61 protein-coding genes, 2 tRNA genes and 2 pseudogenes (2 of these 65 running past the window's edge) are annotated in these 55,428 nt (G+C 72.0%); 21 read left to right on the top strand and 44 right to left on the bottom strand.

All coding sequences use genetic code 11. From position 1 onward, the window contains the following. From VM324_08105 to VM324_08060, 10 genes and pseudogenes are all read right to left on the bottom strand, one after another. Positions 1-468: the beginning of a CopD family protein gene (locus VM324_08105; protein ID HVL99238.1), read on the bottom strand. 1,266 nt of this gene lie to the left of the window's left edge; the window shows 468 of its 1,734 coding nt (coding positions 1-468); its start codon is at positions 466-468; the stop codon falls past the left edge of the window. A 1-nt stretch (position 469) separates the two neighbouring features. Then, a complete protein-coding gene (locus VM324_08100) occupies positions 470-1,174 on the bottom strand; it encodes a YcnI family protein (GenBank protein HVL99237.1) in 705 nt (234 codons plus the stop codon). A gap of 86 nt (positions 1,175-1,260) precedes the next feature. Beyond that, complete coding sequence (locus tag VM324_08095) at positions 1,261-1,800, bottom strand: hypothetical protein (protein HVL99236.1); 540 nt, start codon at positions 1,798-1,800, stop codon at positions 1,261-1,263. Between the two features lie 580 nt (positions 1,801-2,380). Then, positions 2,381-3,238: a methyltransferase domain-containing protein gene (locus VM324_08090; protein HVL99235.1), complete on the bottom strand. Its 858-nt coding sequence runs from the start codon at positions 3,236-3,238 to the stop codon at positions 2,381-2,383. Positions 3,239-3,291: 53 nt separating this feature from the next. Continuing rightward, positions 3,292-3,882 (bottom strand): N-acetyltransferase, encoded by a 591-nt coding sequence (locus VM324_08085; GenBank protein HVL99234.1) that lies wholly within the window; start codon positions 3,880-3,882, stop codon positions 3,292-3,294. Between the two features lie 172 nt (positions 3,883-4,054). Next, a complete protein-coding gene (locus VM324_08080) occupies positions 4,055-5,695 on the bottom strand; it encodes a LuxR C-terminal-related transcriptional regulator (protein ID HVL99233.1) in 1,641 nt (546 codons plus the stop codon). Positions 5,696-5,940: 245 nt separating this feature from the next. Further along, complete coding sequence (locus VM324_08075) at positions 5,941-6,306, bottom strand: response regulator transcription factor (GenBank protein HVL99232.1); 366 nt, start codon at positions 6,304-6,306, stop codon at positions 5,941-5,943. After that, a pseudogene (locus VM324_08070) lies at positions 6,301-6,535 on the bottom strand (response regulator transcription factor). Before VM324_08070 ends, VM324_08075 begins: the two are co-directional and overlap by 6 nt. Before the next feature lie 53 nt (positions 6,536-6,588). Continuing rightward, complete coding sequence (locus VM324_08065; protein HVL99231.1) at positions 6,589-7,392, bottom strand: histidine kinase; 804 nt, start codon at positions 7,390-7,392, stop codon at positions 6,589-6,591. Beyond that, positions 7,353-7,556 (bottom strand): hypothetical protein, encoded by a 204-nt coding sequence (locus VM324_08060; protein ID HVL99230.1) that lies wholly within the window; start codon positions 7,554-7,556, stop codon positions 7,353-7,355. The genes VM324_08065 and VM324_08060 overlap by 40 nt, the downstream gene beginning before the upstream one ends. Positions 7,557-7,879: 323 nt before the next feature. Here VM324_08060 and VM324_08055 point away from each other — a divergent pair, with 323 nt between their 5' ends. From VM324_08055 to VM324_08045, 3 genes are all read left to right on the top strand, one after another. After that, the gene (locus tag VM324_08055; protein ID HVL99229.1) at positions 7,880-8,167 is read left to right on the top strand and encodes a hypothetical protein; all 288 of its coding nucleotides are present in this window, start codon (positions 7,880-7,882) and stop codon (positions 8,165-8,167) included. 1,878 nt (positions 8,168-10,045) lie between these two features. After that, the gene (locus VM324_08050) at positions 10,046-10,249 is read left to right on the top strand and encodes a ribbon-helix-helix protein, CopG family (protein ID HVL99228.1); all 204 of its coding nucleotides are present in this window, start codon (positions 10,046-10,048) and stop codon (positions 10,247-10,249) included. After that, the gene (locus tag VM324_08045) at positions 10,246-10,623 is read left to right on the top strand and encodes a type II toxin-antitoxin system death-on-curing family toxin (protein ID HVL99227.1); all 378 of its coding nucleotides are present in this window, start codon (positions 10,246-10,248) and stop codon (positions 10,621-10,623) included. The genes VM324_08050 and VM324_08045 overlap by 4 nt, the downstream gene beginning before the upstream one ends. A gap of 859 nt (positions 10,624-11,482) precedes the next feature. Here the strand turns inward: VM324_08045 and VM324_08040 are convergent. Continuing rightward, positions 11,483-12,370, bottom strand: coding sequence for a helix-turn-helix transcriptional regulator (locus tag VM324_08040; protein HVL99226.1), 888 nt, complete (start codon positions 12,368-12,370; stop codon positions 11,483-11,485). A 135-nt stretch (positions 12,371-12,505) separates the two neighbouring features. Here VM324_08040 and VM324_08035 point away from each other — a divergent pair, with 135 nt between their 5' ends. The 3 genes from VM324_08035 to VM324_08025 all read left to right on the top strand — a co-directional run bounded on the left by VM324_08035 (position 12,506) and on the right by VM324_08025 (position 14,915). Next, positions 12,506-13,351 carry an SDR family oxidoreductase gene (locus VM324_08035; protein ID HVL99225.1) on the top strand — a complete coding sequence of 282 codons (846 nt, stop codon included), beginning with the start codon at positions 12,506-12,508 and terminating at the stop codon, positions 13,349-13,351. A gap of 43 nt (positions 13,352-13,394) precedes the next feature. Next, a complete protein-coding gene (locus VM324_08030) occupies positions 13,395-14,156 on the top strand; it encodes an SDR family NAD(P)-dependent oxidoreductase (protein ID HVL99224.1) in 762 nt (253 codons plus the stop codon). A gap of 135 nt (positions 14,157-14,291) precedes the next feature. Beyond that, positions 14,292-14,915 (top strand): SDR family oxidoreductase, encoded by a 624-nt coding sequence (locus VM324_08025; GenBank protein HVL99223.1) that lies wholly within the window; start codon positions 14,292-14,294, stop codon positions 14,913-14,915. Positions 14,916-15,059: 144 nt separating this feature from the next. On the opposite strand, the gene ffh is transcribed toward VM324_08025, so the two are convergent. Next, positions 15,060-16,544, bottom strand: coding sequence for a signal recognition particle protein (ffh, locus tag VM324_08020; protein HVL99222.1), 1,485 nt, complete (start codon positions 16,542-16,544; stop codon positions 15,060-15,062). A gap of 572 nt (positions 16,545-17,116) precedes the next feature. Here ffh and VM324_08015 point away from each other — a divergent pair. Both VM324_08015 and VM324_08010 read left to right on the top strand, forming a co-directional pair. Continuing rightward, positions 17,117-18,400 carry a DEAD/DEAH box helicase gene (locus tag VM324_08015; GenBank protein HVL99221.1) on the top strand — a complete coding sequence of 428 codons (1,284 nt, stop codon included), beginning with the start codon at positions 17,117-17,119 and terminating at the stop codon, positions 18,398-18,400. A gap of 62 nt (positions 18,401-18,462) precedes the next feature. Further along, the gene (locus tag VM324_08010) at positions 18,463-19,179 is read left to right on the top strand and encodes a GAF and ANTAR domain-containing protein (protein ID HVL99220.1); all 717 of its coding nucleotides are present in this window, start codon (positions 18,463-18,465) and stop codon (positions 19,177-19,179) included. A 16-nt stretch (positions 19,180-19,195) separates the two neighbouring features. On the opposite strand, the gene VM324_08005 is transcribed toward VM324_08010, so the two are convergent. Continuing rightward, entirely contained in the window at positions 19,196-19,324 is a 129-nt protein-coding gene (locus VM324_08005; GenBank protein HVL99219.1) for a hypothetical protein, read from the bottom strand. 187 nt (positions 19,325-19,511) lie between these two features. On the opposite strand from VM324_08005, the gene VM324_08000 reads away from it, so the two are divergent. Both VM324_08000 and VM324_07995 read left to right on the top strand, forming a co-directional pair. Continuing rightward, positions 19,512-19,700 carry a DUF3072 domain-containing protein gene (locus VM324_08000; protein ID HVL99218.1) on the top strand — a complete coding sequence of 63 codons (189 nt, stop codon included), beginning with the start codon at positions 19,512-19,514 and terminating at the stop codon, positions 19,698-19,700. Between the two features lie 49 nt (positions 19,701-19,749). Next, a complete protein-coding gene (locus VM324_07995) occupies positions 19,750-20,574 on the top strand; it encodes a hypothetical protein (protein ID HVL99217.1) in 825 nt (274 codons plus the stop codon). A 32-nt stretch (positions 20,575-20,606) separates the two neighbouring features. On the opposite strand, the gene VM324_07990 is transcribed toward VM324_07995, so the two are convergent. From VM324_07990 to VM324_07980, 3 genes are all read right to left on the bottom strand, one after another. Next, the gene (locus tag VM324_07990) at positions 20,607-21,821 is read right to left on the bottom strand and encodes a transglycosylase family protein (protein ID HVL99216.1); all 1,215 of its coding nucleotides are present in this window, start codon (positions 21,819-21,821) and stop codon (positions 20,607-20,609) included. Between the two features lie 10 nt (positions 21,822-21,831). Continuing rightward, positions 21,832-22,998, bottom strand: coding sequence for a SpoIIE family protein phosphatase (locus tag VM324_07985; GenBank protein HVL99215.1), 1,167 nt, complete (start codon positions 22,996-22,998; stop codon positions 21,832-21,834). A 159-nt stretch (positions 22,999-23,157) separates the two neighbouring features. Further along, positions 23,158-23,556, bottom strand: coding sequence for a VOC family protein (locus tag VM324_07980; GenBank protein HVL99214.1), 399 nt, complete (start codon positions 23,554-23,556; stop codon positions 23,158-23,160). A gap of 60 nt (positions 23,557-23,616) precedes the next feature. Between VM324_07980 and VM324_07975 the strand changes: the two genes are divergently transcribed. After that, entirely contained in the window at positions 23,617-23,862 is a 246-nt protein-coding gene (locus VM324_07975) for a hypothetical protein (protein HVL99213.1), read from the top strand. A gap of 37 nt (positions 23,863-23,899) precedes the next feature. Then, positions 23,900-24,253 carry an arsenate reductase (glutaredoxin) gene (gene arsC / locus VM324_07970; protein ID HVL99212.1) on the top strand — a complete coding sequence of 118 codons (354 nt, stop codon included), beginning with the start codon at positions 23,900-23,902 and terminating at the stop codon, positions 24,251-24,253. 87 nt (positions 24,254-24,340) lie between these two features. Here arsC and VM324_07965 read toward each other — a convergent pair whose 3' ends face one another. The 5 genes from VM324_07965 to VM324_07945 all read right to left on the bottom strand — a co-directional run bounded on the left by VM324_07965 (position 24,341) and on the right by VM324_07945 (position 31,930). Further along, complete coding sequence (locus VM324_07965; GenBank protein HVL99211.1) at positions 24,341-25,654, bottom strand: ferritin-like domain-containing protein; 1,314 nt, start codon at positions 25,652-25,654, stop codon at positions 24,341-24,343. A gap of 31 nt (positions 25,655-25,685) precedes the next feature. Next, positions 25,686-26,570 (bottom strand): WYL domain-containing protein, encoded by an 885-nt coding sequence (locus tag VM324_07960; protein HVL99210.1) that lies wholly within the window; start codon positions 26,568-26,570, stop codon positions 25,686-25,688. A 5-nt stretch (positions 26,571-26,575) separates the two neighbouring features. Next, positions 26,576-27,874, bottom strand: a complete 1,299-nt coding sequence (gene ftsY / locus VM324_07955) for a signal recognition particle-docking protein FtsY (GenBank protein HVL99209.1) — start codon at positions 27,872-27,874, stop codon at positions 26,576-26,578. Between the two features lie 176 nt (positions 27,875-28,050). Next, entirely contained in the window at positions 28,051-31,614 is a 3,564-nt protein-coding gene (smc, locus tag VM324_07950) for a chromosome segregation protein SMC (protein HVL99208.1), read from the bottom strand. Positions 31,615-31,753: 139 nt separating this feature from the next. After that, positions 31,754-31,930, bottom strand: a complete 177-nt coding sequence (locus tag VM324_07945; GenBank protein ID HVL99207.1) for a hypothetical protein — start codon at positions 31,928-31,930, stop codon at positions 31,754-31,756. Positions 31,931-32,180: 250 nt separating this feature from the next. Between VM324_07945 and VM324_07940 the strand changes: the two genes are divergently transcribed. Further along, positions 32,181-33,191, top strand: a complete 1,011-nt coding sequence (locus tag VM324_07940; protein ID HVL99206.1) for an alpha/beta fold hydrolase — start codon at positions 32,181-32,183, stop codon at positions 33,189-33,191. Positions 33,192-33,309: 118 nt separating this feature from the next. Here the strand turns inward: VM324_07940 and VM324_07935 are convergent, their stop codons facing one another. The 11 genes from VM324_07935 to recG form a co-directional block, all read right to left on the bottom strand. Beyond that, the gene (locus VM324_07935; protein ID HVL99205.1) at positions 33,310-34,401 is read right to left on the bottom strand and encodes an AI-2E family transporter; all 1,092 of its coding nucleotides are present in this window, start codon (positions 34,399-34,401) and stop codon (positions 33,310-33,312) included. Between the two features lie 36 nt (positions 34,402-34,437). Continuing rightward, a complete protein-coding gene (locus VM324_07930; protein ID HVL99204.1) occupies positions 34,438-35,271 on the bottom strand; it encodes a DNA-formamidopyrimidine glycosylase family protein in 834 nt (277 codons plus the stop codon). Beyond that, positions 35,268-36,005 carry a ribonuclease III gene (gene rnc, locus VM324_07925; protein ID HVL99203.1) on the bottom strand — a complete coding sequence of 246 codons (738 nt, stop codon included), beginning with the start codon at positions 36,003-36,005 and terminating at the stop codon, positions 35,268-35,270. The genes VM324_07930 and rnc overlap by 4 nt, the downstream gene beginning before the upstream one ends. Next, positions 36,002-36,283 carry a phosphopantetheine-binding protein gene (locus tag VM324_07920; GenBank protein HVL99202.1) on the bottom strand — a complete coding sequence of 94 codons (282 nt, stop codon included), beginning with the start codon at positions 36,281-36,283 and terminating at the stop codon, positions 36,002-36,004. The genes rnc and VM324_07920 overlap by 4 nt, the downstream gene beginning before the upstream one ends. 1 nt (position 36,284) lies before the next feature. Next, positions 36,285-37,193, bottom strand: a complete 909-nt coding sequence (locus VM324_07915) for a hypothetical protein (protein ID HVL99201.1) — start codon at positions 37,191-37,193, stop codon at positions 36,285-36,287. 158 nt (positions 37,194-37,351) lie between these two features. Further along, on the bottom strand, positions 37,352-37,531 hold the full coding sequence (gene rpmF / locus VM324_07910) for a 50S ribosomal protein L32 (GenBank protein ID HVL99200.1): 180 nt from the start codon (positions 37,529-37,531) through the stop codon (positions 37,352-37,354). A 73-nt stretch (positions 37,532-37,604) separates the two neighbouring features. Further along, positions 37,605-38,159: a DUF177 domain-containing protein gene (locus VM324_07905; protein HVL99199.1), complete on the bottom strand. Its 555-nt coding sequence runs from the start codon at positions 38,157-38,159 to the stop codon at positions 37,605-37,607. Between the two features lie 93 nt (positions 38,160-38,252). Beyond that, complete coding sequence (locus VM324_07900) at positions 38,253-38,810, bottom strand: hypothetical protein (protein ID HVL99198.1); 558 nt, start codon at positions 38,808-38,810, stop codon at positions 38,253-38,255. 26 nt (positions 38,811-38,836) lie between these two features. Further along, entirely contained in the window at positions 38,837-39,316 is a 480-nt protein-coding gene (gene coaD, locus VM324_07895) for a pantetheine-phosphate adenylyltransferase (protein ID HVL99197.1), read from the bottom strand. Positions 39,317-39,361: 45 nt separating this feature from the next. Further along, positions 39,362-39,955 carry a 16S rRNA (guanine(966)-N(2))-methyltransferase RsmD gene (rsmD, locus tag VM324_07890; GenBank protein ID HVL99196.1) on the bottom strand — a complete coding sequence of 198 codons (594 nt, stop codon included), beginning with the start codon at positions 39,953-39,955 and terminating at the stop codon, positions 39,362-39,364. A gap of 12 nt (positions 39,956-39,967) precedes the next feature. Then, positions 39,968-42,172 carry an ATP-dependent DNA helicase RecG gene (recG, locus tag VM324_07885; protein ID HVL99195.1) on the bottom strand — a complete coding sequence of 735 codons (2,205 nt, stop codon included), beginning with the start codon at positions 42,170-42,172 and terminating at the stop codon, positions 39,968-39,970. Positions 42,173-42,304: 132 nt separating this feature from the next. On the opposite strand from recG, the gene rpmB reads away from it, so the two are divergent. Beyond that, positions 42,305-42,514 carry a 50S ribosomal protein L28 gene (gene rpmB, locus VM324_07880; protein HVL99194.1) on the top strand — a complete coding sequence of 70 codons (210 nt, stop codon included), beginning with the start codon at positions 42,305-42,307 and terminating at the stop codon, positions 42,512-42,514. Between the two features lie 97 nt (positions 42,515-42,611). On the opposite strand, the gene thiD is transcribed toward rpmB, so the two are convergent. Together thiD and thiL are read right to left on the bottom strand one after the other, a co-directional pair. Beyond that, on the bottom strand, positions 42,612-43,406 hold the full coding sequence (gene thiD / locus VM324_07875; protein ID HVL99193.1) for a bifunctional hydroxymethylpyrimidine kinase/phosphomethylpyrimidine kinase: 795 nt from the start codon (positions 43,404-43,406) through the stop codon (positions 42,612-42,614). Between the two features lies 1 nt (position 43,407). After that, a complete protein-coding gene (gene thiL / locus VM324_07870) occupies positions 43,408-44,388 on the bottom strand; it encodes a thiamine-phosphate kinase (protein ID HVL99192.1) in 981 nt (326 codons plus the stop codon). A 68-nt stretch (positions 44,389-44,456) separates the two neighbouring features. Here thiL and VM324_07865 point away from each other — a divergent pair, with 68 nt between their 5' ends. Then, positions 44,457-44,666, top strand: a complete 210-nt coding sequence (locus VM324_07865; GenBank protein HVL99191.1) for a dodecin family protein — start codon at positions 44,457-44,459, stop codon at positions 44,664-44,666. 26 nt (positions 44,667-44,692) lie between these two features. Further along, a complete protein-coding gene (locus tag VM324_07860) occupies positions 44,693-44,926 on the top strand; it encodes an Lrp/AsnC ligand binding domain-containing protein (protein ID HVL99190.1) in 234 nt (77 codons plus the stop codon). A 12-nt stretch (positions 44,927-44,938) separates the two neighbouring features. Here the strand turns inward: VM324_07860 and VM324_07855 are convergent, their stop codons facing one another. Beyond that, entirely contained in the window at positions 44,939-46,042 is a 1,104-nt protein-coding gene (locus VM324_07855; GenBank protein ID HVL99189.1) for a D-alanine--D-alanine ligase family protein, read from the bottom strand. Beyond that, positions 46,039-47,064 (bottom strand): NAD(P)H-dependent glycerol-3-phosphate dehydrogenase, encoded by a 1,026-nt coding sequence (locus VM324_07850; GenBank protein ID HVL99188.1) that lies wholly within the window; start codon positions 47,062-47,064, stop codon positions 46,039-46,041. The genes VM324_07855 and VM324_07850 overlap by 4 nt, the downstream gene beginning before the upstream one ends. Before the next feature lie 62 nt (positions 47,065-47,126). Here VM324_07850 and cofC point away from each other — a divergent pair, with 62 nt between their 5' ends. Beyond that, a complete protein-coding gene (gene cofC, locus VM324_07845) occupies positions 47,127-47,768 on the top strand; it encodes a 2-phospho-L-lactate guanylyltransferase (GenBank protein HVL99187.1) in 642 nt (213 codons plus the stop codon). Between the two features lie 55 nt (positions 47,769-47,823). After that, on the top strand, positions 47,824-48,030 hold the full coding sequence (locus VM324_07840; GenBank protein ID HVL99186.1) for a hypothetical protein: 207 nt from the start codon (positions 47,824-47,826) through the stop codon (positions 48,028-48,030). Between the two features lie 244 nt (positions 48,031-48,274). On the opposite strand, the pseudogene VM324_07835 reads toward VM324_07840, so the two are convergent. After that, positions 48,275-48,541, bottom strand: a pseudogene (locus VM324_07835) (HU family DNA-binding protein). Positions 48,542-48,684: 143 nt separating this feature from the next. On the opposite strand from VM324_07835, the gene VM324_07830 reads away from it, so the two are divergent. Both VM324_07830 and VM324_07825 read left to right on the top strand, forming a co-directional pair. Beyond that, complete coding sequence (locus VM324_07830; protein HVL99185.1) at positions 48,685-49,080, top strand: hypothetical protein; 396 nt, start codon at positions 48,685-48,687, stop codon at positions 49,078-49,080. A gap of 61 nt (positions 49,081-49,141) precedes the next feature. Beyond that, a complete protein-coding gene (locus VM324_07825; GenBank protein ID HVL99184.1) occupies positions 49,142-50,167 on the top strand; it encodes a TerC family protein in 1,026 nt (341 codons plus the stop codon). Here VM324_07825 and VM324_07820 read toward each other — a convergent pair. Together VM324_07820 and VM324_07815 are read right to left on the bottom strand one after the other, a co-directional pair. After that, positions 50,164-51,111, bottom strand: coding sequence for an ADP-ribosylglycohydrolase family protein (locus VM324_07820; protein HVL99183.1), 948 nt, complete (start codon positions 51,109-51,111; stop codon positions 50,164-50,166). The genes VM324_07825 and VM324_07820 overlap by 4 nt on opposite strands. A 16-nt stretch (positions 51,112-51,127) precedes the next feature. Further along, on the bottom strand, positions 51,128-51,334 hold the full coding sequence (locus tag VM324_07815) for a hypothetical protein (GenBank protein ID HVL99182.1): 207 nt from the start codon (positions 51,332-51,334) through the stop codon (positions 51,128-51,130). 83 nt (positions 51,335-51,417) lie between these two features. Between VM324_07815 and VM324_07810 the strand changes: the two genes are divergently transcribed. Beyond that, complete coding sequence (locus VM324_07810) at positions 51,418-53,028, top strand: peptide chain release factor 3 (GenBank protein ID HVL99181.1); 1,611 nt, start codon at positions 51,418-51,420, stop codon at positions 53,026-53,028. 31 nt (positions 53,029-53,059) lie between these two features. Here the strand turns inward: VM324_07810 and VM324_07805 are convergent, their stop codons facing one another. The 5 genes from VM324_07805 to VM324_07785 form a co-directional block, all read right to left on the bottom strand. Continuing rightward, a complete protein-coding gene (locus VM324_07805) occupies positions 53,060-53,260 on the bottom strand; it encodes a hypothetical protein (protein HVL99180.1) in 201 nt (66 codons plus the stop codon). 174 nt (positions 53,261-53,434) lie between these two features. Then, positions 53,435-53,507 (bottom strand) — tRNA-Glu (locus tag VM324_07800). A gap of 28 nt (positions 53,508-53,535) precedes the next feature. Next, positions 53,536-53,607, bottom strand: a tRNA-Gln gene (locus tag VM324_07795). 60 nt (positions 53,608-53,667) lie between these two features. After that, a complete protein-coding gene (locus VM324_07790; GenBank protein HVL99179.1) occupies positions 53,668-55,188 on the bottom strand; it encodes a glutamate--tRNA ligase family protein in 1,521 nt (506 codons plus the stop codon). Between the two features lie 45 nt (positions 55,189-55,233). Continuing rightward, on the bottom strand, positions 55,234-55,428 hold the final stretch of the coding sequence (locus VM324_07785) for a fumarylacetoacetate hydrolase family protein (protein HVL99178.1). 615 nt of this gene lie beyond the right edge of the window; 195 of the gene's 810 nt are visible here — the last part of the coding sequence; its start codon lies off the right edge, out of view; its stop codon occupies positions 55,234-55,236.

Below are 55,428 nucleotides of genomic sequence, written 5' to 3'. Positions count from 1 at the left end.
ATCGGAGAAGATCACGGCGAACGTGCCCTCGTCCACCGTCGTCTCGCCACCGACGGAGAACTGAAAGGCTCCCCGCACCGGGTGACCGTCCGCGGAGACGACCCGCCAGGTGAGGATGTAGGGCCCGTCCTCGAGGACCTCGTCGACGGGGACGGTGATCTCCTGCGGCGCCGAGCCACGGTCATCGCCAAGCGGCACCTGGTCGGCCGCCGCGTCATACAGGCGGATCCCGCCCGGAGGAACGCTGACCGGCTCGTTGAAGCGCAGCTCGATCGTGCGGGGCGGGTCATCGAGCACGCTGCCGTCGGGCGGGGCAGCCTCCACCAGGACGGCGTGCGCCATCGCCGGACCGGCCAGGAGGGCCACCACGGCGATCGCGGCAGCCCCGAACGACGCGACGTGGGTGAGACGCGCGCGCGGCCGCATCCCGACAGCGGGCAGGCGGCGCCCGCCCGGAGGTTCGCCCACGTCAGTTTCGTCGGGCCCGCACGACGGCGGCACCCGCCGCCGCCAGCGCCACGACAAGGGCGAGGACGGCAAGGATCCGGGCCTGGGACGCTGCCTGCTCCGCGTCGGCCACGGCCGATGCGAGGACCTCGCCGTCCGAGGCGCTGGCCACCTCGGTGACTTCCTCGACCGTCCCGCCATGTCCGCCGCCGGCCGTCAGCAGCAACCCGGGCGCCGGCTCCTCCAGCTCCTCGTCAGGCCGGCCTTCGTCGGGGCGCTCGATCCACGCGTGCTCACCCTCCCCGCACCTCTGGGCGACCGGGAAGTACAGGATGTCTCCAGCGGCGTCGGGCAGCCGCACCGACAACCCGAACTCCTGGAACGCCTCGTCGGGGATGGGCGGGCCCCCGAACCAGCGCACCTCCTGCACACCCTCGGTGATCTCCTCGCCGTGCAGCTCCACCGGCTCGGACAGCTCGCCGACGACGGTCTCGTACTCCCACCCCGGCACGAGCTCGGGCTTGACCGAGACGACGCCAGGAGGGATCTGGACGGCGACCTCGGTCGTCGGCGACCCCTCGCAGCCGTGGCCGACCCGAAATGCGAACCGGGCGTAGCTGTCGGCGGCGGCCTCCTGAGGGTTGATCGTGACATGCGCCAGGACCGGGGAGGACCCGAGCGCGACAAGCAGGGCGACGGCGAACGCGGTGATGACGAATCTGGGCATGGTTGGTCTCCCCTGTTGTGCTGTGGCCGGTCCGAAAACGCACGACGAACGCCGCTGCCCCCGGGCAGCCACGTTGGCTCAGGCCATCAGTGGACGGGAGGACCTCTTCGGGTCAGACCGGTCCGGTCGGGACGTGATGAGCGCAGCGACGGCGCCGGGCGGCGGCCGACGGCGACGACGGAAGGCAATCGGACCGGGCTCCCGGCGTGTGCGAACCCGTCAGCGACCCGCTCGCTGGTCCGCAGCACTCCGGCCGCGAAGCAGGCGGCCGCAACCTGGACGATGATGCCGACGAGGATCACCGGCTCGTCGAACAGCGCGCTCACCGCAGTCCCCGCGGCGACGCGCTCACCGGCTTCCAGCAGCAGGAACCCGCTGACCTGTCCGGCAGCAAGACGCGGCCACAACGCGCCCCACGAGGACCGGCCACGACGCCGGCCACGTGTGAACCCGTAGGCCGAAGCTCCCACGGCGGCAAGAAGGGAAGCGGCCAACCATGGCAGCGGCCAGTGCCCGTGGCCCGCCTCGGTGAGCGCGTGCGTCTGGAGGTGCGCGGTGGGGCCGACCTCGTACACGAGGGCATGGCCGCCCACGACCGCCGCCACGGCGACGACCGACGCGGCCATCAGACGAACCGTCGTGCGGGGCAACACCGCCCTTTCGGCGACAGGAGCGGCGAGGTAGCCGGGCGCCATCGTATATGCAGGGCCTGCCCTGTCGGGTCCCACACATGGAGCATCGAGCCATGGCAGCCTGCCACCCGTGGCGCGCGTGCAGACCGTTCAGGAACCCGGAGACGCCGATGTTCGAGACTCCCGAAGAGCTAGCCGGTCTTCGGGATCTCCTGGACCGCAGCTACGAGCGGGCGGGGGGCGCACCTGCGCAGCGCGGATGTTCCCCGCCGACATGTCGGTGCGTCGCGGGAGTCGCACCGGCCGGGGGATCAGCCAGCGGCCCCGTGCCGCGGCGAGGCGCAGGAGCACGGGCGCGGTGCCCCCGCCGGGCGCGGCGTTGCGTCCCTCCCCGCAGGCATCGAGCGCGGTGGCCTGCCTGGTTCGTATGCTGACGCACGCGACGATCTTCACCGCACCCAGCGAGGGCGCCGACGGGGATCCACGTCCCCCCGGGTGGGCGAGGATGGCGGAGAGAACGGCCACTTCGAGTCCGACCGCGAGCGGGAATAGTACGTCCAGGACTGGCCGGTCTTCAGGATCGAGCGATCGCGATGTGGGTGTGCATCGGCACGACGATCCAGTCGCCTTGGCGGTAGCGCTCGACCGTCTCCCGCGTCTCCCGGCTGATCGCCTCCAGGTAGGCGGCGAACGCCTCCGGGTCCTCGGCGAACTGGGGCACAACCGCGGCGTAGGCGAACTCCAGGCGCTCGACGAACCGGTCGGGCGTGGCGTACCGCGCCTCGATCGACCGGGAAACGACGTCGACGTCGCTGAAGCCGGCCTCCGCGAAGAGGTTCCGCAGCTCGTCGCCGTCGCCGAGGGAGAACGGCGCCGTCAGATCCGCGGCGGTCACCGCCGTGCCAAGCGCCCTGAGGTGCGGCAGCTCGGCCTCGGCCAGCGCCGCATACAGCGGGTGGGGGTCGAGCCCCTGCCACACGGCCACCACGGCACGACCCCCGTCGACGAGGGCCCGTCGAATCTCGCGCACGCCCGCCGGCCGGTCGGGGAAGAACTGCAGCCCCTGCTGGCACAGCACGACGTCGAACGTGCCGTCGGGGAGGTCGAGCGCGGTCCCGTCACCCTCGCGCCACTCGATCGATGCCCCCTCCGGCGCCGGTTGCGCCCGGGCGACCGCGAGCATCGCGGGACTGACGTCCACGCCGACCACCCGGCCGGCACCGCCCACCAGCGGCGCCACCCGACGCGCGACAATGCCGGTGCCGCAGGCCAGGTCGAGTACACACTCGCCGGGGCGTGGCGCGGCGAGGTCCACGACGACCCGCGACAGCGGCTGGAAGATCGCCGGGCCAAAGTACTGCTCGTAGGCCTGCGCCGGCGTGAGCTCCGGCTCCCGCGGGTCCTGTGCGGTCACGGTGTCTTGGACGGTCATTGGTGTGGCTCCTCTGGCTTTCGGGTTTCCCGTCGTGCGGAGGTGTCGGCCCTTCACGGCGCCGGGCGCAGCATCGGCCATAGCGGCGGGGAGTCCGCCACCTGGATCTCGGCGATGACTTCGAACCCGTGCCGCTCGTACAGCGAGCGGTTGCGCGCACTGCTGGCCTCAAGGTAGGCGGGCAGCCCGTCACGGGCGCAGCGCGACAGCCCCTGCCGCATCAGCGCCGAACCGTGACCCTGGCCCTGACAGCGGGGGTCCACGCCGATGAACGGCAGATACCAGTGCGGGTCGGCCGGGTGGTGCTCCTCGACCTGGGCGAGAAGCGCGAACACCGCATCGAGGCGCTCGGGGTCGATGCTGCGCTGAGCCAGCGCGACGAGGCCGTCGGAGTCCGTCTGTTGGCCCGGCGGCACCCACAGCGCCGCGCCGGCGTCGTCGCCGATCCCGTCGGCCGTACCGGCCTTGAAGGCGGGGGCTCCCATACGCCCGATCAGCTCGGGGAAGTGGACGAGGTAGCGGTCGGTGTGTGGGTACACCCAGCGGATCACGGGGTCCGCGCTGAAGGCGACGACCAGCGTCGCGATCGCCTTCGGCCGGCCGATTCGGGTCACCCCGGTGCTGACGGTGGGCGGACTGCTCATGGCGGCTCCTCGCTTCCGGCTGGACTGTCGCGGACCGCCGGAGGCCGGAGCGACCGGCGAACCGCGACTGCCCCGCACGGTACGGCGGGAACGGGCGCGCGACCTGCGTGCTGGCACGCAACCCGACTACGTAGAACCGCCGGTGGCTGCGTGGGTGTTGCCGCCCAGATCGTCAGGGGATGATGCCCTGGCGCAGCGCGTGGCTGACCGCTGCGGCGCGCGCGCTGCGCCCGTGCACGCCCAGCTTCTCGTAGACCGTGGCGAGGTGCCGCTCCACGGTGCGGATGCTCAGCACGAGCTCGGCGGCGATCTGCTGGTTGGTCTTGCCCGACGCCGCAAGCCCCAGGACCTCGGCCTCCCGCGGCGTCAGCGCACCGGCCCGGGCGGGCGCCGGGTCAGGCAGGGGGCTGGCCGGCCAGGCGGCACCGAGGCGGGCGACGGTGTCCCTGGCGGCGTTGCGCTCGGCCGTCGCGCTCTCCCGGTCCCCCAGAGCGTCGTACCCGCCGGCGAGCAGCACCCGTACCCGGGCAGCCTCGTAGGGGGCGCCGAGTTGCTGCCAGTTGTGCAGCGCCTCCCGCAGCCTCGGCAGTGCCGCCTCGGCGTCGCCCGCGGCGAGCAGCACCAGCCCGCAGGCGTGCGCCGCCTGGGTGGCGAACCCGGCCGTGGCGTAGATGGCGGCGATGCGCCCCAGCTCGTCGGCGGCCGTGCGCGCGCGTTCGACGTCACCGGCGGCGACCGCGATCTCCACGGCCGCGGGCAGCAGACGGGCCCGCACGAGGACATCCTCGCCGGCAGTGGCGAGCCGCGCGGCGATGGACGTCGCCGCCGCCTCGGTGTGGCCCTGAGCCAGCCGCACCAAAGCCAGCCCTGGTTGCGGGTCCCGCCCGAGGCGGTGGCCCGTGCGGAACTCCGCCTCCGCGCCGGCGAGGTCGCCTCGTTGGCGCCGCAGCTCGCCGAGCTGGTAGTGCGCCTCGGCGACGATGCCGACGTCGAAGTGGGGGAGCTCCTCGCAGACCAATCTCACCTCCCGCTCGGCCTCGCGCCACGCGCCGCGTACCTGCAGCACGTGTGCACGGTGGACGCGGCAGATGCCCATGAAGGGCCCCGCCCCCGGCATCTGCTCGCACCAGCGAGCGGTGACCTCCGTCCACTCCCCCGCCCGGCGCAGGTCGGCGATCTCCTCGCACACGACCATGAGATGGCAGTAGATGTTGCCGGCCCAGCCGGGGTCGAGGTCGTCGGAGACCGCGGCCACCATCGCCTCGTCGAGCAAGGTCATGCCCTCGCCGACGCGGCCCTGCCTGATGAGCACCCGACCCTGCCCGAGAACGCCGACGGCCACGAGCGTCGGGTCGCCGAACCGCTGTCCCGACGCCTGCACCCGCCGGGCCGCCACGAGCGCCGCGTCGAGGTCGCCGCCGTGGAAAGCGGACTCGAAACCGGTGACGTAGTCAAGGTAGCCCTGTTCGACGCTGTCGCGGTGGTCGGCCAGGAGGCGCGCCGCCCGGCTCATCCAGCCAGTCGCCTGCGCCTCCTCACGGCGCAAGGACAACGTGTAGCCGATCTCCATCGCCATGAGCGCCGCCGGCCCTGGTCGCCGGTCGTCGAGGTAGCGGCGGTGGGCCTCCTGCAGGACCCGCAACGCCTCGTCGAGGTCACCGAGCCACCACGAGCAGTTCGCCACCGCGGCGAGGTCGTCTGCCGACAGGGCCGACTTCTCCTGCGCGGCGGTGAACGTATCCCGGGCGGTCACCCAGTCGCGGGCGCTGTAGGCCTCCCACGCCGCCTCAAGGCTGTCGCCACCGTCGCCCATCGACCCACCCCGCCGCCACACACGGTCCGTAGCGCAGTATCGCACGGCGGCCGGCTGGTGGGCGAGGTGAAGGGGCGGTGCGGGGGCCAGCGCATGAAGTCCGGGCAGAGCCCACCCGCCGCGCAAGCCGCGCCGCTGCTCACCTCGTGGGCGCTTCGGGCGCTACCAGCGGCCGGGCGTTCTCACCCGATTCCTCTGCAGCCCTACGCCCTCCGGGGGAAGTCGTCTAGACGAGCGCCCGGGGGCTACCCCTTCCATGCGGCCGGCCTCGTATGCCCACATGGCGATTTCGACCGGTTGCGTGCGCGGAGCTTGCGCATGAGCGCAGCGAGGTGGGTCTTGACGGTGCTGACGCTGATCTGCAGTTCGTCTGCGATCTCGTGGTTGGTCCAGCCGCGAGCGACGGTGAGAAGCACCTCTTCCTCGCGGGCTGTGAGCGGCTCGAGCGGCTGTGGGGGCGGTTGTCGTGCGGCGTCCGCGAACGCGGCGAGCAGTCGTGCGGTGATGCTCGGGGCGATGAGCGCGCCTCCGTCGGCGGCGGCGAGGATGGCCTGGGTCAGCAGGTCGGGTCCGGCGTCCTTGAGCAGGAACCCGCGGGCGCCGGCCTCCAATGCAGCGTGGACGTACTCGTCAAGGTCGAACGTGGTTATGACGATGACCGCCAGCGGATCGGCGACGGCGGGGCCGGCGAGCTGGCGGGTCGCCTCGATGCCGTCCATCGGGCATGCGGATGTCGAGCAGGCACACGTCAGGCCGGAGTTGACGAGCAAGGGCGACTGCGTGGCGGCCGTCGGCTGCCTCGCCGACGACCTCGATGTCCGGTTGGGCGTCGAGGAGCATCACCAGCCCTGCGCGGACGATGTCCTGGTCATCGGCGACGAGCACCCTGACCGTCACGACGGCACCCCGCGCTTTGGCAGGACCGCGTCCACCGTCCAGCCGCCGCCTCGGCCGGGACCTGCCCGCAGGCTCCCGCCGAGCAGCGTCACCCGCTCGGTCATGCCGACGATGCCGAAGCCCGCCGGCGCCGGCGTGGTCAGGGCGCCGTCGTCGCGGATGGTCAGGCGAACCTGCTCACCCTCGTCGGTGACCCGGACGATGACCAGGCTCGCGGCGCGGGCGTGGCGCAGTGCGTTGGTGACCGACTCCTGGGCGAGCCGGTACAGCGCGACGCCGACCGAGGGGCTGAGGTCACCGAGGTCGTCCGGCAGCTGCACGTCGACCCGAGGGCCGGCGGCGTCGCCGCGGGCGAGCCGTGCGATTTCCACCGCCCCCGCCGGGGGCGCGAGGTCAGGCTCGGCTCCGTCGCGCAGGACGCCCACGAGGGCGCGCATCTCCGCCAGCGTCCGTGACGCCGCCTCCTGGATGGTCGCCAACGCAGCGACGGCACGGTCAGGTTGAGTCGCGGCGACGCTCCGGCCGGCCTGCGCCTGTATGGCGATCGCGGACACGTGGTGACCGACGGCGTCGTGGAGCTCGCGGGCGAGCGCGTTGCGCTCCCGCAGCTTGGCCTGCTCGATGTCGCGGGCCCGGGTGTTGGCGTGGAAGCGGATGGACGCGCCGAGCGCTGCGGAGAACAGGAAGAACCCATAGCCCGCCACCACCTCGCCGGTCTCGGTTGGGTCGGCGAGGTGGGTGACGACAAGCCAGACGAGGATCACCCCGAGCCCGGTTGCGGCCTCGCGACCTGAGCCCACCGCAGCAGCGCGTAGGGGAGCACGAGCAGTCCTGCGATGCTCATCAGCCCGGTCGCGTCGAGGGTGAGGATGCGCGCGAGGTCGAACGCGATGACCGTGCCGAACGCCACGGCGACCGCGGCCAGCGGGTGGGTGCGCCGCCACAGCAGCGAGGCCGCGATCACCAAACTGGTCCCCAGCACGAGGGGGGCCCACGACCGGTCGGCGCGCAACGCGAGCTCGACACCGAGCCCGCCATGAGCCCCCCGGTGAGTGTCCAGTCCCGCCAGTTCCGCGCGGGTGGCGCCGCGGGGCGCTGTTCGACCCAAAGCGTCCGCAGTACGTGGCTGACCATCACCGGATCGTAGGGAACCCGGGGACGCAGCGGATCAGCCGAAAGAACGAGATTCACGCCCTCCTTGCAGCCAGGACAGGTCGAGCCCGCAGGCTGATGTGCGGGATGCCTGCCGCCGTCATCGTCGCCCCATGCGGATGAAGGAGGCCCTCGATGCATGACCCGCGCCCCACCCGCACCCAACCCCGACACGACAGCATCCTGCGCTGCGGAGGCCGCGCCGGCGTCGCCGGCAGCATCCTCATGCTCGTCACATTCGTTGTGGTCGCCGTATTCGTGGGGATGGACATCACCCCTGAGCGGTCGCTCACCGCCTTCGCCGACATCTGGCCGGCCCGGATGGTCGAGAACACCCTTTACCTCGCCGTCCTGTTGTTGTGGATCGTCCACGCCCCTGCACCGGGCACTGCGAGCGACGAGCCCGGCACCTGTTCGGACTGAGCGTCCTCGGCCTCGGCCTGCTCGGCGCCGGGGCGATCCCACACGTTGCGACCGCACCGCTCGCCGAGCTCTACCATGCGCGCCGCACCAGGGTTCAAGCGGGGCGTCAGCAGACCGACGATCGCGCTCGGTGTGCTCGGGCTCGCCGCCGCCGCAGCCGTCCTCGCCGGCGTCACGGACCTGGCAGCCGTCGGCGTGTTCGCCTTCGCCGGGTTCCATGTCGCCGCGGGCCGGCGCCTCGTCCGGCTCGCCGGCCTCGAGCCGTCGCGGCCACGTGAGCGTCCGGGTGGGCGCTGCATGTCGCGCTGCTCGGTTGCTGTTTGTGGAGCGGTGCTGCAGCGGCGGACACCTGCTCAGCGGAGGTGCGCAGCGACGTGTCCGCGGGCATCGACAGCTGGGCTGGGACGAGCCGGTGTGGCCTCACCGGGCCCGCCTCGCCGAGCGTCCCCCCGCAGGGTTCGAGGCAGCGACCGTCGAGCAGCCCCTCACCCACACCGCCGGGCTGCGCACGTCCGTCGGCGGCGTCGGCGCCGTCGAGGTCCACGACCCGCCCGACGCGCTCCAGTGGCGTGTCCGCGACCTGATGTCCAACAGCTCGCCGCCGCCTCTGGTGAGCTCTGGGAGTACAGCAAACGCGGTCCCACGCTGCTCGCCGCCATCGTCGAGCAGGTCACCGGTCACAGGTTCGCCGAGGTGCTGCACGACCGGGTCTTCACCCCGCTGGGCCTAGCCCGTGCGTTCGCCACCGCCGAAGCGGCCGCCACAACCGCGCCGCTGGCGACCGGCCACGAGCTGTGGTTCGGCCGCTGGCGGCCCGATGAAGAAGGGGCTTTTCCCTCCCCGACGGTTGTGCTGTCCGCCAGATCACCAGTACTACGGCCCCCTCCGACTCTCTCCGCGGCCGCCGGCCGCCGCGCCACTTCCCGGTTCTGCCGGTTATAGGCGCCGCATCGCTTCCCGCCGCCCACAGCGGCGGGGCCTTGGAGGGCCTCCCCAGTTGCCAGGCCAACCCTTCGACCGTTCCACGCCCCTTGCGCCGGAGGATCCATCTACGTCGGCTCCTGGACCAACGACGTCTTCCGTGGCCTTCACCGCCGCGCCAGCGGCTCGGCATCCCCACGTGTCCGCCTTGCGGCGGGCGGAGATTACGACGCTTGCTCAGGCTTCACTCACGTTGCGGACCGGTCGGTTGCGCCACCCCGCTTCGACGACTGCGGCCTTGCGACCGACGCCGGGGTATTGCTACCAGGGACCCAGGTGTCTCCCCGGACCGGACTTACACCGGCTGGCTGACCTGACCTGACCTTGCGACTCGATTACGTCATCAACACCTCCTTCGGTCGATCAAGCGCCCGAGTCTCTGGCCGCACTCGGCGGCTATACGAGGTTGACCGCTGCAGGGATGGTCGCTGCCAGCGGACGTCACACGGTTTCACGTCCCGTCCCATCTGCACCCTGGCGGGCCCCTGTCCCTCACGAACCCGGGTGGCCCGGGCGGCGGTGCGGCGGTGCGGCGGGAGATCACCCACCGCGGAACGCCCGTTAGTCAGTTAGCTGGACGCCCGAGCACATGTCAGCACACTACGCTCGTCCCGGGCGATATCGCGCGTCTGTCGGGCACTGCCGCCAAGATCGCAGGAGGCCCCGCGCGTCTTGCGTCGGTCCGGAGGCGATCACTCGGTCTCATCGGTGGCTACGGAGGGTGACGCCACCGTCAGCACCTCGACCGCGGCACAACCCGGCATGGTCCGAAGTCACGAGCGGGTCGCGGGGACGTTGGACCGTGGTCGGTACCCGCAAGCCCCGCGCCGTCGCGTCGGCGCTGCTGCTGCGGGCGCGAGCACGACGAGCTGGTATCAGTCGTGATACCGTTTCTATATGGCCATGACCTTGCGGCTGGACGAGCAGGACGCCGAAGCGCTCCGGCGCCGTGCAGCACGGGAAGGCCGCTCCATGCAAGAGGTAGCACGCCAGGCGGTGCGTGAGTACATCGAACGGACAAGCAGACGAGAGCTGCTGGACGAGGTGCTCGACGAGCAACTTCCTCGGTACGCCGAGGCGCTCGAGCGTCTCGGACGTTGATCCTCCTCGACGTTGAGGACCTTATCCACATCGCGGAGCGTGTTCTGCCCGCGGTGGAGGTACGCGATGCTGGCTTGCTTGAGGCTGCCGTCGCCCGTCCCAGTGCCAGCGCCTTCGGCGAAGATGTCTATCCGACCCTGCACGAGAAGGCCGCGGCGCTGCTGCACTCGCTGGTTCGCAGCCATGCACTCGTCGACGGGAACAAGCGGCTGGGACTCGCGAGCGTCATCGGCTTCTACGGCATGGACGGCTTCCGGCTCACCTTCACCAACGACGAGGCGTACGACCTGGTCGTCGCCGTATTAGCAGGTGAGCTCGATGACGTGAGCGCCATCGCCCAGCGTCTCGCAGCCCGCTCCGAACCAAGGACATGACGATGGCATGACGAGGCCTTCGCAGTACGCATGCCGACGAGGCAGAGCGGGCGAACCCGCCGAGTTCAACCCCTGGACCTGGACCGCTTCGACGTTCGCGCCTACCATCAATACCAGGTGCTGCGGCACCGTCAGCAGGGCCCTCCCATTCTCCTCCAAGAGATTTGCGGGGCCTCGCGCGTACTCCAGCCGCGACGGACTCTCCCGCGCCGCACCACGGGCGACCTAGCCGTTGCCGACATCGTCTCATCTTCGCACCAGAAATCGCCTCAGCTAACTCCTGGTCATAGGGGTGTCGCGCTCCAACGGCGCTTTCGAGCGGCACGACAAGGAAGAAGGTCACCGGTTGTGGAGCTTGTCGGCGTTCTCCACAGCGATGGCGGCGGCGGTGAAGGTTTGCCGCTTCGCCGACATACACGTGCTGACCTCGCACGTGCTGGAACACCAGCCGATATATGCCGGGCTCGCGAGGCAGGTCAGGGAAGCGCAGCGGCGGTCTGCCTCGAGGGCCACCTGGCCCCGTTGGTGCCAGCAGAACCGGACGGCCAAGGCGACCTGGACGTTCTCCTGATCATGAACCTTCGACTCCGTCGCCGGCTCGGGCGTCGAATGGTCCGCTGCGCCCGGCTGGTCGCCCGGCGTGTGGCCATGCCCTTCATCCCAGCCTCCGTACCGCCGGAAAGCGACGCACTCGTTGACTCGTCACTTGCAGGCGTCTCGTGGACGTCGGAGCAGACGACCTCCTGCAGTCGAAGGAAGCAGCGCGCCGGACGACGCACATAGCCGACGTCCGTGCCGATCTGCATGGAAGCAGCAGCAACTGTGCGGACGCTCTTGAGGGAACGTGTTGCGGGCGGCCTCAGCTGCTTGGCTCGGTCGCGCGCGCCGATTCATCAGAGTGGACCATGGCCGCCCAGCTGCCGAGAAGGTTCAGCGCCTCCTCAGAGCGCGAGCCGGGTTCGGCGGCATAGACAAAGAGCGTCAGCCCGCGCTCGGCGGCGACGTCCAGGCGATTGAAGTTCAGGCTGAGCTCGCCGACGACGGGGTGGTGAAACTGCTTGGCGGCCGTGTTGTGCAAGCGCACGTTGTGTGCGGCCCAGTGGGTGCGGAACGCCTCGCTCTTCGTTGAGAGCTCACCGACGAGGTCTGAAAGGTCGCGGTCGTGGGGGTCGCGGCCGGCGGCCGAGCGCAGGATCGCGGCAGTGTCGCGGGCGGCGCGGTCCCAGTCGGCGTAGAAGGCCTCGGCCCGCGGATCGAGGAACACGAACCGCGCGTTGTTGACCGGCCGCGCGGTCCCTGCATACAGGTCGGAGAACAGCCCGCGCCCGAGCGGGTTCGTGGCCAGGATGTCCAGGCGCTCGTTGCTCACGTACGCGGCGGCCCCGGTGATGGCATCCAGGGTCCACTGGATGTCCGGCCGGAGGCGCGGTTTGGGTTGGCGGCGGCGCCGGCGTGCTGGGGTCGGCTGGGCGCTGCGCGCGAGGTCAAAAAGGTGGGCGCGTTCGGCGTCGTCGAGCTGCAGGGCGCGGGCGAGCGCGTCGAGGACGCTGTCAGACGCCCCTGAAAGGTTGCCGCGCTCCAGCCGCGTGTAGTAGTCGACGCTCACGCCGGCGAGCAGGGCGACCTCCTCGCGGCGCAGGCCCGGTACCCGCCGATGGGCGCCGATGGTGGGTAGACCCGCGTCCTTGGGGGTGATCCTGGCCCGGCGTGAGGTCAGGAACTCGCGGATCTCGTCGCGGGTGTCCATGGGACCATGGTAGGCGCGGGCGCTGGCCGTGGGGGGTTCTGGCAGTACCTGGATCAAGGGCCCCTGGTAGCCCCCTGAGACGGCCTCTACCAATAGTGCCACGACAAGGCATCGACCCCATCAGGACATGAGGACATGACTGACAAGAAGGTGTGGTTCATAACCGGCGCTGGCCGTGGCATGGGCGTCGACATCGCCAAGGCGGCGCTCAATACAGGACACGCCGTCGTGGCGACCGCACGCGACGCCACGAAGGTCACCGAGGCTCTCGGCCAACACGAGGACCTGCTGGCGGTGCCCCTCGACATCACCGACGCCGACAACGCCAAGGCTGCCACCGACGCAGCCCTCGAACGATTCGGACGCATCGACGTGCTCGTCAACAACGCCGGCAACTTCTACGCGGGCTTCTTCGAGGAGATCAGCCCAGAGCAGTTTCGTTCCCAGATGGAGACCAACTTCTTCGGTCCCCTCAACGTCACCCGCGCGATCCTGCCGACCATGCGCCAGCAGCGCAGCGGGCATGTGATCACCATGAGTTCCTTGGCCGGGCTCGTCGGTCAAGAGTTCGTCGTGGCGTACTGCGCGTCGAAGTTCGCGCTCGAGGGCTGGATGGAGTCCCTCCGCTTCGACGTCGAGCCCTACGGCATCACCACGACGATCGTCGAGCCTGGGTTCTTCCGCACCGAACTGCTCGTGGAGGGTGCCTCGACGATGTGGCCCGAGCTGTCCATCGACGACTACGCCGACCGCACGAAGTCGACCATCGCGGCGTGGCAAGGCATGAACGGCAAGCAGGCCGGCGACCCCGCCAAGCTTGCTGCCGCGCTGGTCACGCTCGCTGACTCCGATCAGCCGCCCCTGCGCTGGCTCGCCGGTGCGGACGCCGTCGAAACCGCCATCGCCAAGGCGCAGCTGCTACTCGAGCAGGCCGACGCCCACCGAGAGCTGTCGACGTCGCTCAGCCACGACGACGCCTGACGCGACATCGACCAACGGAAATCCACTGCAGAGGAACAGATTCATGACTGCCAAGCTCACCGGAACCGTCGCCATCATCACCGGAGCCAGCAGCGGCATCGGCTACGCCACCGCGAAGGCCCTCGCTGAACAAGGCGCGTCAGTCGCTGTGCTGGCCCGCCGTCCAGAGCGCTTGGACGCCCTTGTGGCCGAAATCGAGTCGGCCGGTGGCACCGCCCTGCCGGTCCCGACCGACATCTCCGACCGCGATCAAGCCGAAGCAGCCGTTGCGACAACCATCGACCGCTTCGGTCGACTCGACATTCTCGTCAACAACGCGGGCCTGATGCTGCTCGGGCGCGCGGCGGATGCCGACATCGACGAGTGGGAGCAGATGATCGCCGTCAACCAGCACGGCCTGCTGTACATGACAAAGGCGGCACTGCCACATCTGCGCAAAGCCGCCGGCGACGATCCCCGCCAGGTCGCGGACATCGTCAACATCTCCTCCATCGCCGGGCGCACCGCCTTCCCCAGCATGAGCGTCTACAACATGACCAAGTTCGGCCTGAACGGGTTCAGCGAGGCCCTTCGCCAGGAGTTGACGACCAGCTATATCCGCGTCGGTGTACTCGAGCCCGGCAAGGTCGACACCGAACTCGACTCACACAACACCGACGAAGTCATCACAGAGATCGAAGCGAACTACGGCCACCTCCGCATGCTCGACCCGGAGGACATCGCTGACGGCATCACCTACATGGTCACCCGCCCCCGACACGCCGCCATCAGCGAGCTATGGATCATGCCCACCGAGCAGAGTTGACCCCCCGTGGGCGCCCAAACGCGACTGCCGGCGCTCCCGACCACCTGGGCGGGGTTCACCGCAGGAGGTCGCGTCCGGCCGGCGGCCGCCGTCCCGCCGTCCTTCACCAGTGGGCGCGCGCCCGGAAACGACCACATGAATCAACAGGTTTTCGCGGCCGCGATCGAGGAGTTCGGCAAGGTGGACATCCTCGTCAACAACGCCGGTTTCGGCGACATGGCGCCCATTGAGGAGGCCACCGACGAACACTTCGAGAAGGTCATGGCGATCAACCTCTTCGGCGTGTTCCGCTACTGCCGTCAGGCCGTCCGACAAGTCATGCCCAGAGGCAACGGCGTGATCGTGAACGTGTCCTCCGTGAACGGAGACAAGCCTGTCTTGGGCGTCGCCTACACGACCAGCAAGGCTGCGGTGAGCACGATGACGAAGAACATCGCCATCCGGTTCTCCGGCACCGGGATCCGCTGCAACGCGCTCGCCCCTGGACAGACGGAGACCGACATGGATGCGGCGCGAGAGAGGGGAGACTTGACGGGTGGCACCAGGGATGTGGGAGTTCGCGGAGAAGTACGTGAACCTGACCGTCCCCAGTACCAAGCCTCTCGACCAGGCCTACGCCGCCCTGTACCTGGCAAGCGACATGGGAGCGTCGGTCAACGGCCACGTACTGCAGGTCGACAACGGCGGATGGCTGTGACGGCAAGCGACTCGCTGGACCGAACGATGAGGGATGAACAAGTACCCCACGGGACGAAATGACTGAGGAAGCCGGATCCCCGAAGGGTTGACGGCGACCACGAAAGCCGGGAGATCAGCCGTTACCGCGAAGGCTCGCGACGCGCGAATTCAGCCTTCAGACCAAGGTCCGTATCGGTCTGGCCTACGACGCTACGCTCGCTTGGGTCAGCGCTTCTTCTTCTTCTTGCGCTTGGGGACCTTCTTGTTGCGCGGCTTCGTGCCGGCGCCTCCTCCGGCGCCCGGCCCTGTCCCCAGGCCGCCCATTCCGCCACCGAGCCCACCCATGCCGGGCATCCCGCCGCCGGCGAGCTGCTGTGCCAGCTCGGGGTTGCTGCGGAGCTGCTTCATCGCCTTGAGCCCCCGCGCGCCGCCGAGTGACTTCATCATCTTCTGCATCTCACCGAAGCCGCGGAGCAGCTCGTTGACCTCCTGCGCGCTGCGTCCCGAGCCCCGCGCGATGCGCTTCTTGCGCTTGCCGTTGAGGATCTTCGGGTTGGCGCGCTCCTCGGGGGTCATCGAGCGGATGATGGCCTCGACCTGACCCAGCTGCGACTCGTCGATGTCGGCGTCCTTCAGCTGCTTGCCGACGCCGGGGATCATGCCGAGCAGCCCCTGCAACGGGCCCATCTTGCGGATCTGCTGCATCTGCTCGAGGAAGTCGGACAGGTCGAACTCCGCCTTCAGGAGCTTGTCCTGCATCTGCTCGGCCTGTTGGGTGGTGTAGACGTCCTCGGCCTTCTCGATGAGGGTGAGGACGTCGCCCATGCCGAGGATGCGCCCGGCCATCCGGTCGGGGTGGAAGGCCTCGAACTCGTCGAGCTTCTCCCCCACGCTCGCGTACTTGATCGGCCGGCCGGTCACCTCGGCCACCGACAGGGCGGCGCCCCCGCGCGCGTCGCCGTCGAGCTTGCTGAGGATGACGCCGGTGAAGTCGACGGCCTCCTGGAAGGCCTTGGCGACGGTGACGGCTTCCTGGCCGATCATCGCGTCGACGACGAAGAAGGTCTCCGCAGGGTTGACCGCTGCCTTGATGGCGGCGGCCTGAGTCATCATCTCCTCGTCGACGTTCGTCCGCCCCGCGGTGTCGACGATCACGACGCCAGCGCCGAGGCGCTTGGCCTCTGGGAGGGAGTCGCGGGCGACCTCGACCGGGTCGCCTGACTCCACAGGCGCGTAGACGGGGACGCCGGCCTGCTCGCCGAGGATCCGCAGCTGCTTGACGGCCGCCGGACGCTGGAGGTCGCAGGCGACGAGAAGGGGGCTGCGACCCTTCTTCTTCAAGAGCTTCGCGAGCTTGCCAGCCGCCGTGGTCTTCCCGGAGCCCTGCAGACCCGCCAGCATGATGACGCCGGGCGACCGGCTGCCGAGGTCGAGCGGGGCCGACATCCCGCCGAGGATCTTCACGAGCTCCTCGTGGACGATCTTGACCACCTGCTGGCCAGGGTTGAGCGCCTCGCTCACCTCCGCGCCAACGGCCCGCTCCTTCACGCGGCTCGTGAACGCCTTCACGACCTTGAAGTTGACGTCGGCCTCGAGTAGGGCCAGGCGAATCTCGCGCAGCCCTTCGTTGACCTGGTCCTCGGTCAGGCTGCCCTGGCTTCGCAGCCGGGCGAACACCGCGTCGAGGCGGTCGCTGAGCGCGTCGAACATCGTTCTTCCTTCGAGGGGGGACGCAGGCGATTCTACCGAGAGCCGGCCCAGCCACTGACCCGCCTCCTACCAGCGGAAACGCCTTCAGAAGGCGTCTAAGGCACGCAGGCGACGCCACGGGGTGAACAAGGTCAGGGCCGATCCGGAGGCACGGCAGCAGATCAAGGTGTACTTTACCGTTATGTCGACATGGTTGGAGAGGGACTGAGCCGATCTGAGGTGGACGCACAGCTCCCTCAAGCCGAACTTGAGGGTAAGGCTCTTTCGCGAAATGCCGGTCCGTGACACCACGGACACGCGGTACGCTCTACCTCGGCGCCTAGCGCTACACTGGCACGACGGACCGCGGATACGTCGTCCGGAGCACGCGCGCCAACGGGCTCGCCGCAGGGCGAGCGAACCACCTCTGGCGCCGGACGTGATGAGCGGGCATCCGCATCTCATCTTCGGGCGTGTTCGCCCACGCACGGATGGCAGCTGGGGCCCTCGCACCAGCCCACCCGAGCTCGCGCGCGTCCCTCGCGCGTGACCTCTACCGCCCCGCGCACTGAGCGGCGGCAGGAGCACTCACTGTGACGACCACGTTCACCGAACTCGGCGTCCCGCGCCGACTCATCGACGTACTCGCCCGTCGCGGCGTCACCACGCCGTTCCCCATCCAGGCCGCCACGATCGCCGAGGCAATGGCGGGCAGGGACCTGTGCGGCCGTGCGCCGACGGGCTCGGGCAAGACCCTGGCCTTCGCTATCCCGCTGGCTGCGGGCGTCGGCCCGGGCAGCCCCCGCCGGCCACGAGCCCTGGTGCTCGTCCCCACCCGGGAGCTGGCCTCCCAGGTCGCCGCCGAGGTGCGTCCCCTCGCCGAGGCGCGCCGGCGCACCGTGGCGACGTTCTACGGCGGGACGACGATCAGCCGCGATCAGCGCTGCCTGCGCCGGGGCATCGATGTCGCCATCGCCTGCCCGGGGCGCCTCGCCGACCTCGTCCGCCGCGGCGACGCAGACCTGTCCGATGTCGACTTCGTGGTGGTCGACGAAGCCGACCGCATGGCCGACATGGGCTTCCTTCCGGAGGTCAGGCGTCTGCTCGACCTCACATCCGGGCAGCGCCAGACCCTGCTGTTCTCGGCCACCCTCGACGGGGACGTCGACGTGCTCATCCGCCGCTACCAGCGCAACCCCGTCCGTCACGAGCTGGCGGGCACCAGCGCGTCGACCGGCGACGTCCGCCACTTCTTCTGGCACGCCCCGCCCGCCGACCGGGTGGCGTTGACCGGTGAGGTTGTGCGCACCGTCGCCCCCGCCATCGTCTTCACGCGCACGAAGCACGCCGCCGACCGCGTCGCCAAGCAGCTGAACCGCCAGGGCGTCCGCTCGGCAGCGATCCACGGCAACCGCTCCCAGAACCAGCGGGAGCGTGCGCTCGCAGACTTCTCCACGGGTCGGGTCACCGCGCTCGTCGCCACGGACGTCGCGGCGCGTGGCATCCACGTTGACAACGTCGGCGTCGTCGTCCACTTCGACCCACCGGCCACCGACAAGGACTACGTCCACCGGTCTGGGCGCACAGGGCGTGCCGGGGCCGGCGGACTGGTCGTCACGCTCGTGGCACCGGACAAGGTGCGCGACGTCAAAGGCCTGCAACGGGCGCTTGCCATCCATCAGCGCATCGACGCGTTCGCCGTCGGGGACCTGACCGGCGACGGTGGCGCCCGCCGGGGCGACGTCCCCGCACCGGCCAAGCCTGCCCGACCAGGCCCGGCGAAGGGTCGCCCTGCGCCGCGGGGGTCCGCCCGCCGCAGCGGGGGCCGCAAGGACGGTTCGCCACACGGCACCCAGCGACGGGCACGACAGGGCTGACAGGCGGCCCCCGTGCGCCGAGCTCAGGGCCCCCCGCCCGGGCCGTGTGCCATGATCCGCCCATGAGCGCCTCGCGTGAGCAGGCCGTGATCGACACCTTCGTCGAGCTGGCCGACACGCTCGCCAGCGACTACGACATCGGCGACTTCCTGCAGATGCTCGTGGACCGCTGCGCGGACGTGCTCGAGGTGGAGACCTGCGGCGTCCTCGTCGAGTCGCGCGGAGGCGACCTGCGACTGGTCGCCGCGACGTCCGAGACGATGGAGGAGCTCGAGGACACCGAACTCCGGTTCAAGGAAGGCCCCTGCCTCGACGCCTATCGGACCGCCGAGCAGGTCACGAGGGAGAACATCAGCAAGGAGGCCGAGCGGTGGCCGAGGATTGTCGCCAAGGCCACGGAGATGGGACTCGCCGCGGTCTACGCCTTCCCCATCCGCCTACGCGACGACTGCATCGGCGCGCTCAACCTCTACCGGGAGGTCACCGGCGCCTTCGAGGAGAACGACGTCCGGCTCGCGCAGGCGTTCGCGGACATCGCGGCGATCGGCATCCTTCAGCAGCGCAAGGTCGCCGACGCGGAGGACCGGGCGCACCAGCTGCAGTCGGCGCTCGACAGCCGCGTGGTCATCGAGCAGGCCAAGGGCATCATCGGGGAACGCCACCAGCTGACCCCCGCGGAGGCGTTCCAGGTCATCCGCACCTACAGCCGCAGCCACAACCGCAAGCTGCGTGACGTCTGCGAGGGCATCGTCAAAGGCGATGTCGCCGTGGGCCCGTAACGGCGGCAGGAGCGGCTCAGGCGTCTTCTCCGCCGAACAGCTCGTCGTCGTCGGAGGCCACCGCCTCCCGCTCGGCCAGCGAACCGGCCGCGGGCGCGTCCCCGCCGCTCTGGCGCGAGTCCTCGACGAGCTCGTCGTCCTGCACGTCTGGAGTTGGACGCGCACCGCTGTGTTCCGTCACGATGATCACTCCGGTCGAAGGAGTCCTCGCCCAGCCTGGCCCCGTGCTCCGGGCAGCAAACGTCGTCGCGGGCCGACTCTCGGTGAGGATTGCCCCGCTCCGCCCCCGGGTATCGAACGGGCGTTTGCCGACGGCCGCGAGGAGGAGCAACGTGGATCGCAACCCCGAGAAGGAGCCGAAGGAGTGGGTAACCGGTGACGAGCCGATGACCGGACCCCAGGAGTCGTACCTCTCGACGCTGGCCCAGGAGGCCGGCGAGCCGGCACCCCCGGACGACCTGTCGAAGGCCGAGGCGTCCGAGCGCATCGACGAGCTGCAGGAGCGCACCGGCCGAGGTTAGGCCGAGCGGAGCCATAGACTGGGCGCTCTCTCCCCTGGAGGCCTTGGACATGGGTGATCTCGAGCTGGTCGAAGCGTTCGTGAACGGCGAGAGGGACGGCAGCGTGCCGGGCCTTCAGATCCAGGGCGACGTGCTCTACGTCGGGGGGTGGTGGCACGCCGCGCTGCGCGTCACGCCGGACGTCTACGTCGTCCGCGCCGAGCCACCCCCCAAGCCGGTCCCGGTGCTCGAGCTGCTGGCGGTCGCCTTGGAGCGTTCGGGCCTGCAGGCGGTCGACGGTGGTGACAACCCGCTCATCAACGCGATCACCTACGTGACCGCCGACGTCAGTGGCCTCGAGTGGACGCTGTGGGCGCCCGACGCCGAGCGCGGCGCGGCAGCCATCGCCCACCGGGCGGGGTCGGAGACCGCGCCGGCCTCGGGGCAGGAGTCGGACATCGGCGTGTTCGAGGGCTTCGACGCTCCCGGCGAGCCGCTGACCGAGAACCTCCCCGGCAACTACGGTGACATCAGCGCCGAGTTCGCGCGCGCCCTGCTCGATGGGATGCCGATTCCCGTCGTGCTCGCCGTCGGCCTCGGCGAGGACGTCGTCACCGATCTCGAGATGCTGCTGCCGAGCTGCCGTATCGAGCACCGCAGCTTCGACGACGCGATCGCCACGTGCGGCATGCTGAAGCCCGACCTGGTGCTCGTCGACACCGCGGAGGACCGTGGCCAGCGCTTCGTGCTGGAGTTCCGGGCCGAGGCCTGCGGACGGGTCGTGCCCGTCGCCGCGGTGAGCGTCGACGATGTGCCGCCGGGGGCCGACGTGACTCTCGACCCCCGCACCGGTCCCCTGGCCTGGCAGGACCAGCTCGTCGCGCTCCTCCCGTGACGGCCGCGGGCGCCGTCACGGGCCCCGCGCGGTCACGGCAGGGGTGGAATGGTGGGGCCGGGACCCCCCAAGGGGCCCTCCTCGGGCCCGCTGCCCGCAGGCGGCGCGTCCTCTGGGGGCCCCGCCTCGGGTGCGCCCGCCGACGGGCCCGCCTGGGGGTCCGGCGGCGGCGCCGGCGCGGCGCCGTCGGCGGGGTCGTTGCGGTAGCGCTCCGGCAACGGGCCGGGACGCAGGCCGAGCAGGATCGAGCAGACCGGCCACGCCTCCCACCCCTGGATGGCGAGCAGGCGCTCCGCCCGCGCGATCTGCTCCTCGCGTGTCGCCTCGTGGGGCATTCCCGTGCCCCCGACGAGGAACCAGCTCTCCGGCAGGAACTGCAGCCCGCCGTAGTAGCCGTTGCCGGTGTTGATGTGCCAGTCGCCGCTCGACTCGCACAGCGCCAGACGGTCCCACACAGTCATACGGCCGTCGAAATCGAGCACCCGGGGGACGCGTGGGTCGACGATGACGTGGGCGGGAGCCCCGAGCGTGCGCTCCAGCGCCCGGGCGACGTCGTCGGGACGCGCGTCGGCGGTGAGCGCGACGAGCAGCGACCGCGGCGCGGCGCCGAGACCCAGCAGCTCGCCCGTGACCATGCTGACGATCGCGTCGGCGACCGGTGGTGTCGCATGGGTGGCGAAGGCGCCGACCCGGACGGCGGTCTGGTGGTCCCCGAAGGGCACGTGGCTGCCGAGCTGGAGGGCGAGGCGCTGTGCGTGCTCGTGGGTGAAGACCGCCTCTCCGGCCGAGAGCCGCTCCCAGAGATCGAGCGCATCAGCGGTCACCTGGGGCGTGAGGACCCGGAACCCGGCCGGGTCCACCATCGCCACCCGCAGGGGGATGCGCCCACCGCCCGGCTCCCCGACGGCGGTGTCGGCGACGGCGACGACCGTGGCGAAGCTCACCCCCTCCATGCCGAGCGCCGTCTCGAGCGCCCCGTCGCCGACCCCGTCGACGCGCACGCCGGCTCGTTGCACCTCGACCGGGCCGAGGGGAGGCGCGGCGACGCCCGCGCCCGGCTCAGCCGACTGCCCGACCGGATCGGTGGACCCCGCAGGATCGCTGCCCGGCGTGGCGCTCACCGCCGACTCCGCGGGCAGATCGTCGGACGTCGCCGGGATCGTGCGGAACGACACGCTCGAGCAGAGCAGGGCGAGCAGCGCCAACGCCGCGAGGTGGCGCCGCAGGCCCTTCTGCCCATCCCCCACGGGCGGGTTCTCAGCCGCCCGTGGCCGGCGCCGACACGTCAACCTCGGCCCATACCCGCTTCCCACCGACCGTGGGGCAGACGCCGAAGTCGGCGGCGAGCGCTTCGACGATGAGCAGCCCGCGTCCGCTCACGTCGCCCTCCCCCGCGTGCCGGGACCGCGGCAGCTCCCGCGACCCGTCCCCCACCGCGACGCGCGCCCGCTTGCCGTCGTAGCCGACGAGGACAGTGATGGCATCGTCGCCGTGACGGACCGCGTTGCCGACGAGCTCGCTCGTGATGAGCTCGACATCGCCCCCCTCGACGAGCTCGGACATGCGCCAGCTGTGCAGCACCGCCACGGTGAACCGCCGTGCCACGGGCACCGAGGAGGCATCGGGGGCGAGAAGGATCCGGGCCTGGCGCGGCGGCGCCGGCCGGCCCTTCGCGCCCCAGTGCGGCTGCCCGACCGGGTAGCCGGGCAGGTCGTGCAGGTCGGTCCAGGAACCGAGCGCGTCGCGCAGCCGGCGGTCGGGGTCCTCGCCGGCGTCGCCGGGCACGCGCACCACGAGCACCATCGCGTCGGCGGCGAGGTCACGGCCGGCGTGGGCGGTCGCCCCCTCGAGGACCCGCTCGGCGAGCGCGCCGGCGGGCTGGCCCGCCCCGGCCAGGAGCGTCGCCGGCAGCCGCTCCTCGGCATACGCCGCACCGGCGGCGTCGCGTGCGTCGGTGACCGCACCGTTTGCGAACACGAGGGCGTCCCCGGGGCCCAGGCCCACCCGGTCTTCGGCGAAGTCGGGTTCGCGCGCGCCCCCGAGCGTCGGCCCGCGCTGCCCACGCACGTCGATCCAACCCGCCCGCCGCACGAGGACCGGTAGGGGAGCACCGCCGCAGCCGATCGACACCCACGCGCCGCACCGGTCGAGCTCGAGAAGGGCGAACGCGAGGCTCACCGTGTGCCCTGCCCCGGCCCCTGACCGCACCCGGCGGTCGAGGGCCCGCAGCGCCGCCACCACACCGAATTCCGTCCCGGCGACGGCGGGGAGCGCGTCAGCGCGCACCGCCGACGCCACGGCCGACCGTTGCGGGCCGGAGACCAAACCGATCGCGAGCACCCAGGTGTTCAGCCCGCAGCGCAGCGTAGCGACGAGCTCGCCGGTGGGGGCTCCGGCGGGCCCGCAGCGCAACGCGGCGTCCATGCCGGGAAGGTCAGGCTCCACAGCACGGGTCGGGGGGGCGGTGCCACACGTCGCCACGATCGACCTCCGACGACTGCACAGCCATCCACTGTACGCGAAGCCGGGCTCGCGAGCCGGGGCGTCGTCAGTGGCTCGCCAAGCGAGCGGTGACACGCGCGGTCACCCGCTTACGGCCATGACCTCCAGCTGGATGTTGTCGGGGTCACGGACCGTCACGATAGCCACGTCACCCGACCCGCGCCTGACCTCGGAGTGGACCACGCCGAGCTCCTCGAACCGGCGCTTCACCGCGTCAACCTCGTCGAGCGTCGCGACCTGGAAGGCGACGTGGTCCAGGCCGGTCCTCCGCTCGTCGAACGCCTCCGCGGCGCCGCCGTCGTGGCGGGTGAGGGTGACCACCACACCGGAGGCCGGATGGCGCAGGCGGGTACGCCGGAAGGTCGCCTCCTCCACCTCGCTGTGGACGGCGAACCCCAGGACCTCGGTGTACCAGTCGACGCTGCGCGGCAGGTCGCTGACGGTCAGGCTCAGGTGGTGCACTCCCGTTATGGCCGGCACGGTGGTCGTCCTTTCGTAGCGAGGCCGTAGCGCTCCCGGTAACCTCGGTGTATGCAGCCGGTGGAGACGTGCGAGGCCTGCGGCAGCGAGGTGGCCGCCGCCGAGGCCGTCCGGGTGGAGATGGCCGTCGAGGACCTCATGTGCCCGACGCCGATGAGCTTCCACCGTGAGTGCTACGAGTCCGCCGACCAGGTCTGGGGTCCCCCCACGGGCGAGAGCCTATGTGCGGTCGATCCGGAGTTCCCCGACGAGACCCGCCGGTGGCTGGAGATCTCCGGGGCGACCACCCGCACCGACGAGCCGTAGCCGCCGGGTCTGCCCGAGTGGTGCGTAGACTCCGCGCATGGACGACCCCGTCACCCTCTGGTTCAACCCGCGCTGCTCGAACTGCCGCACGGCCGATGCCCTGCTGAACGAGCGCGGCGTCGACGTGCGCGAGGTCCACTATCTCGTCGATCCCCCGGGCCGCGCGACGCTCGAACGGGTCATGGAACAGCTGGGCATCGACGATCCCCGGGAGATCCTCCGGGCGAAGGAACCCGTGTACGGCGAGCTCGGCCTTGCCGACGCGGGCCGCGACGAGCTGCTCGACGCCATGGTCGCGCACCCCATCCTCATCCAGCGGCCGATCGCCATCCGCGGCGACCGGGCGGTCGTGGCCCGCCCACCCGACCGGGTGCTCGAGCTGCTCGAGTAGCACCACGCGAACCCTCCCGCCGCCGCGGCTCGACCTGCGGTGCATCCGCCGGGGCGCACCGCCCCGCCAGGTGCCGCGCGACGGTGCTCACAGCCGGGGGCCGGAGGAGTAGGGGGTCTGGGCGGTCAGGCAGTCGGCGAGCTTCCCGGCGAGGGCGGCGAAACCTTCCGCGGACGCGCCGAGGACGGCGGACGCGTCGGCGTGGGGGGCGTCCGCCGCGAGGCGCCCGGCGTGCGCGCCGAGGTCGCTCAGACGCTCGTGCAGCAGCGCCCACGCGGCACGGCGGTGGGGCAGCAGGTGCAGCGAGCGGAACAGCTCGAAGCTCATCCCTGCGGTCATGCCGGGGTGCCCCGCGCCCGCCGGCAAGCGTGTGAGCAGTGTCCCGAGCGGCTTGAGCAGGCGGAACATCGCATCGACGCCCACGGTGGCCAGGACCGTGAGCTCCTCGTCGGTCTCGTTCGTGTGCGCGAACGAACGGGCGAGGACCTGCAGCGTCGCCGCGTACGCGGCGTTGGCGAGCTCGGCGACGGCGGCGGTGAACGGGTCGGACACCACGTTGACCGGGTCGCAGTCGACCGGTTGACGCACGAACGGGTTTGCGAGGACCGGCCACGCGGGCGCGAAGCCGGGATCGGCGGCGACCTGCTCGGCGAGCTCGCGCTCGACGGCGAGGAAGCGCCCGTAGTGACCGTCCTGCCAGCGTCCCCGGGCGCCCTCCCCCTCCTCCACGATGCGGTCGATGACCGCCTGCGCGCTCGCCAGGTCGGTCACGGGCTCGAGCTCCGGCAAGGCGAAGTCGACCCGGGTCGCCTGCGCGCGGGGTGACCCGAGGAACACCGCCTCCTCTCCGCGCTGCGCGACGAGGTTCGCAAAGCCATGGCCGATCCCCCTGTAGAGGTGCCCCACGGTCGCGAACCGCTCGGCGCGCGGGACGATCCCCACCGGCCCGTCCGCCGGCGGGTGCGCCCGGCGAGGGGAGGTGAACGCGGGGGCGTCGCGCTCTTCGATGCCCTCGGGTCGCTCGAGGTAGACGAAGTGGCGGAGTGTGTCGGCGTTGAACGGCTCCAGCGACAGCTGCACGTCCTCCGGGTAGTAGCGCGCGCGTTGCGGGAGGTTCGGCCGGGCGAGGTGCGGCGCCGCGCCGATCGCGGTGAGCAGGTTCGACACGAGCGCGAGGTGCGCCATCTCCTGCACGGCCACCCCGGTGACCGTGCGCTCCCAACGGCGGACCGCTGCGAGCTGCCCTCCGCCGAGACCGTCCCCGTCGCGGGTGCGCATGCTCCACGCGGCGAACAGGTAGGCGCACGTCAGGCTGTGCTCGAGCTCGGCGGCCTCGCAGAGGACGAAGACGAGCTGCTCGCGGGTGTCGATGTGCAGCGGCGGCTCTCGCGTCGCGGACATGGCCCCTCCGGTTTTCACGGCAACAGGCAGCCTACGGGGCGGTCACCTCGACCGGCGACGGGAGGAGGCGGGCGTGGCCGATGCGGTCGACGGCGAAGGAGCGCTCACCCGAGCGCAGGTGGCAGTACCCGCTGAGGAGGTCGTCGCGGAACGACCACGGGTCGACGACGCGCTCGGTGGCGGCGCCGCCGCGGGACGAGGCGAAGTACCGCAGGCGCACCTGCCGCCGCTCCCCCACCGCACGCTCGAGCAGCGCCCGGATCGCGCGCGGGCCGACGGCGTCCTCCGCCGTGCCCGGCAGGGCGGGCGTGCCGGCCACCACGGTGACGACGGCGTCGTCGCTCAGGCGCACACCGGCCCGGCGCAGGGCGGCGCTCACCGCGGTCGCCGAACGAGGCGACACCGCGACGGTCGGGGCGACCGCCCGGAGCTCGGCGCCCGCCACAGTGAGCGCCCAGTCGAGCCGGCCCGGCTCCGGCGCGACGACGACGCACCCCGCCGCCTCGACGCGCATCGACCGCGGCGAGGCCTCACCGGCCGCCGGTTCGAGCGCCAGGGTGAGGTCGAGGAAGCCCTCGCGCGCCTCGTCCACCAGCGCGAGCTGCCCGCCCTCGTCGACGTGGACGAGGGCCCGTCGCTGCAGCCAGTCAAGCGGTGGAGGCAGTGTCCCGTGACCCCACCAGCCGCGTCCGAGCAGGTCCTCCACCGGCGACGGCCCCGCCTCGACGAGCCGCACGAACGCTGAACGGGCACCCTCGGGTCCGTGGTCGAGCGCCGTGCGCACCGTGCCCTGCCCGCGCAACGTCTCCCGCAACCCCCGTTGCGCGGCCGCCCGGGACGTGGGGGGCTCACCGGTGCCGAGCAGCCGAAGCGCCTCACGGATGCGGTCGAGCGGGAGCGCGCCGACGCCGGGCACCGGTGCTACCCCGCCGCCCCCGCTGCGCCGCCGGCGAAGCGGTCAGCCTCGACGTCCACCTCCTGGACCACCTCGGCGAAGAGCGCCTCCACGAACGCGTCGCCGTCGAAGTCGGCGAGGTCGTCGACGTCCTCGCCGAGGCCGACGAGTTTCACCGGCAGCCCGAGCGCCCGCTGGATCGCGACGACGATGCCGCCCTTCGCGGTGCCGTCGAGCTTCGTCAGCACGACGCCCGTCACGTCGACGGCTTCGAGGAACGCCCGTGCCTGCGACAGGCCGTTCTGACCGGTCGTCGCGTCGAGAACGAGCAGGACCTCGTCGCAGGGGCCCGCCGCCTTCTCCATCACCCGCTTGACCTTGCCGAGCTCGGCCATGAGCGCGGTCTTGTTCTGCAGCCGGCCCGCGGTGTCGACCATCAGGACGTCGGCGTCGGTGGCCTTGGCGGCCTGGTAGCCGTCGAACGCCACCGCCGCGGGGTCGGCGCCCTGCTGGTGCGCCACGACGCGGGCGCCGGCGCGCTCCCCCCACAGCTGCAGCTGTTCGGCCGCCGCCGCGCGGAAGGTGTCGGCGGCGGCCAGCACCACCGTCTGGCCGGCGCGCGTGTGGCGGGCCGCGAGCTTGCCGATCGAGGTCGTCTTGCCCGTGCCGTTCACGCCCGTCACGAGCCACACGCTCGTGCCCTCGGACCGCTGACGAAGGCTGCGGTCACCGACGGACAGCTCCTCGCGCAGCGTCTCCTTCAGGACCCGCAGCGCGTCCTCACCGGTGCGGGCGCCTTCGGCCTTCGCACGGCTGCGCACGCTCTCGACGATCTCCATCGTCGCTTCGACTCCCACGTCGGCGGCGATGAGCGACTCCTCGAGCTCCTCCCACGCCTCCTCGGTGATGCCCCGTCCAAAGATCGAGGCCACGTTGACCCCGAGGCTGTTGCGTGCCCGGGTGAGCCGGGCGATGAAGCGCTCCCGGGCGGTAAGCGGCGCCGGCGGCGCCGGCGGCGCCGCCTCGGCGGGCGCGGGAGCCTCCGCGACCGCGGGCTTCTCGGCCGGTGCCGACTCGACATCCTTCTCGGGCTCGGCGACGGTTGGTCCGGCATCCGGTTCGACGTCGACCGCCTGGTCCGGGACGGTCGCCTCGTCGGTCGTGTCGTCCGGCGGCAGGCCCTGCTCCGGGGCGCGCTGCTCGAGCTGCTGGCGCATCGTCTCGTCGATCGCGACCCCTCGACGCCGGCGAGCCGACGTGAAGGCCACGATGACCACCCCGACGAGGGCGACCGCAAGCAGCACTGCGAGGATGAGCGGTTCCACGGGTTCTCCACGGCCACGAGCGCGGCCCCGTCGACGGCGTCTGTCCCCGTGAGCCTAATCGTGGCACTACCGCTTCGCTACATGAGCGCCTGATCGTGGCTACCGCTTCGCTACATGAGCGCCTGATCGTGGCACTACCGCTTCGCTGCAGGAGCGGCTGGCCACCCGCCGGAGCCCTATCCCTGAGGGCTGCCAGCCGGCGCCGCTTCCGTGAGGCGCTGGCTGATGACCTTCGACACGCCCCCGGCCTGCATGGACACCCCGTAGAGGACGTCCGCGACCTCCATCGTGCGCGTCTGGTGGGTGACGATGATGAGCTGGCTCGTCGAACGGAAGTCGCTGACGACGGCGAGGAAGCGCTGGAGGTTGACGTCGTCGAGGGCGGCTTCGACCTCGTCGAGGACGTAGAAGGGCGACGAGCGGGCGGCGAAGATCGCGAAGAGCACCGCGAGGGCGGTCAGGGAGCGTTCCCCGCCCGACAGCAGCGACAGCCGCTTGACGCGCTTGCCCGGCGGGCGCGCCTCGACGTCCACACCGCTCTCGAGCAGGTCGTCGGGGTCGGTGAGGACGAGCCTTCCGGTGCCGCCGGGGAACAACCGGGGAAAGATCCGCTCGAACTGCGCGGCCACGTCGGTGAAGGCGGAGCTGAACACGTCCTTGATGCGCTCGTCGACCGCGGCCACAACCTCCGCGAGATCGCGCTTCGTGGTCTTGAGGTCGTCGATCTGCTCGACGAGGAAGCGGTGGCGCTCCTCGAGGGCCTCGAACTCCTCCTGGGCGAGCGGGTTGACCGTGCCGAGCAGGGCGACCTTGCGCACGAGCCGGTCCTCGGCCTCGGCGAGCTCGCTGTCACGCGCCTCCCCGCCGCCGAGCAGCTCCTCGCCCCGGCCCCTCGCCTCCTCCAGCGCGGCATCCGCGTCGAGCCCGAGGTCCCTGCTCAGCCCGTTGCGGACCGCGTCGAGCTCGTGGCGCAGCTCGGCGCGGCGCAGCTCCTCGCCGTGGCGCTGCTCCCGCAGCTCCGTGACCGCGGCCTCGTGCTCGCGAAGCCGGTTGCGCACGACCCCGAGCTCGCGCTGCTGCGCCGCGCGGGCCTCCTCCATGCGGTCGCGCTCCTCCGCGGCCAGCCGCAGTGACGCCTCCGCCCGGGCGAGACCTGCCGCGCTCACCACGGTGAGCGCCCGGCACCGTTCGATGGCGGCGAGTCGGCGGCGGCGGCGGTCCTCGCGCTCGGCGAGCTGCCGCTCGACGTCGTCGGCCTCCTGCTCGAGGGCCTGCACCCTGCGCGCGAGCTCGTCCCCTCGTTGCGCTACGGCGCTGGCGGCCAGCCGGGCCTGGACCTCCTCCTCGCGTGCCCCGGCGAGGACGTCGTCGAGGCGTTCGGCCTCGAGGTCGGGGCCACCCGCCCCGTGCGTGGCGTCGTCGTCGGCCTGAGCGGCGGGCCCACGCGCTTCCAGGGCGGCCTGCCGTGCGCGCTGGCTCGCGATCTCCTCGGCGAGGTCGGCCTGCTGGCCGACGAGGACCTCGAGCTCCCGCTCGCAGGTCTCGAGCTCCTTGCGGAGCCGGCCGAGCCGCTCGGCGGCTGCTGTGAGCTGCCCGTCGCACTCCTGCATCGCGGACGCTGCCGCGTCGTACGCCTGGCGGGCCGCCGCGAGCGCCCGGTCGGCGTCACCGACCTGGCGATGCGCGACGAGCAGGTCGTTCCCCACCCCTTCGAGCTGGGACTCGGCCTGCTCGGCGGCCGCCCGTGACAGCACCGCGCTCGACGGGGCCGCCGAGCCTCCGGCGTAGCCGCGGGCCCCGGCGAGCTCCCCGCCCCGGGTGACGAACACGAGATCGGGGTGGCGCTCGGCCAGGCGGCAGGCGGCCGCGTAGTCGTCGCCCGCATGATCCGCCACGACGTACACCCCGGCGAGCGCGCGGCACAGGGCCGCGTGCACCGCGGGATCGGCGTGCAGCGACGCGGCGAGCGGCCGCACCCCGGGCTCGTCGAGCGTGTCGGGTGGGGGGGCGTCCTCCGCGGCGGCGAGCAGGACGACCCGTCCGAGCCGTTCGCTGCGCACGAACCCGACGGCCTCTGCCGCGTCGCCCGGCGAGGCCGCGACGAGGGCGTCACCCAGGGTGCCCAGCGCCGCAGCGACCGCCCTCGCCATGCCGTCGGCGACGCGGACGTGGTCGGCGAGCGGGCCGACGATGCCCTCGACGCGCCCGTCGTCGGCGGCGGCGGACAGCGCCTGCGTGCCCTCGGTGGCCTCCTGTGAGGCCGCCCGCAGCGCGTCCGCCCGCGCCTCGAGGGACGCACGCGCGCGTTCGAGGTCGCGCTCGCGGCGGACGGCGGCGTCGGCGGCGGCCTGGCGGCGCTGCAGGTTCCTCTCGGCACCTGTCAGCTGCTCGGCGAGGGCGGTGCCGGCGACGTCGAGGCGCTGGATCTCCGACCGTACGGACTCGGCGTCGGAGCACAGCTCGTCGCGGCGGGCCCGCAGCCCGGAGACCTGGCTTGCGAGGCGTCCCTCCTCGCTCGCGGCCTGCCCGAGGGAGGAACGCAGCGCCGAGACCTCGCCCTCCCAGCGCAGCACGCGCTCGCGTGCCTCCGACCGGCGGCGTGCCTCGGCCGCGGCGGCCTGCTCGTGCGCCCGGCGGGCGTGCTCGGCCGCCCGGCGTGCCGCGGATGCCTCCGCGGACGCCTGCTCGGCGGAGCGCGCGGCAACCTGCAGCTCGTCGAGGCGGGCGCGCTCCCGTTGGGCCTGCTCGCGCAGCTGAACCGGATCCCGCCCGGCGACCGGCTCCTCGACCGCGTCGACGAGCCCCTGCCGGCGCTCCTCGATGCGTTCGCCGAGCCCCCGGTAACGCTCGACGAGGTTGGCGAGCCGGAAGTGCGTCTCGGCCGCTGCCTGGGCGCTGGGGGCGAGGTCGGCGAGCGCCTTCTCCACGGCGAGCTCGTCGGCACGGGCGGCGGCGAGGGCCGCCTCGGCGGCCGTCAACCGCGCGTCGGAGGCCTGCTGCGCTCCTTCCTCGTCGCCCCACCGATCCGAGAGGGCGACGAGCTCGCGCAGCGCCCGGGCGACCCGCACCTTTCGAAGCGCGGCCTGGAGCTCAGCGTGCTTGGCCGCCGCCTCCGCCTGGCGCTCGAGGGGTCGCAGGTTGCGGCGCACCTCGCGGACGACGTCCGTGAGCCGTTCGAGGTGCCCGTCGAGCGCGGCGAGCTTGCGCAGTGACCGCTCCTTGCGCCGCCGGTGCTTGAGGATGCCTGCAGCCTCCTCGATGAACGCCCGGCGCTCCTCGGGGCGGGCGTTCAGCACCGCGTCGAGGCGGCCCTGACCGACGATCGTGTGGTTCTCGCGACCGAGGCCGGTGTCGCTCAACAGCTCCTGGACGTCGAGCAGGCGGCACGGCGTGCCGTTGATGGCGTACTCGCTCTCGCCGGAGGCGAACATCGCCCGGGAGACCGTCACCTCGCTGAAGTCGATCGGCAGGGTCCCCGCCGTGTTGTCGATGGTGATGTCGACCGCGGCGCGGCCGAGGGCGGCTCGACCCGGCGCGCCCGCGAAGATGACGTCGGCCATCTGCCCGCCCCGCAGCGTCTTCGCACTGTACGTCCCGAGGACCCACGCGAGCGCGTCGACGACGTTCGACTTGCCCGACCCGTTCGGACCGACGACCACGGTGATGCCCGACTCGAAGTCGAGGGTGGTCTTGTCCGCGAAGGACTTGAAGCCCCGTAGGGTAAGTGACTTGAGGAACACCCGGTGCGCGCCTTGTCGTGGGAGCGGCAGACGGCGCGGAGTGTAACGAGGGCCCCCCGCTGCACGAAGGACCCGCTGCGCTGCCCCGGCATGCGAGAGCGGCCCGCCCGGGGCCGCTCGAACGCCGTGGTGCGGTTGCCTAGCTGCCGGTCAGGACCACCTCGTCGCGCTCCCGGAGCGCTTCCTGGAGGAGGGCGTTGTCGTGATGCGCGCGGCTCAGCTCCTGCTCGAGCTGGGCTACGCGGGCCCGCAGGGCGGTGATCTCAGCCAGGAGTCGGTATGGCCGGTTGTCCCACGATCCTATGAGTGCCTTCATGCGGCGATTCCTCCTGCTATTGACCTGGTGTCCCGTCGAGGGGCGGCGGCGGTTGTCCGCTGGGGTGGCGCGCGGGCAACGCCACGAGGGGCGCCCCCGACCGGCGTTCACGAATTCACGAGCGCACTCTAGCATACCCACTACCGGATGGCGCAAGCCCGCGCTCAAGCAGCGAAGCGGTAGCGGCCCAGGAAAGCCGCTCAAGCAGCGAAGCGGTAGCGGCCCAGGAAAAGCCCGTACGCTACCCGCCATGAGCCAATCCCTGCCCCGCACGGTCGCCCAGCTGCTCACCGGCGCGGGCGCGGCTGGCAGTGCCGCCCTGCTGTGGCTGTCCGTCAGGCGGCGTCCGGTTCCTGTCGAGCGCCGCATCCCCGAGCCGCCGCCGAACCTGCCACCCGGCACGGTGGTGCACGTGCCCGGCTACGGGGAGTTCTTCGTCCGCGACACCGGCGCGCCGGCGGACCGTCCCGACGCCCCGCCGATCGTGCTCCTGCACGGCTGGATGTTCAGCGCGGACGTGACCTGGTTCACCTGCTACGAGGAGCTCGCCCGCTACGGGCGCGTCATCGCCGCCGACCACCGCGGGCACGGCCGGGGTCCGCGGCCCATCGAGCCGTTCCGCCTAGCCGACGTGGCCGACGACGTCGCGGCGCTGCTCCGTCACCTCGGTGTGGACTCGGCAGTGGTGGTCGGCTACTCGATGGGCGGCACGATCGCGCAGCTGTTCTGGCACCGCCATCCCGAGCTCGTGCGTGGGCTCATCCTGGCCGCCACGAGCGCTTCCTTCAGCGTCGACGCGCGTGATCGATGGGCATGGCGGATGATGGGAGCGCTCCAGCTCATCCTCCGGGTGTTCCCCCGCGACATGTGGGAGCGGGCCGCCCACGCCCAGGCGAAGAGCAAGTCGAACATCCGCCTGTCCCGGCTCATAAGCCCCGCGACGCCGGCGGAGGTCATCGAGCTGCTGCCGTGGATCACGGGGGAGCTGTCGCGCGACAGCGCCGAGGACGTCGCCGAGGCCGGGCGGGAGATGGGTCGGTTCGACGCTCGCGGATGGCTGGGGACGGTGGACGTGCCGACGGCCGTCCTCATCACCGGCGACGACGGCCTGGTCGCTCCCGCCAACCAGCGCGACCTCGCGGCCCGGGTTCCCGACTGCTACGTGGAGGAGCTCGCGATCGACCACGACGGCGTCGTGTCCCGCCCCGACGTGTTCGTGCCCGCCCTCGTCAAGGCGGTCCAGCAGGTGCTCAACGCGTGAGCGCACCGACTTCGACGTCCCTCGACGTCGACGAGACGCGCGGCGGGCCCCGCGAGCAAAGCAGCAGGACCTGAGCGCGGCCCCTCGCGCGCCGTAGCCACTCGGGGCCCCGACGCCGTCAGGGGCCAGTGACCTGCTGGTCGGCGGCGGCTGCGAGCGCCGCCTCCCGCCGCAGCCGGAGCTCGTTGCCGACCGCGGCGCCGACAGCGGCGGCCGGCACGGCGAGGAAGGCGCCCACGACCCCGGCGAGGACGGCGCCCGCGATGACCGACAGAAGGATGACGACCGGGTGCAGCTGCACCGCCCGACCCATCACGACCGGCTGGAGCAGGTTGCTCTCGAGCTGCTGCACGGCGACCACGACGGCGGCGGTTAGCAGGGCGTCGACCGGTCCACCGCTCACGAGGGCGACGAAGACGGCCACTCCACCGGCGACGGTTGCGCCGATGATCGGGAAGAACCCACCGATGAAGGTGAGGACCATGAGCGGCAGCACGAGCGGGACGCCGATGAGCACGAGTCCGAGACCGATGCCGAGGGCGTCGACGAGCGCGACGATGCTCACGCCGCGCACGTAGCCGAGGAGGGTGCTCCAGGCGCGCTCGCCGATCGCGGCCACCTCCTCCCGCCGGTGAGCGGGAGCGCGGGCGAGCAGCCAGCCCGTCAGGACGTCCCCGTCCTTCACGAAGAAGAAGACGAGCACGATGGTGATGAGCACCCCCGCGAGTACCTCGACCGCGACGACCGCGCCGGTCAGCAGGCCGGTGGTGATGGGCCCGAGGTTCGCACGCGCCTGGGCCGCGGCCTGCGCGAAGAGCCTGTCGACCTGCTCGGGGCTCATGTCGAGCGGCCCGTGGACGAGCCAGTTCAGCGCATCCTCCCCGCCCTCGGCGACCTCGTCGCCCACGCCGCGGAGCTCGGCGGCGACCGCCGGTGCGAGCAGCGCGACTATCCCGGTGAGCCCGAGAAGCGCGGCGGCGAGCACGACCGCCGCGGCGAGGGCCGGTGGCCAGCGGTGTCGGCTCAGCCATCCAGCCGGCGGTGCGAGCAGCGTCGTCACGAGCATCGCCACGAACACGGGCAGGATCACGAGGAACAGCTGCGTGGTGACGAAGAGGACGACGCCGACAGCCGCAGCGACGACGAGCAGCCGCCAGCTCACCGCCGCGAGCGTCCCGAGCAGCGGCGGTACCCGCGGTGGGTCGGTCACCTGCCGCGGACAGTGGTCAGGAGGCCCCAAAGCGCGTCAGGTCTGGCACTGCCCGCAGAAGTAGGACACGAGCTTGCGGTCGGTCTTGCCGCGCCGGATCGGCTGGCGGCAGCGGGCGCACGGGTCGCCTTCCTTGCCGTAGACCTTGAGGTGCTCGCTGTAGTCGTCCTCGTCGAGCGGGTCAGGTGCCTCGCCGGCGGCCGTGTCGGAGGTTCCCTGCTTCACCGCCTCCTGGAGGACCTCGAAGACCGCCCGGTACAGCCGGCGGACCTCCTGGCTCGACAGCGTGTGGGACGAGCGCTCGCCGGACAGGCCGGCCGCCCAGAGGACCTCGTCGGAGTAGACGTCGCCGAGCCCGATCATGAACGACGGGTCGACGAGCAGTGGCTTGAGCTTTGTCCTGCGGGCCTTCAGCTGGTGGTCGATCTCGTGCCAGGTGAACACGTCGGCGAGGGGGTCGATGCCGGCCACCTGCAGGTCGGGGGAGTTCGCGACATCGTCCACTTCGGTAACCCACAGCTGGCCGTCCTTGCCCGAGTCCGCGTAGTGCAGGGCGCCGCCGGTGGTGAAGGTCGCGACCACCTGGGTGTGACGCGTGGCGTCCGCCGTGGCCGTTTCGCGCGTGAGACTCGCGTGCTCACCAAGACGGACCACGAGGACCTTGCCCTCGTCGAGCTCGAGCAGCAGGTCGGTCCCCCGCCGGCTGATGGCCTCGATCTTGCGGCCCTCGAGCGCCCGCACGAACTCGGGCCGGTTGCGGTGGCGTCCGACGACGCTGGCGGTCTTGACGGTGACCTCTTTGAACCGCTTGCCCACGATGTCCTTCTCGAGGTTCTTGCGGATGACCTCGACCTCGGGCAGCTGGGTCACCGATGTCCTCCATCTTCCAGATCGGTCTCCGACGATATCGCCAAACGTTGGCTCAGCGTGGCATATGCCTGCTCGGCCGCGCCCTGCTCAGCTTCCTTCTTGTTCCGGCCCTGGCCCCTGCCGAGCACCAAGCCGTCGACCTCGACCACGGCGGTGAAACGCTTGGCGTGATCGGGGCCCTCCTCGGTGAGGTGGTAGACGGGCAGCGTCGACAGCTCGCCCGCCGTGAGCTCCTGCAACGAGGTCTTGAAGTCGAGGGAGCCCCGCCACGTCGCGAGCTCGCTCAAGAGCGTGGAGAAGAGCCGGTCGATGAGTCCGGTCGCCGCCTGCAGGCCCTGGTCGAGGTAGACCGCTCCGATGAGCGCCTCCATGGTGTCGGCGAGGATCGAGTCCTTGTTCCGGCCGCCCGACTGCTCCTCCCCCTTGCCGAGCCGGACCTCCCTGCCGACCCCGAGCTTGCGTGCGATCGCGGCCAGGCTCCGCGTGTTCACGGCAGAGGCGCGGATCTTGGCGAGCTTGCCCTCCGGGGCGTCGGGCAGCGCCCGGTAGATCGCGTCGGTGACGACGAGGCCGAGGACGGCGTCGCCGAGAAACTCCAGCCGCTCGTTGGTCGGCAGGCCACCCGCCTCGAAGGCGTGGCTGCGGTGGGTCAGGGCGCGCTCGAGGAGACCCCGGTCAGCGAACGTGACGCCGAGCCCCTCTTCCAGTGACACGGGCCCCGGGGTGGTGCTCAACGGGCCTCCGGGTCGACGACGGTCGAGGAGCCGGCGATGCGTTCCGCAGCCTGCGCGACGGTGCGGAGCTCGAGCAGCTCCGCGTCACCGAGCCGCATCCGCTCTCCCCGGCCCCGCAGGTCGCGCTCCACCCCCTCCACCACCTCGACGAGGTCGAGGGAGTCGGCGTGGAGGTCCTCGTCGAATCGGGTGTCGGGTGCGACGTGCGCGGGATCGACAGCCATGACCCCGGCGATGCGCCGGACGAGCAGCTGCATGACCTCCTCAGCGGTCGCCACGTCACCCCCCCAGCGGCTGCGCGTCTCCGAGCCGTTGCGCGACCCGGAGCGACAGTCCGGCTCCGGCGACCGCGTGCGCGGTGCGCAGCCCCCCCGCGAACTCCGCCTCCCCCGCCGCGCCGTGCGCGACGAGCACCTCCCCGCGGACGCCGAGGAGCACCGCCGCGCCGGCGTCGTCGGCGAGCTGCGCCGGCCGCGCGACGGCCTCGGCGGTCTTGAGGAAGACGTTCCCGGTGAAGCCGTCGGTCACCACGACGTCGACCGCGCCGGCGAAGACCTCGGACGGCTCGACGTTGCCGGTGAAAGCCGGCTCCCCCACGAGCAGCTCGTGGGCCCCTCTCGCGAGCGCGTTGCCCTTGCCCGCCTCCGCGCCGACGTTGAGCAAGCCGACCCGCGGCTCCCGCACCCCCCGGACCTGGGCGTAGGCGACACCCATCCGGGCGTAGGCGGCCAGCGCGTCCGGTTGCGGGTCCGCGCTCCCCCCAGCGTCGAGCAGGATCACCCCGTCGCCCCCCACCGGCAGCACCGCGGCGACGGCCGGTCGGCGGATGCCACCGATGCGCCCGAGGGTCAGCAGCGCCGTGGCGAGCGTCGCGCCGGTCGAACCGGCCGAGAGCAGCGCGCCCGCGCGACCGTCCGCCACGAGCTCCGCCGCCACGCGGATGCTCGCCCGGGGCTTGCCCCGGACGCCGATGACGGGGTCCTCGTCGTTGCCGACGACCTCGGCCGCGTCGACGATCTCGAGGCCCCCCGGCGCACCCGCCCTCTCCAGGGCCGCGGCGAGCTCGGGGCGGCGGCCGACGAGGAGGACGGACAGGCCGTCAGCAGCCGCGCGAAGAGCGCCGGCCACCGCCGCCGCGGGAGCATGGTCGCCGCCCATCGCGTCGAGGGCGATCGCCGGCGCGCTCATCGACGGGCGCCACCGGCGAGCACCTCATCGCGGTCAGCGCGCGACCGCCCCACCCCGCACAACCCGGAATCGCCTGAGAGGGGCGCCGCCGCTTTCGCACCCCGAGCGGCTGAGAGGGGCGCCACCGCTTCCGCTCCAAGAGCACGGCGACTCACCAGCTACTCGACCTCGAGAACCTGACGATCCGCGTAGAACCCGCACGTCGCACAGACGGTGTGGGGTCGCAGTGCCGACTTGCAGCGCGGGCACGCGGCCGCGGCCGGCGGCGCCGTCCGCATCCACTGAGCCTTGCGATGGCGGGTGCGCGAACGGGACTTCTTGCGCTTCGGTACGGCCACGTCCTCGGTTCCTTCCGTGTCAGCCGGCCGGGTCGGCCAGCCGTGTCAACCCGTCGGGGCGACCGTCATCCGGTCAGGCGCCCGCCGCGTCAGGCGGCAGGCGCAGGCCCTCGAGGGCCGCCCAGCGGGGGTCACGCTCGCGGTCCGCGCAGTCACAGTCCACGTCGTTGCGGTTGACGCCGCACGAGGGGCACAGCCCCCGGCAGTCGAAGTTGCAGAGCGGCTGGTACGGCGCCGCCGGCACGACGGCGTCACGCAGCAGCGTGTCGAGGTCGATGGTGCCCTCGCAGATCTCGTAGCCGGCATCGACCTCCAGGTCCTCGTCCGGATGTCCGGGCACCGTCGGGTCGGAGAAGAGCTCGGTCACGCCGGCACACACCGTCTGCTCGACGGTGGTCAGGCACCGTGCGCAGGACATGCTGAGCACCGCCTCGACGGTGCCGCGCACGAGGAGCCCCTGGACGACGCTCTCGATCACTCCGGCGAGGCGCAGGGGGTTGTGGACGGTGACAAGCGGCAGGACAAGACCGTCGGGCACGCCCATCGCGACATCGACCCGGCGCGACGCGCCAGGCCGGTCCAACAGGTCGGTGACCGACAGCACGGAGTCGTGGTTCTTCGTCATCATGATCGTCATCGCACGCAGAGGTCGGAGGGCGAACCGCTGAGCGGCGGCGGGCAGGCGCCCGTTTCGGGCCGGACAGGCGATTGTAGCATCGCCTCACGCCTCGTGGTCGTAGAACTGGCCCCCACCACGTAGGGGCCCGCCGTACTCGTCGACGGCCTGGCTCAAGCCGTTCGACGCTTCGCCGACGTCGGCGAGCTCGTCCGTGGCAAGGCGCCCCCGCAGGCGATCACGGCCCTTCTCCACGGCCTTCAGGGTCTTGTGCAGGGTGATCTCGAAGGTGGCGAGCTTGCCGTCGGCGTAGTCCTCGGCCTCCAGTCGCAAGGTCCGTGCCGCGTCCCTGGCCTCCTCGAGGATGCGGTCGGCCTCGCGCCGGGCGGCCCGCACGACCTCCTCCTGACCGACGAGCCGGTCCCGCTCCGCCCGGGCATCCGCAATGAGCTGCTCGGACTCCCGGGCGGCTTGCGCGAGGACCTCGTCGCGCTCCTTGATGATCCAGCGCGACTGGCGGAGCTCTTCGGGCAACCCGGCGCGCAACTCGCCGATGAGCTCATCGAAGTCGTGGCGGTTGACCATGACGGAGGCAGACAGCGGCACCGGTCGCGCCTCGGCGAGCAGGTGCTCCATCTTCGAGAGAAGGGACTCGACGTCCACGGTGGTGATTCCTTTGGCTGCTGCCTTCAGTCGAGGGTTCCCCGGAGCCGTTCGGCGACCGCAGGCGGCACGAGGTCGGCGACGTCGCCACCGAAGCGTGCCACCTGCTTCACCAGCGACGAGGAAAGGAAAGAGTACACGGGGCTCGTGCTGATGAAGAACGTCTCGACCCCCGCGAGGTGGCGGTTCATCTGGGCCATCCGCAGCTCGTACTCGAGGTCGCCGGTGCCGCGCAGACCCTTGACGACGACCGAGACCGCCTGTTCACGGCAGAAGTCGACGAGCAGCCCCTCGAACGCGACGACCTCGGCGTTGCCGACGTGGTCGGTGCTCGCCCGCAGCAGCTCGACGCGCTCGTCGACGCCGAACAGGGGGTCCTTCCCGACGTTGCGCAGGCACGCGATGACGAGGCGGTCGAACTGGGCGGCCGCCCGCTCTATGACGTCGACGTGCCCGTTGGTAACCGGGTCGAAGGTGCCGGGGCAGACGGCGGTGGCGCGGCGCATTCCGGGGACCCTACCGCTGCGCTGCTCGAGGGTCGTTCGGGGACCCTACCGCTGCGCTGCTCGAGGGTCGTTCGGGGATCGCAGGGGCGGGTCAGCGCGCAGGTAGAGCAGCACGGTGTCGCCGTAGACCCTGCGGCGGTCGAGGGCGAGGAAGGGCGGCGGGTCCGTCTCGAGGTGCGGGTCGCGGCGGTCACGCTCGACGACGACCGTGACGCCGGGGGCGAGCGCCCCTGCGGCATGCAGCCCTGAGAGCAGGCGGTACACCTCCGGCAGCGGGTCTTGGTACGGCGGGTCGGCGAGCACCAGGTCGAACGGGCCGCCCCGCGGCTCGGTGGCGAACGCCGCCGCGTCGCAACGCATGAGCAGCGCCCTGCCCGCAAGCCTCGTACGGGCGAGGTTGCGCTCGGCCACCGCTGCGGCGCGACGGTCGCGCTCGACGAGCGTCGCCGCGGTCGCCCCCCGCGACAGGGCTTCGACGGCCAGTGCTCCCGAGCCGGCGAACAGGTCGAGTACGCGGGCGCCGACCACCCGCGGACCGATGCTCGAGAAGAGCGCCTCTCGCACCCGGTCGGCGGTGGGACGGACGTCCCGGCCCGCGGGCGCCTCCAGCCTATGTCCGCGCGCGCTGCCCGCAATCACCCGCACGGCCGCTCACCCCGCTTCGAGCTCGGCGAGACGCTCCTCGCCGTAGCGGCGGGCGACCTCGTCCCGCAGTGGGGGGAAGGAACGCAGGTCGGGGTCCTCCTCGACGAGACCCCGGGCGTCCTCCCGCGAGCGGGCGACCCACTCGATGTCCTGCGCCAGCCGCGCGAGCTTGAGGTCCGGCAGGCCGGACTGGCGGGTGGCGAACAGGCTGCCCTCCCCGCGGAGCTCGAGGTCACGCTCGGCGAGGCGGAACCCGTCGGTCGTGGCGGCCACGGCCTCCAGCCGCGCGTTGTCCTCGGAGGCGCTCGAGAACAGCACGCAGTAGCTGCGCGCCCGTGCCCGCCCGACCCGCCCCCGCAGCTGGTGGAGCTGGCTGATGCCGAAGCGGTCGGCGTCCTCGATGACCATGATCGTGGCCTCGGGGACGTCCACGCCGACCTCGATGACCGTCGTCGCGACGAGCACCTGCACGCGCCCGTCGCGGAAGGCCTCCATCGTCTCGTCACGAGCCGCGGCAGGTAGGCGACCGTGCACCAGGCCTACGGTGAGGTCGGGGAACACGTCGGCGGCGAGGCGCGCGTGGGTGGTCTCGGCCGAGGCGACCGACCGGTCGCCCCCGCCGGGTTCCTCCACCCGCAGCAGGTTGGAGTCCTCCACGAGGGGGCAGACGACGTAGGCGCGTTCGCCCGCAACGACCCGGGTGCGGACGTAGTCGTAGAGGCGCTGGCGCCGGGGCGACCCGGTGGGCAGGATCTCGGTGTGCACCGGCTGGCGACCCGGCGGCAGCTCGTCGAGGACGGTGACGTCGAGATCGCCGTAGACCGTGAGCGCCAGCGACCGCGGGATCGGCGTCGCGGTCATGACCAGCACGTCGGGGATGCTGGCGTCCACCGCGTGTCCGCGCTTGTCCCGCAGGCGCTTGCGGTGCTCGACGCCGAAACGGTGCTGCTCGTCGACGATGACCACGCCGAGGTCGGCGAAGGTGACCCGCTCCTCCAGCAGGGCGTGCGTACCGATGAGCAGGTCGATCGTGCCGGCGGCGAGCTCGGCGAGCAGGCCGCGCAGCTGCTTCGCGCTCGTCGCGCCCGTGAGCAGCTCGAGGCGCGGGCCGCCAAACAAGTCCGCACCCGGCCGGTCTCCGCCCCCGGGCGCCCGGCTGCCTGCGTAACCTCGCCGCAGCGGCTCGAGGAGAGCGGTGAACGTTCGCAGGTGCTGCTCTGCGAGGACCTCGGTCGGGGCCATGAGCACGGCCTGCCGCCCGTTGTCGACCGCGGTCAGCATCGCCCACGCGCCGACGAGCGTCTTGCCCGACCCGACGTCGCCCTGAAGCAGGCGGTGCATCGGCTTCGGTCGGGCGAGGTCGGCGCCGAGCTCGGCGAAGGCCCGGCTCTGGGAGGCCGTCGGCGTGAAGGGCAGCCGGTCGAGCAGCGCCTGCGCGAAGCCGTCGGTGCGCGGTTCGTTGACGAGCCCGAGCGCGCGCGACTCGAGGCGTTGGCGGCGCCGCTGGAGCCCGACCTGCAGGGTCAGCAGCTCGTCGTACACGAGGCGGGTGCGCGCCGGCTCGACCGCCCCGAGGTCGGGAGGGCGGTGAATGGTGCGCACCGCCGCGTCGAGGCCGAGAAGGCCCCATCCGGCGCGGAGCGCGTCGGGCAGGTGGTCGGGGATCGGCGGGAGCACGTCGAGGGCCGCGGCCACGAACTTGGCGATGCGGTGGCTCGGAAGCGCCTCGGTGGCGGGGTAGGTCACCTGGACGCGGTCCGCGACGGGACCGGTCTCCTGGTCCGACAGCTCGACGAGCTTGGGGTTCTTCAGCCGCAGGGTGTCACGGAAGCGCTCCAACGTGCCGCTGGCGGCCACCCTCCTGCCCTCGGGGATGCGGCGCGGCCACCACTCCTGGTTGAAGAACGGCACCTCCACCCGCCCGCCGTGCTCGTCGGCCACGGTGGCCTTGACGATGGTCATGCGCCTTTTGCGCGCGCGGAACACGTTCCAGCGAAGGACCGTTCCCACGATCGTGACGGCCTGGCCGACGGCGGCGTCCTTCAACGCGACCTGCTCGCCGACATCCCGGTACTTGTCCTGGTGGGGGTAGTGCTCGAGGAGCTCGCGGACGTTCGTGACGCCGAACGTCTCCCGGAGGACGGTGGCCGCCGCCCGCGTCACGCCCGCCACCTCGGCCACGTCGGCCTCGAGCCAGCTCTGGGCGTCCATTGGTGGCGCAGTCTAGGCCGAGGGACGCGGCAGCCCGGCGCGCTGGCCCGGCGCGCCGGGGCGCGCTACCGTGTCCGTCGGTGCGCTCGCGTCGCACTGCCCCATCCCGCTCGACCCCAAGGTGCTCAAGCCATGGCTGCCGTCTGTGAGATCTGCGACAAGAAGCCCATGTTCAACTATCAGGTGAGCTTCTCGCACCGTCGCTCCAAGCGGCGGTGGGCGCCGAACGTGCAGCGCATCCGCATCTGGGACGGCAAGACGGCCCGTCGGGCGCACGTCTGCACCTCCTGCATCAAGGCCGGCAAGGTCACCCGGCCCCCGCAGCGCACGACCACCTCCTAGCCCGCGGCGCCTTGGAGCGCCGCCCCTTCGCCCCCCGAGGTGCACCGTGGTCGCACGCCCTGCGACCGACGCCGCACCTGCCGGCGGGGCGCCGAGCTCAGCGGCGGCCCCAGGCGTGATCGACCGGGCCGATCCCCGCGCCGAGCGGGAACCCACCGGCGATCGCTTCCGTGAGGAACCTCTTGGCCGCGGAGACGGCCTCGACGACGTCGAGGCCACGAGCCCGGTACGCGGCGATGGCCGCGGCCAGCGTGCAGCCGGTGCCGTGGGTGTGGACGGTGTCGATGCGGCGTCCCGTGATGTACGTCGCGTTCTCGCCGTCGAACAGCAGGTCGACGGCGTCGGGGTTGTCCTTCAGATGGCCGCCCTTCACGAGGACCCACGTCGGCCCGAGGGCTTTGACCGCTTCCGCGGCGGCCCGCAGGTCGCCGACCTCGTGCACCTCGACGCCGGTGAGCACCGTCACCTCGCCGGTGTTGGGGGTGACCACCTCGGCGAGGGGCAGGATCTCCGAGCGCAGCGCCTCCACCGCATCGGGACGCAGCAGCGGGTCCCCGTGCTGGGAGGCGCACACGGGATCGACGACGAGGCGCGCGACCGCGTGGCGACGCAGCCCCTCGGCGACCACCCCGACGATCTCGGCGTTGGCGAGCATGCCGGTCTTGGCCGCGTCCGCGCCGATGTCGCCGAGCACCGCGTCGAGCTGGGCGCGCACGAACTGCGGGGGGACCTCGTGGACGCCGTGCACGCCGAGGCTGTTCTGGGCGGTGAGGGCCGTGACCGCGCTCGCCCCGAAGACGGCGAGCTCCGAGAAGGTCTTGAGGTCGGCCTGGATGCCGGCACCGCCGCCGGAGTCCGAGCCGGCAATGGTGAGCGCGATGGGAGGGGTCACGTCAGGTCCTCCGCGAGTCGTAGTGGTCGTAGCCCATGGGGGCGAGGTCGCATTCGGTCCCGTCCTCGAGCAGCAGCCTCGCGCCCGGCGCATCGACGACCTCACCGATGACCGCGGCCGGCACGCCCTCGACGGCGCCCGCGGCTGCGGCGGCGCGCTCCGCGGCGGCGGGCGGCAGCGTCGCGAGCAGCGCGAAGTCCTCGCCGCCGCCGGCGATCACCCCGACCACGTCGGCGCCGGCGGCTTCGACTGCCGCAACGGCGCCAGGGGCGACCGGCAGGGCGGCCCACCGAACGACGGCGCCCACGCCAGAGGCCGTGCAGATCCGGGCGAGGTCGGCGCCGAGCCCGTCGGAGACGTCGATGAGGGCGGTCGCACCCGCCCGAGCGAGCGCCTGGCCGGCGTCGACGAGCGCGACCGGCCGCCGGTGAGCGGCCAGCAGTGGGGGATCGGGAGCGTCGCCTGCCGCCACCTGCGCGAGGGCGGCTGCGGCGGCGCCCAGGGCGCCGACGACGACGACCCTGTCGCCGGGCCGCGCCCCGGAACGGCGAACCGCGGCCCCCGGGTGGGTCCGCCCCAGGGCAGTGACCGACAAGACGAGCTCGCCCGAGGCGACCGTGTCGCCGCCCACCAGCCGCATGTTCCAGCGGTCGCACGCCTGGCGCATGCCCCCGTACAGCTCCTCGACGCCGCCCTGCTCGAGCCCCGCCGGCCTGCAGAGCGCCACGACCGCGGCGAGCGGCTGCGCGCCCATCGCGGCGATGTCGCTGGCGTTCACGGCCACCGCCTTCCAGCCGACGTCGGCGAGGCTCGACAGGTCTCGCCGGAAGTGCACCCCCTCGACGAGGGCGTCCACCGTCACGACGACCCCGTTCCCGCCGACGGCGAGAACGGCCGCGTCGTCGCCGTGGCCGACCGCCACGCCGTCGCCTTCCCCGTCGAGGTACGAGGCGAGGCGCGCGATCAACTCGAACTCTCCCATGGCCGGACCCCCGAGTATCCCATCCACGTGGCTAGGATGCTGGCGCAGGCCCGCGACTAGGAGGCAACGTGGTCGTCCTCAACACGATCGAGCTCGAGGGGGTGTCCACCGCAAGCTGGCGGCACGCCGCCCAAGAGGCGCTTTCGGAGGCGTCCAGGACGCTGCGCAACATCCGGCGCATGGACATCCTCGGCACGAGCGCGGTGGTCGAGAACGGCGACGTCACCGAGTACCGCACGCAGGTCCGCCTGCTCTTCGAGGTGGAGAGCTCACGCTAGCATCGGGACCGACGAAGGAGCCGCTCATGGTGTCGGCGTACATCCTCATCCTCACCGAGGTCGGTAAAGCGGCCCAGGTGGCCCAGGCGGTCTCCGAGATCGAGGGCGTGGAGGCGGCCGAGGACGTCACCGGTCCCTACGACGTCATCGTGCGGGCCAAGGCGAGCGACGTGGACGCGCTCGGCCGGCTCGTGGTGGCGAAGATCCAGGCCATCGACGGGATCGACCGCACGCTGACCTGTCCCGTGGTCCACCTGTAGGCAGCGCTGCTGTCAGGGGGCGTAGCGGGCCTCCCAGCGCGCCGCTTCGAGCGCGAGGTCGAGCAGCCGGCTGACCAGCTGGGAGTAGTCGCAGCCGACGGCCGCCCACACCGCCGGGAACATCGAGGCGGGCGTGAACCCCGGGATCGTGTTGATCTCGTTGACGTAGACCTGGCCGGCGTCCTCGACGTAGAAGAAGTCGACGCGGGCCATGCCCCGCGCACCGATCGCGAGGTAGGCGCGGCGGGCGTAGTGCATGCAGATGCGGCGCACCTCGTCGGGCACGTCGGCGGGGCAGCGCAGGTCGACGGCGTCGAGGTACTTCGCCGTGAAGTCGTAGAACTCGTGATGCGTGATGACCTCCCCCGGCGGGGTCACCGCGACGTCGGCGTTGCCGAGCACGCCGCACTCCAGCTCCCGCACCCCCGCCAGGGCCTGCTCGACGACGGCGACCCGGTCGTAGGAGAACGCCTCGGTGATGCCCGCGACGAGCTGCCCGCGGTCGCTGCACCTGCAGATGCCGATGGACGACCCCTGCCGCGCCGGCTTCGTGAACACCGGATAGTCGAGGCCGTCCTCGATCTGCGCGACGACCGCGGCTTGGTCCTCCTCCCACGCACGCCGGCGCACCGCGCGGTAGGCGACCTGCGGCAGACCCCGGGCGGTGAACACGTTCTTCATCTGGCGCTTGTCGATGCCGATGGCGCTCGATGCGACGTCGGCGCCGACATAGGGCACCCCGTAGCTCGCGAGCAGCCCCTGCACGGTCCCGTCCTCCCCGTACGGTCCGTGCAGGACGGGGAAGCACACGTCGACCGGGCCGAGCTCCTCGCCGGCGAACGCGTCGGCGAAGCGCACCAGCCGGGGACCCTTTCGGGTGGGGACGAGGGCGACGGTGTCGCCGTCGTCGGGCACGGAGGGCAGCACCCCCTCAGGGGTGTCGGCGACGCCGTCCACCAGGGTCCAGCGGCCGTCGCGGGTGATGCCGACGGTCGTCACGAGGTAGCGGCTGCGGTCGAGCGCGGAGAGCACCGAGCGGGCGGACAGGCACGAGACCTCGTGCTCGCTGGAGCGGCCGCCGAAGAGCACCAGCACACGGGTGAGCGCCGCGGTCACCCGGCTACCGCCGTCCCCTGGCCGTGAAACTCCGCCTTCGGCTCCCGGCCCATGAGGGCGCGGACCATGTCGCGCACGTCCATGCCCTCGTGGACAACCTTCACCACGTGCTCGAGGATCGGCATCTCCACGCCGTGCGCGGTTGCGATCTCCGCGAGCGCCTTCGACGACTTCACGCCCTCGGCGACCATGTTCATCTCGGCGATCACCTCGCCGAGCGACCGGCCCCGGCCGAGCTGGTCGCCGACGTGACGGTTGCGCGAGTGGCTGCTCATGCACGTGGCGACGAGGTCGCCCATGCCCGCGAGCCCGGAGAAGGTGAGGGGGTTGCCGCCCTGCGCGACGCCGAGACGCGTCATCTCGGCCAGCCCCCGGGTGACGAGCATCGCCTTGGTGTTGTCACCGAACCCCATGCCGTCGGCCATGCCGGCGGCGAGCGCCATGGGGTTCTTCACCGCCCCGGCGAGCTCCACGCCCACGAGGTCGGGGTTGGTGTAGACCCGGAAGTAGTCGGTGTGGCTCATCGCCTGCACGCGCTTGGCCACCGCCGGCTCGGCGGCGGCCGCCACGCTGCCGCTCGGCAGCCGCTGCGCGCACTCGCGGGCGAGGTTCGGCCCGCTAAGCACGACGACGCGGTCGTAGGGCAGGTCGAGGACCTCGCGGATCACCTGGCTCGCGCGCTGGTGGCTGTCGAGCTCGATGCCCTTGATGAGGCTCACGTAGACGGCGGTGCGCGGGACGACCGGAGACCACTGCTGCAGCGAGGCCCGCAGCGCGTGGCTCGGCACCGCCACGACGACCACTTCGGCCCCGTCGAGGGCCTCCTCCGGGTCGGCGGTCGCCCGCAGGCCCTCGGGCAGCGGAAGATGCCCGAGGTAGGAGGTGTTGCGATGCTCGCCGGCCACCTCGTCGGCCACGTTTTGACGGCGTGCCCAGAGCACGACGTCCTCTCCGGCGTCGCAGCAGACCATCGCGAACGCGGTGCCCCACGACCCGGCGCCCATCACCGCGATGTTGCCCACTGCGCGAGTCCTCCCGGGCATCGACTGCCCACGATTGTAACGGCGGCGTATAGCCTCCCGGCATGTCCCTGACGGGGGAAGACGCGCCGATCGCGATCGTCCCGCTCAAGGCGCTCGACGAGGCGAAGAGCCGCCTGGCCGGCCACCTCGACCAGGCGCAGCGACGGGAGCTGACCGCCTGGATGCTCAGCCGGGTCCTCGCCGCCTGCCGGGCAGCCAGGTCGCTCGGCGACGTGCTCGTCGTCGCCGGCGACGAGGCGGCCGCGCTCCTGGCTCGCCGGCTGCGCGCTGACGTGATCCTCGAACCGCTTCCCGGCCTGCCGGCCGCCATGGCCACTGCCGACCGGGCGACCGCGGGCGCTCCGGCGACCCTTGTCGTGGCGGCCGACCTACCACTCGCGGCACCGGGCGACCTCGACGCCGTGTGCCGGGCGGGGGGCAACGACGCCTGCGTCGTCGTCAGCCCCACCCGCGACGGAGGCACCGCGGCGCTGTTGCGGCGCCCCGGCGCGGTTATCGCCACCCTCTACGGCGCGGGCTCGGCAGCCGCGCACCTGCGGGCCGGGCGACAGGCGGGCGTTCAGGCGCTGCGCGTCCGTCGGGCGGGCCTCGCCCTCGACGTCGACACCGCCGAGGATCTCCGCGCAGCGGGGCGCCGTGACCGGCGCATCGCCCGCTTCGTCCCCGGATTGTCAGCCGGATGACGCCGCGCGTAGTCTTCTGCCGTCTTGCCGTCACTTGTCAGCGAGGAGCACGGGCATGCCCCAGGGCACGGTGAAGCACTTCGACGTCGAGACGAGCACTGGGACGGTGCTTCTCGACAACCAGGACGAGCTGCCGATCGACGCGGAGACCTTCGCCGCGTCAGGGCTGCTGGAGCTCCGGCTCGGGCAGCGGGTCCGCTTCCAGATCGACGACGAGGGCGGGCGGCCGCGGGTGCGGGGACTGAACATCGTCAGCCTCTGAGCGCCGGCGCGGCGCTTCGGGCCGGCCGCGCTCAGCTCTTCTTCGCAGCCTTCTTCGCGGTCTTCTTCGGGGCAGCCTTCTTCGTGGCCTTCTTCGCCGCAGCCTTCTTCGCCGGGGCAGCCTTCTTGGCCGCAGCCTTCTTCGCCGCAGCCTTCTTCGCTCCAGCCTTCTTCGCTCCAGCCTTCTTCGCTCCGGCCTTCTTCGCTCCGGCCTTCTTGGCGCCGGCCTTCTTCGCGCCGCCGGCGACGGTTTCCCGCAGCCCCGCACCGGCCTTGAACGCCGGCACCACCGTGGCGGCGATGCGCATCTTCTCGCCGGTCTGGGGGTTCTGACCTGTGCGGGCGGCACGCTGTCGCGCCTCGAAGGCGCCGAAGCCGGTCAGCGCGACCTTCTCGCCCTTCTTGAGGGTCGAACCGATCGTATCGATGAAGCGGTCGAGGACGTCCTCCACCTGCTTCCTCGACGCGTCGACCTGCTCGGCGATGGACTCGACCAGTTCACGCTTGTTCACGCCGCATGCCTCCTCGTTGGCCGGCCCGGCGCCTGTCGGCCCGAGCGAAGTCGAGCCGCCATGGCCCGACGCGGTATGCAGCGAGACGCTACGGACTCGACGGCCAGGAATCAACGATCCTGTGCGCCAGTAGGATAGGAAGGGTGATCACGACTTCTGACACCACCTCCCGCACGCGCCCACCCGCCGCCACGGCGGTCGGGTGGCTCGCCGTCGCCGGCGTCGTCGGGGCGACCATCATGTCGCTCGCCCACCTCGACGTCGCCGTGCCCTTCGTCGAGGTCGGACGGGTCGTGCTGCCGGTCGCCATCGGCCTCGCGGTCGGCGCGGTCCTCTACGCCGTGGTCGCGTACGGTGCGTTCACCCAGGCGTCCTGGGCGTGGCCGGTGGCGCTCGTCGTCAACGGCATCGCCCTCGCCGCAACCGCCGGACCACCGTTTCGGGGACCGTTCGAGCTCGTGCCGATCGCCGTGAGCCTCGTCGCCATCGGCGTGCTCGTCTCCTCGGCGGGCCGGGCAGCCCTCCGCAGCCGCCGCTGACGGCGGTCTTCTCCCCCTTCCCGCAGGATTGCCGGCGGCCCCCGCAGGAGACACCAGCGCAGTGATCGCCGATCCGCTGCTCTACGGCGCCTTCGCCGCAATCGTCATCGTGCTGCTCGCGATCGACCTGCTCGTCGTCCACCGCGACACCCATGCGGTGACCATCCGCGAGGCGGCGACGTGGACGGTCATCTGGATCGGCGTCTCGATCATCTTCGGCCTGCTCATCCCCCAGTTCCATGAGGGCACGGGGACGGGCAACCCCGTCGTCGAGTACTTCACCGGTTACGTCATCGAGAAGTCGCTCTCGGTCGACAACGTCTTCCTGTTCCTGCTCATCTTCTCGGCGTTGGCGGTGCCGAAGGAGCTCCAGCACCGGGTGCTGTTCTACGGCGTGCTCGGCGCGATCGTCATGCGCACGATCCTCATCTTCGCGGGCGTCGCGCTGATCGAGCGCTTCGAGTGGCTGCTCTACCTGTTCGGCGCCTTCCTCATCTACGCGGCGGTGCGGACCTTCCGCGAGCGCAACGAGCATCCGGACGTCTCGTCCTCCCCGATCTTCCAGCGGATCCAGCGCATCCTGCCGACGACCGCGGACTACCGCGGCGACCGCTTCTTCGTGCGCGAGAACGGGCGCCTGCTCGCCACGCCGATGTTCGTGGTGCTCATCCTCGTGGAGTTCACCGACCTCATCTTCGCGATGGATTCCATCCCGGCGATCTTCGCCATCACACGCGATCCGTTCATCGTCCTCACCTCGAACGTCTTCGCGATCATGGGGCTGCGCGCGCTGTACTTCCTGCTCGCGGGCGTCGCCGACCGGTTGCGCTATCTCAAGACCGGCCTGGCCGTCATCCTCGGCTACGTCGGCGTCAAGCTCTTCACCGAGAACATCGAGGCGATCTACCACCCGACGCCCCTCCAAAGCCTCGCGGTGATCGCCACGGTGCTCACCGTCACGATCGGCGCCAGCCTGCGAGCCGGACCGACTGGCGAAGGGTTCCCACCGGCGGGCATCGGGCCGCTCTCGTCACGCCGGCGGGAGCACCAGCCCTCCCCCGAGCGTCCGCGCGGGGACCAGCCCTAGACGTCCGCGACGCCGCTCCCGCGCCCTTCCCGCAGGTCCAGGAGGCGGTCGGCAAGCGCCACGAGGTGGTCGGCACCCTCGAGGCGGGTCCGCCATCGGTCCGGAACGGCGTGCTCGCCGAGCAGCGCACCGGCCACGGCCCCCGCCATGGCCGCGACAGTGTCGGTGTCGCCGCCGATGAGGACCGCTGTCCGCACGACCTCCGGCAGCGAGCGGGGGTGGCGGAGGAAGGCCGCCAGTGCCGCGGGGACCGCCTCCACCGCGGCGACGCCGTTGCCGAGCGCCGCAGCGACCGACGTCGGCGACGCGTCGGGCCCAAGGGCGGCCAGGCGGTCGAGCGCCGCGACGAGTGGCGGCGCGGTGGCCGCGGACCGCACCTCGCCGAGGACGCCGCGGGGATCCGCGTCGCCAGGGGCCTGCGCCGCCCACGCGACCGCGACCGCCTGGACGGCGGCCCCCTGCCGCCCGAGCGCGTGCGCATGGGTGATCGCGGCCTGGTCGTGAGCGAGGCGCACGGCCTCCGCGCGGTCAGCGGCGACGAGCCCGACCGGGGCTGCGCGCATCGCGCCGCCGTTGCCGAAGGACCCGTCGCCGCCGAACAGTCCGGCCGCGGCCTCGGTCCAGGCGGCGCCGCGGCGCAGAGCAGCGAAGACCTCCGGCGGCCCGCTGCCGTAGCCACGCCACGGCTCAGCCTCGTAGACGCCGGCGAGGGTCTCGGCCATGTGGGCGCCGTCGAAACCGCGGCACTCCACGAGGGACTGCGCCACGCCGACGCTCATGGCCGTGTCGTCGGTCCAGCGCAGCGGCTGTGGGGCGTCCGCCCACCGGTCGAACGCGGGCGGGTCGACCCTCGTCCGGCCCTCGAAAGGCGCACCGAGCGCGTCACCGACGGCCAGGCCGAGCAGGCATCCACGAAACCGTGCACGGCTGGTGTCGGCTCCCACGAGGCGGGCTCCCCCGTCAGGGACCGCGCAGGTCGGCGCCGCACGGACCGCAGAGCCCGGCGTCGTCGAGCGGCCCCCGCGCCGGCGTGTCGCACCGCCAGCAGCGCTCGCCCGGGTCGGCGGCCTGCGTGGCGAAGGTGCGTTCCTCGCCGTCGTACGCGGTGAGCACGAGGGCCCCGAACTCGGTCGGCAGGACCCGGGGGGTGCTCGCGTCGGCGTTCACGCGCGCAAGCCTACTCTCGCCCGGTTGCCACCGCGGAGCAGGGCGACGGGCGCAGCCCACGGTGGCCGACTACGCTGGGCCTCATGCCCCCCGAGCTCCCGGTAGCCGACCCTGCCCTGCTCCGCGAGGTCGAGCGCCGCCGCACGTTCGCGATCATCAGCCATCCCGACGCGGGCAAGACGACACTGACGGAGAAGCTGCTGCTCTACTCGGGGGCGGTGCACGAGGCCGGCGCGGTCCAGTCCCGCAAGGTCGCCCGGTCCACCACGAGCGACTGGATGGAGCTCGAACGCCAGCGAGGGATCTCGATCTCCTCCACCGTGCTGCACTTCACCTACGGCGGATGGCACTTCAACCTGCTCGACACTCCCGGCCACGCCGACTTCAGCGAGGACACCTACCGGACGCTGTGCGCAGCCGATGCCGCGGTGATGGTGCTCGACAGCGCGAAGGGCCTGGAACCGCAGACGCTCAAGCTCTTCGGGGTGTGCCACGAGCGCGGGCTGCCGATCGTCACGTTCGTGAACAAGTGCGACCGTCCCGGGCTGCCGCCCCTCGGTCTGCTCGACGAGATCGGCGAGCGGATCGGTCTCGAGCCCGTCCCTATGACGTGGCCGGTGGCCGACGGCGCGGACTTCGCCGGCATCGTCCACCGGTCCGCGGGTGAGCTCGTCCGGTTCGACCGCACCGCGCACGGGTCCACGGTCGGCGAGGAGGAGCGCGTCCCGCTCGAGAAGGCGGAGGTCGGGGCGTGCCCCCCCGACCGGTGGGCCGAGGCGATGGAGGAGGTGGAGCTGCTCGACGCCGACGAGCGTTGGCTCGACATCGCAGCGTTCCGCTCCGGCCGCCAGACGCCCGTGTACTTCGGCAGCGCCCTCGCGAACTTCGGGGTGCGCCTGCTGCTCGAGGGCTTCGCGGAGCTCGCCCCCCCTCCCGCCCCGCAGCCGACCGCGAACCCGGGGGGGGTGCGGCCCCTCGACGCCCCCTTCAGCGGCATGGTCTTCAAGGTGCAGGCGAACATGGACCCGCGTCACCGCGACCGCATCGCCTTCGTCCGCGTCAACAGCGGGCGGTTCTCCCGCGGGATGACCGCGACGCTCGCGCGCACCGGCCGCCGCTACCAGCTCCGCTACGCCCACCAGCTCTTCGCCCGCGACCGGCAGACCGTCGACGAGGCGGTGCCCGGCGACATCGTCGGCGTGGTGAACGCGACGGGGTTGCAGGTCGGTGACACCCTCTACGACGGCCCGCCAGTGGCTTTCCCCCCGATCCCGACCTTCTCCCCCGAGGTCTTCGCGACCGTGCGCAACCGGGACTCCACCCGGTACAAGCAGTTCCGCGCGGGGCTCGTCGAGCTTGCCGAGGAGGGCGTGGTGCAGGTGCTGCGCCGGCCCGACTTCGGCGACCAGGAGCCGATCTTTGCCGGCGTCGGCCGGCTGCAGTTCGAGGTCGCGCAGTACCGGATGGCCAACGAGTTCGGCTGTGACGTCACGCTGTCGCCAGCCCCGTGGGAGCTCGCCCGCCAGATCGACTTCGCCGACGCGGGCCGCGTTCGCGCCCAGCGCGGGACCGCCCTCGTCGAGGACGCCGCGGGCCGCACGCTCGTGCTGTTCGCCTCCGAGCACGCCCTGCGGTGGGCCCGCGAGGACCTTCCGGACGTTACGTTCGCCGAGTTGGGCTTGCGCCGCCGCTGACGGCCACTCCGGAAGCGAGTCCTGTCGGGTGCTACGCGCCCGCGACGTCGTCGCGGGGGCCGTCCTTCTGCCAGTCGGGGTTCGTCGGCGACGACGTCGAATCGCCCTGGGCCCGCTGCGCCGCCTCGAGCAGATCGTCCGCGTCCTTGTCCTCGGTGCGGTCGACGCCGAGCTCCCGCGCGGCGTCGCGTAGCTCCTCGACGTCCTCCTCGTTGCGGGGTGCATCAGACATGGGTCTGCTCCAGTCGTAGGGCGGTCCGCCGATGCTGCCCGACGCCGTCGTCCACAAACGCCGGGCCGCTCCTCTGCGCCGGTCCGGCTGGTGCGACGCTCGTACCCTGCGTCGTTACGAACCGCAGCGGTTGGGCCCTGGGAAAGCCGAGGTCCTGCTGACCTTGTCACTGAGTAGTCCCGACGGGATTTGAACCCGCGTTACCGCCTTGAGAGGGCGGCGTCCTTGGCCGCTAGACGACGGGACCAGAAGGGCGTCTATGCCAGACACCCTCGCTCGGGGGGAAGGACTCGAACCCTCAATAACTGGACCAGAACCAGTCGTGTTACCGATTACACCACCCCCGAAGGGCGGCCCCCACGGTAGCAGCGGCTCACGGCGCCTTCAAACGCCCCGTCGGACGGTGGTCACCCGGCGACGCGCTTGCGGGCGGCCCGGATTCGGTCCACGACGACGGCGCGGTCGAGCAGGGCGAGCGTCTCGGGCAGCGGGGGGCTGACCGCAGCCCCGGCGACGGCCACCCGCACGGGCTGGAAGGTCTTGCCGCGTCCGAGCCCGAGCGATTCGGCCACGCCGTCGAGCGCCTCCATGATCGCCTCGGCGGACCACTCCCCCCCCGCCTCGAGGGCCGACGCGGCGGCGTCGAGGACCTCGCCGGCGCGGCCTTTCAGATGCTTCGCGACGGCGGCGTCGTCGAAGACGACCTCGTCGCGGAAGCAGAAGGCCACGAGCGGCAGCGCCTCGCCAAGCGTCTGGATGCGCTCGCGGAGGAGGGGGGCGAGGGCGAGCAGCAGTCGCTGCTCCTCGGGCGTCGCCGGCAGCCCCACGAGGCCTTCCGCGTTGAGATAGGGCACGAGGAGCTCGGCGAGCGCGCTGTCGGAGAGCTCCTTGATCCGCTCTCCGTTCATGTTGCGCAGCTTCGTCGTGTCGAAGAACGCGGGGTTGCGACCCACGCGGTCGAACGAGAACTTCTCCGTGAGCTCCTCACGCTCGAAGCGCTCCCTGCGGTCGTCGTAGCTCCACCCGCACAGGGCGAGGAAGTTCACCATGGTGTCGGGCAGGAAGCCCTGGCGGCGGAACTCGTCGACGGCGACGGCGCCGTGCCGCTTCGACAGCGGCTTGCGGTCCTCGCCGACGAGCAGCGGCAGGTGTGCGAAGGCGGGAATCTCCGCGTCGGCGGGGCGGGGCGGAAACGCGTTTTCGGCCAGCAGCCGGTCGAGCAGGCCGCCCTCGAGCACGGCGTCGTAGACGAGCAGCTGGCGGGGCGTGGCGGAAAGGAGGTCCTCGCCCCGGGCGACGAGCGTGATGCCCATCGCGAGGTCGTCGACGGCGTTGGCGAGGAAGTACGTCGGCGAGCCGTCGGCGCGCTGGATGATGAAGTCGGAGACGTCCTTCCACGCGAACGTGATCGGTCCACGGATGCGGTCCTCGAAGGACACCTCACCATCGTCGGGGGTGCAAAGGCGCACGACCGGCTGCCGGCCCTCGGCCAGGTAGGCCTCCCGCAGCTCCTGGTCGAGGTCGCGCTGTGCGCCGGAATAGCCGGGCGGGCGACCCTGCGCCTGCGCCGCGCGGCGGTCCGCCTCCAGCTCCTCGGGGGTCTCGTAGGCGTCGTACGCGTAGCCGGCCTGCAACAGGGCGGCGGTCACCGCGGCGTACAGCGGCGTGCGCTCGCTCTGCAGGTAGGGGCCGTGGGGACCGCCGCGCCCGGGGCCCTCGTCCCAGTCCAGCCCGAGCCACCGCAAGGCCTCGTAGATGCCCTCGTAGGCCTCCGGGGCGACCCTGTCGGCGTCGGTGTCCTCCACGCGTAGGATGAAGGCCCCCCCGCTGCCCCGTGCGTGCAGCCAGTTGTAGAGGGCGGTGCGGGCGTTGCCTACGTGCAACCACCCGCTCGGAGCCGGCGCGATGCGGACGCGTGGGAGGGCCATGGGGTTCTCTCGAGATGGGCGGGAAGGGCTCGGGGCACCGACAGGCTAACGCGGGGCCCGACCCGCCTCGTCGCCGCCTTCGCCGAGCCCTGCCTGCTCGGCCTGCACCGGGTTGACGAGGGAGCCGAGCCCGCCGATCTCGACCTCGACGGTGTCGCCGTCCGCCAGCGGCCCGACACCGGCGGGCGTGCCGGTGAGGATGACGTCGCCCGGCAGCAACGTCGCGAAGGCCGAGCAGTA

The organism is Egibacteraceae bacterium, assembly GCA_035540635.1.
GTDB lineage: Bacteria > Actinomycetota > Nitriliruptoria > Euzebyales > Egibacteraceae > DATLGH01.
Note: the sequence above shows the minus strand (reverse complement) of the source record. Positions and strands in the feature narration are given on the sequence as shown.

Bases quoted from the DNA above. Each gene is read 5' to 3' on its own strand.
- VM324_08100 (HVL99237.1), bottom strand. From the start codon at position 1,174: ATGCCCAGATTCGTCATCACCGCGTTCGCCGTCGCCCTGCTTGTCGCG.
- VM324_08095 (HVL99236.1), bottom strand. From the start codon at position 1,800: ATGGCCGCGTCGGTCGTCGCCGTGGCGGCGGTCGTGGGCGGCCATGCC.
- VM324_08090 (HVL99235.1), bottom strand. From the start codon at position 3,238: ATGACCGTCCAAGACACCGTGACCGCACAGGACCCGCGGGAGCCGGAG.
- VM324_08085 (HVL99234.1), bottom strand. From the start codon at position 3,882: ATGAGCAGTCCGCCCACCGTCAGCACCGGGGTGACCCGAATCGGCCGG.
- VM324_08080 (HVL99233.1), bottom strand. From the start codon at position 5,695: ATGGGCGACGGTGGCGACAGCCTTGAGGCGGCGTGGGAGGCCTACAGC.
- VM324_08055 (HVL99229.1), top strand. From the start codon at position 7,880: ATGCATGACCCGCGCCCCACCCGCACCCAACCCCGACACGACAGCATC.
- VM324_08050 (HVL99228.1), top strand. From the start codon at position 10,046: ATGGCCATGACCTTGCGGCTGGACGAGCAGGACGCCGAAGCGCTCCGG.
- VM324_08040 (HVL99226.1), bottom strand. From the start codon at position 12,370: ATGGACACCCGCGACGAGATCCGCGAGTTCCTGACCTCACGCCGGGCC.
- VM324_08035 (HVL99225.1), top strand. From the start codon at position 12,506: ATGACTGACAAGAAGGTGTGGTTCATAACCGGCGCTGGCCGTGGCATG.
- VM324_08030 (HVL99224.1), top strand. From the start codon at position 13,395: ATGACTGCCAAGCTCACCGGAACCGTCGCCATCATCACCGGAGCCAGC.
- VM324_08025 (HVL99223.1), top strand. From the start codon at position 14,292: ATGAATCAACAGGTTTTCGCGGCCGCGATCGAGGAGTTCGGCAAGGTG.
- ffh (HVL99222.1), bottom strand. From the start codon at position 16,544: ATGTTCGACGCGCTCAGCGACCGCCTCGACGCGGTGTTCGCCCGGCTG.
- VM324_08010 (HVL99220.1), top strand. From the start codon at position 18,463: ATGAGCGCCTCGCGTGAGCAGGCCGTGATCGACACCTTCGTCGAGCTG.
- VM324_07995 (HVL99217.1), top strand. From the start codon at position 19,750: ATGGGTGATCTCGAGCTGGTCGAAGCGTTCGTGAACGGCGAGAGGGAC.
- VM324_07985 (HVL99215.1), bottom strand. From the start codon at position 22,998: ATGGACGCCGCGTTGCGCTGCGGGCCCGCCGGAGCCCCCACCGGCGAG.
- arsC (HVL99212.1), top strand. From the start codon at position 23,900: ATGGACGACCCCGTCACCCTCTGGTTCAACCCGCGCTGCTCGAACTGC.
- VM324_07965 (HVL99211.1), bottom strand. From the start codon at position 25,654: ATGTCCGCGACGCGAGAGCCGCCGCTGCACATCGACACCCGCGAGCAG.
- VM324_07945 (HVL99207.1), bottom strand. From the start codon at position 31,930: ATGAAGGCACTCATAGGATCGTGGGACAACCGGCCATACCGACTCCTG.
- VM324_07940 (HVL99206.1), top strand. From the start codon at position 32,181: ATGAGCCAATCCCTGCCCCGCACGGTCGCCCAGCTGCTCACCGGCGCG.
- VM324_07915 (HVL99201.1), bottom strand. From the start codon at position 37,193: ATGAGCGCGCCGGCGATCGCCCTCGACGCGATGGGCGGCGACCATGCT.
- VM324_07905 (HVL99199.1), bottom strand. From the start codon at position 38,159: ATGATGACGAAGAACCACGACTCCGTGCTGTCGGTCACCGACCTGTTG.
- coaD (HVL99197.1), bottom strand. From the start codon at position 39,316: ATGCGCCGCGCCACCGCCGTCTGCCCCGGCACCTTCGACCCGGTTACC.
- recG (HVL99195.1), bottom strand. From the start codon at position 42,172: ATGGACGCCCAGAGCTGGCTCGAGGCCGACGTGGCCGAGGTGGCGGGC.
- rpmB (HVL99194.1), top strand. From the start codon at position 42,305: ATGGCTGCCGTCTGTGAGATCTGCGACAAGAAGCCCATGTTCAACTAT.
- thiL (HVL99192.1), bottom strand. From the start codon at position 44,388: ATGGGAGAGTTCGAGTTGATCGCGCGCCTCGCCTCGTACCTCGACGGG.
- VM324_07860 (HVL99190.1), top strand. From the start codon at position 44,693: ATGGTGTCGGCGTACATCCTCATCCTCACCGAGGTCGGTAAAGCGGCC.
- cofC (HVL99187.1), top strand. From the start codon at position 47,127: ATGTCCCTGACGGGGGAAGACGCGCCGATCGCGATCGTCCCGCTCAAG.
- VM324_07840 (HVL99186.1), top strand. From the start codon at position 47,824: ATGCCCCAGGGCACGGTGAAGCACTTCGACGTCGAGACGAGCACTGGG.
- VM324_07810 (HVL99181.1), top strand. From the start codon at position 51,418: ATGCCCCCCGAGCTCCCGGTAGCCGACCCTGCCCTGCTCCGCGAGGTC.
- VM324_07805 (HVL99180.1), bottom strand. From the start codon at position 53,260: ATGTCTGATGCACCCCGCAACGAGGAGGACGTCGAGGAGCTACGCGAC.
- VM324_07790 (HVL99179.1), bottom strand. From the start codon at position 55,188: ATGGCCCTCCCACGCGTCCGCATCGCGCCGGCTCCGAGCGGGTGGTTG.